Here is a 57,671-nt window from a genome sequence, read left to right on the forward strand (position 1 = left end):
ATGAGGCCGCGGTGCTCTACCTGTGTGCACCGAATACTCCCACCGGGATCTCGATTCCGGTCCACGACGTGGCGAGGCTTGCTGAGGCGAACCCCGCCGTGGTGATCGTCCTCGACCAATCATTCCTGTCACTCAGCGAGCGGTTCGCTGACGTCCGGGCCAAACTGCCAGAAAACGTCATCTGTATTCGTTCGATGACCAAGGAGCACGCCATCCCGGGCATCCGAGTGGGCTACCTGGTCGCTGCGTCAAATATCGTAGGCCACGTCGAGGCCTGTCGGGCTGCCTGGACGACGAGCTCCCTGACTCAGGCTGCTGCCATTGCGGGATGTCGGGCGACGGACTTCGTCGATCGGAGCCGCGCGACACTCCTCGCCGACTGCTCGGTGCTGGCTGAGTCGCTCTGCAGGGTGGGCCTGGAACCGGTACCCTCTACGACGGGATTTCTCATCGTGCGGACTGGCGGGGCCTCCTCATTGCGGAACCGGTTACTCGCCACCCACCACATTCTAGTGCGAGATTGTCGCTCGTTTGGGTTGCCCGACTACATCCGCCTTGCGGCGAGGCCTGAAGCCGAATGTGAGCGCCTCATAGGTGCCCTCCGTCAGGAGCTGGGCCGATGCTAGCGCCTACGATCATGGTCCAAGGCACGGCATCGTCCGTGGGGAAAAGTCTCCTGGTCACCGCACTCTGCCGGTTCTTCAGCCGCGAGGGGATCCGAGTGGCCCCCTTCAAGTCGCAGAACATGGCGCTCAACTCAGCCGTCACCGCCGACGGCCTTGAGATCGGGCGTGCGCAAGCGGTGCAGGCCGAGGCCGCGGGAATTCTGTCGTGCGTGGACATGAACCCGATCCTGCTTAAGCCCGAGGGGGATCGACGAAGTCAAGTCGTGGTGCTCGGTAAACCGATCGGCAGCATGACGGCGACCGAGTATCACGAGTATAAGCCTCGCCTCTCGACGGTGATCGCGGAATCGCTCGCTCGGCTCCGAGCGGACTACGACCTCGTCGTGCTTGAGGGGGCAGGGAGCCCAGCCGAGATTAACTTGAAGTCTCGCGACATCGTCAATATGCACGTGGCTAAGCTAGCGGATGCACCCGTCCTCCTTGTGGGGGACATCGACCGCGGCGGCGTGTTCGCCTCTTTTGTCGGGACGTTGGAACTCCTTGATCCGGACGAGCGGGCCAGAATCGCGGCTTTCGTCGTGAATAAGTTTCGTGGCGACATTGCGCTGCTCAGGCCGGGGCTCAGTTTCCTCATCGAGCGCACTGGCAAGCCCGTGCTGGGCGTCGTGCCGTACGTCTCCAACCTGCGCATCGCAGACGAGGACTCCGTTTCGCTCGACGACCGTAGGGCTCGTCGCAGACCGTCCCAACACGAGCTCGACATCGTGGTGGTTCGCCTGCCGCGCCTTTCCAACTACGACGATGTCGAGCCGCTGGAGCACGAGGCCGGTGTCGTCGTGCGATTCGTCGAGCAGCCTGACGAGGTACAGGGAGCCGATCTGGTGATCCTGCCTGGCTCGAAGAACACGGTGTCTGATCTCGCGTGGCTCCGGGCACGTGGCATCGCCACTGCGATCGAGGTACGCGCCCGCGAGGGCAAGCCGGTGTTAGGCCTCTGCGGCGGGTGCCAAATGCTCGGTGAGGTCATCGACGATCCCCATGGGGTGGAATCTGCTGAAACCCGGGTGCATGGGTTGGGACTTCTTACCCTTCGGACGCAGTTCCAACGGGAGAAGATCACGGCGCAAGTCCGAGCCCGGGTCTTGAGTCCATCGTTCCTCACCGATGGGGTTGCAATCGAAGAGGACGTCACGGGGTACGAAATCCATATGGGAGTGGTGGAACCCAGAGGCCCGCGCGCGAGCCCCTTCGAAATTCGATCGCGGAACGGGCGCATGGTAGCCACTGCTGACGGGGCAATCGGCGGCGCGGTCGTGGGCACCATGCTGCATGGTCTGTTCGAGAATGAGGTGATTCGCGCGCGGACCCTCGCGTTCTTGCGTAAGCGCAAAGGGCTGTCCGAGTGCTCGGCGCCACACCGCATCCCGTCGAAGCAGGCCGAGTATGACCGGCTGGAAGCCGCGGTTCGGGAGCACCTCGACCGCGAGCTACTCTGGCGTCTTGCTCGCCTGCGCTCATCTTCGCCGGGATGAATCATGCTTCAATCACTTGCCATCGCCTTCGGCTTCTTGACACGACTGCCGGTGAAGAACGCGTCGGTCAACGACGCAGACCTAGGTCGTTCACTTGCGTGGTTTCCCATCGTCGGAGTGGCGCTGGGGCTCGCGCTTGTCGGAGCGGAACGGTTCCTACGGGGTTATTTGTCCGTGGACCTGATGGCGGTGGCGCTCGTCGTGCTCCTTGCGGTACTCACGGGCGGCCTTCACCTGGACGGGCTGGCCGACGTCTTTGACGCTCTCGGCGGGGGACGTGGGGATCGCGAGCGAATGCTCACGATTATGAAAGACAGTCGTATCGGGGCCCACGGAGCTGCGGCTCTCTGCCTCCTGTTGATCGCGAAGGTGGTCATCGTCATGGAGGTGTTGCGGCATGAATCCTTTTGGCCATTGCTCGCCTTTCCGGTGCTGGCACGCTGGGCGGTGATTCCACTGGTGATCTTCTTTCCGTACACTCGGGTCGAAGGTCTCGGAAAACCCTTCAATGGTCATGGACGCCAACTTCATTTTGCCGTGGCGACGTGCCTGACGGCGGCCTTGGTAGCGTGGACGGGCCCGCAAGTCATCGTGCCGGGGGCTTCCGCGCTCGCCGTTGCGCTGGGGATTGGGTTCTGGCTGAAGCGTCGTCTCGGTGGCCTCACGGGCGACGTCTATGGCACCGCGATCGAGTTGTCAGAAATCATCTTCCTCGTTGTCGCAGGGCTAGGCGATCGCGGGTAGAGGTTAACCCGTGGCAGCCCAATGCCAAGAAGGTTCAGGCTGGAGCGTCCAGTCAGGTCACTCGAAACGATAGTGATTAACAATAGTATACGTAGGGGTGTGTATGAATCCCTCTGATGGTAGTCTCTGGCCCTTACTCGGTCTCGCGCTTGCATTGGGAATGAGTCATGGAGCCGATCCTGACCATCTCACCGCCATTGATGGAATGACGAGGGCGTCGGTGGATCGACATCCGAGAATGAGTCGGTGGGTAGGAACATGGTTCGCGTTTGGTCACGCGCTCTCAGTCCTGTTGATTGCGGCATTGATCGCGCTGGTAGCGGAGTATCTTCAATCGTTTAGCAATGCTGTTCTGCAAGTGAGTGGGGTGGTCTCGGCATTCCTCCTGTTCGCCATCGGTACCATCAATCTTGCGAGGCTGATCGCGCTGCCCGCTGGAATCGCGGCTCTGAGTAGTGGCTTCATGGGGCATCTGTTGCCCAGGCAGATGCTCAACATCGCGCACCCGATGAGTGCCGTGCCTATCGGTGCGCTGTTTGGGCTGGGGTTCGAAACAGCCAGTCAGATGTCGGCTTGGGCATTGGCCGGAACAATGGGCTATGGCCTTCTAGGAGCGTTACTCATCGGAGTGGCATTCAGCCTGGGGATGGTCATCACAGACTCGATTAACGGACTCGTCGTGCGCCGGCTATATCTGGCTGCCACCACGATGGCCGTCCAGGGTAATCGCATGATGACGCTCACTGTCGTGGGATTAGCCTACGTTATCGGGATCATCAAACTGCTCCAGCCCACCTCCTTTGCGCTGCCGGTCAGCGACATGGGTCTCACGATCATGGTGCTCGGAGCGGTGCTGTTGGCGTTTATGGCAGCCCTGGTGAAAACACCGTGCCGGGTTTCTTAACTGAAAGGAGGCACGCTATAGCCGCAACCTTTCCAATTCAATGAATTGATAGCCCATGTACCCCAAGGGAAGCGCGGTGAAAGACCGCCACTGGTCCGCAACTGTGATCGGGGACGAAATCTGCAATTAGCCACTGTCCGCTGGATGGGAAGGCGCAGAGAGTAGGACGAACCGAGAGTCAGGAGACCTGGGTACATGGAAACCCCGCGTAATCCTTTCGAGACTAAAGGAGGAATTGATGCCTCGGTTCATGACCGTGTGCTATTGTGTTGTGCTTTTGTCCCTTCCTGCCATGTCCGTGTACGCCGAGGTCCAGCCTCATCGCGATGAGGGCGAAGAGGGAGCGGTACCAACAGAGAGGATCGCAGGCACACCTGCCGACAACCCCATAGTGCTATCGGAGGTCACGGTCACGGCGACCCGTTATGAGGAAGCTTCCACTAACCTGCCGTACAATCTCTCGACGCTTTCTAAGGCACAGGTGCGTGATAAGAATGTGACGCGCATTAACCAGGCCTTAAAAGATACCGTCGGTATTGGGATTGCAGAGACCGGAAACGTGTCAGACATCGCGATTGTACACATGCGCGGCGTCAACGTTCCCAGTGGTCCTCTGTTGAATGACACAGTCGGATCGCTGGTGGATGGCCTCTCTATATCGAAACCTATCCCTGGATTCAGCACCTCATTTGAACCGGGCAAATATCCGATGTTCAACGTCGAACGGGTTGAAGTTCTGAAAGGCCCAGCCGCAGTCCTTTACGGCAAAGATGCTTTTGCTGGCGTCATTAACCTTGTTACCAAGCAACCGCAACCAGGTCCTGGTACGTTGGAGACGACGTTCTTCGCCAATCAATGGCCGAGCTACGGAGGAAGTGTCGATGTGAATAGTGGGGATGAACTTCTGGGGAAGCCTGTCAATTTGAATATTGGCTTTGGGAGACATGACCTGAATACATTCCGGGCTCACTCCCAAGGTATGAATGAGCAGGTATACGGCAATCTTCTCTTCAACCTTTCTTCACGCACGCGCCTCACCATTGGAGGGTCCTATTCGCATTATCGGCAGGAGAGGCCGTCGACACTGACCCAACAACAATTGGACCAGGATCGAAACCAAGCGGGGACTCCGAACCCTGGATTTTTAGAAACCTATCTGACCCTTGTTCGAATAAACCTGGAGCATGAGTTTTCGAATGGTGTCAAGATCACCAATGCGTTCCAATACAACAATTCGAATGACAGCCTTGATTTGAATGATCTCATTGTCCAAACGAATAGCCGGAGGCTCGGGCACGACCCCTCTAAGCGAATCATCAATGATACCAGGCTGACGTGGTCCAGCTTGATATTAGGAAGAGAGAATCAACTGCAAGCCGGGCTGTGGGTGGATCATTCCAGCGCAAATTTCCTGTTCAAAATACGGAGCCTGGCGACCAGTGTAGAAACTATTCGGGAACTTGGCGATGGGCGACAAACGATCTTCTCGCCGTACGTTTTGAATCGCTTAAATTTGACCGACAAGATCGTGTTGTGGACTGGTCTTCGTTGGGACCATATCCATATGGAGCGAAATCAATCGGTTAACTTTGGGAATCCGGGTTACAGCCTGGCGACCACCTTTGACGCCTATAGCCCTCACGTAGGACTCGTCTATCATCTCGCAGACGATGCAAGTGCCTACGTCAACTGGTCTCGCGCGTTCCGGCCGATCAGCTTGAGAGCAATCACACCGACGGAATTGGGCATCGGTGCCCTGCAGGAACATTTAACGAATTACGAGGTGGGAGTCCGGGCAACAGGCTTGAATGATCGACTGAAGGTGAGAGCCGCAGCCTTTTGGATGATCTATGACAATCAGGTGAATTCTGTCTTTAGAGGCTTTGATGCCAGCGCTCTTAACAGAGACGGCCGATCGACACACCGCGGAGTGGAACTGGAAGCCTCCTATGAGATGTTTCCTCGACTCATCACAGCGGTAGGTGTTACGTATCTGGATGCGTTCGTCAATCACTTGAGTGCTGTGCGAAGAAATACACCATTTGTTCTTGATGGGTTCCGCATTCATAACGTTCCACGATGGAGCCTGTATCCGTCAATCAGCTATAAGGCAGAAGTGGGGCTGATCGGGACCTTGAGCGGTCGTTACATTGGTGACCGAGTTGGAGACCAGTGGAATACTGTACGGCTACCTTCGGTTTTTCTGATGGATCTCTCGCTGACGTATCAGCCCGCAGGTAAAGGCTATGGAGTGACGGCCGGCATTCTGAACGTGGCAGACGTCACATACAATTCGCTCGCCGTCCGCTTTGATCCTTTTAATGCTCCTACCTTCGATCCGGGGGCTCCCAGGACCTTCGCGGTGAGTGTTTGGGCTCGGTTTTAACCTGGTGAGTTCGAAGACACGATGAGCAAGCTTTACATTCTCCATAGGTGGCTGGGCCTAACGGCTGGATTGATGCTTGTGGTCTGGTACGGGAGCGGTCTGTATGTGCACTGGCGTGCGTTGCCGAGTGTGCTGAGCTTTGAGGAACAACGCCGAACCTTCGGAGAGCCTTTCACCCTGTCGGAGGCGGAGAAAGAGTTTCCAGAGATCCTGAAAAACTATGGAAAGGGACCTATTAAGGAAGTACGGCTACGTCGCGCGGGCTCCCGGCTTATCTATGAAGTTCACATGGTTAATAGCCCGGGGAAAGTTTTCGATGCAACAACGGGAGCACTCCTTTCTCCCATAGGGGAGGCTTTTGCCAAAGAAATCGCGCAAGGGTTTATGCCGGCAACTGCGGTAGAGGCTGCTACCTTGCTGGAGGTGCCGGATGCCTATTCGATACGACTCCCCATGCCTGTTTACCGAATCACATTTTCAGATGACCAGAGCACGACCGTCTATGTTGATCCAGCTACCGCCTCTATCCTGTCTCGGACGCGAACCCGTGAACGCTTGTATTATGCGTTTGGAAGCATCCCGCATTTCTTGAATATGAACCTTCCCTTCCTCCAACACAACAAGACTGTGAAGGACGGGCTCCTTTTCATTCTGAATGCTTTGGCCGGTCTGGTTGTTTTCTCGGGAATCGCTATGGCTGCCTGGATGATTGCGCGACACGGGTTCCTGGGGGGGCTCGGGTTGAAACATAGCCTTCTTTGCAAGGTGCATTATAGCCTTGGCCTGGGTTTCACTGTTACTAGCTTGTTGTTTATCGCTTCAGGATTTTTTTACGTGGTCAATGGAAGCCCGCCACCAGTACGAATAATCCCGAAACCAGAAGAGTTGAAGCCCATTGCCAAACCTATTGATTTGGCCGATCTTCGTCCGGCTAGACAAATAGGTTCGGGCGAAATGAGGAATTCTCCGGGTCTTTCAATGGTGGTGTTAAAACAAGTCCTCGACGTACCGCTCTACCATTTTCATCATGCGGGTGGAGGATTTTCTGTTATGAGAGGCGATACCGGTCAACCTTTTGCAGTCGATAGTCATTGGTTACATCAAGTGGTGAATGCGTTCTTGGGTTCCACGGACTCCGTCGGAGAAGTCCAATATTTGACCGACTACGATACCTACTACTATGCGCGGGACGGAAGGTCCCCTGTTTTGCCAGTGTATCGAATTCAAGGCAACGATTCCGGCCAGACCATTGTCTATCTCTCGCCTGCGACCGGGGAAGTTGTAGGGAGGGCCTCGCGGGACTTCAGGGTTTTCCGATGGATCGTTAGCGGCTTTCATGCGTGGGATTGGCCCTTTCTTCTTCAGCGGCCAGTCCTCCGCGATGGCATTGTTGTGCTTCTCGTTATCGGTGGTCTAGGTGTTTCGCTTACCGGTCTTTATCTTGGAATAGCCAACCTGAAAGGTTAGTTAGGAACTGGCTTTCACCATGATTGAAAGGAGGCACACGAGACATCACCTCAATTTGAGTTCATAGTCCATGTACCCCAAGGGGAGCCTGGTATATGCCGCCGCTGGTCCGTAACCGTGATCGGGGACGAAATCTGCCATCAGCCACTGTCCTCTGGGATGGGAAGGCGCAGAGAGCAGGACAAGCCGAGAGTCAGGAGACCTGGGTACTTGGAGCGTCCACGCAATATTTCACGAGAAGGACGTGAGCCTTATTTTTTCAGATGTACAGCTCAAGACTTCACCTGACAGACAGCACCCTCGAACTCCCCAAGCGGTTACTCGTCGTCGATAGATCTCCATGAGGAAGATCCTTCCATCGCGGAGCGGGCACTGCTCCGTGTGAACCACGCGGAGACCAAGCTGCGCAGCTTGTGGAGGTCGGTTCCCTGATGGCAGTGCAGGAGCTCTACCAAGATCATGGGTATGGCTCCCTGTTGCCTCGTCACGACGAGCGCAATCGCAAGGGGTTGAGCTGCCGCCGTTGTTGATGCATTAGCTCGGATTCCGCCATCGATTGATCCGAGCCGCGGCACAGTCAGCGCTTGAAGCGCGTCATGATTTCGTCAGTGAAAGCCATTTAGTGATGCCGAATATGAAGCTCACACCTTGAGCCAGGTTGTTGTTGAAATCGCGCGCAATTGGAATCTGAGAATAAAAATAGAATTGTGTCGTCTCACCCAGATTGATCAGGAATCCTGGCGTGTAAGCCAAATAGGTTGAGCCGGTGTTCGGCACGCGTCGATTCGTAATGTTTGGATCGAGGACGATCGGGTCGCCCGGAAATCCGGCTCCATCACCCAGACTCGCAGAGCGTTCCAAAGACGCGCTGATGTTGTCGTGGGTGAGGTAGCGGTAGTTGAGCTGGTTTGTCAGCACGAGCCAGGGCATCGGCATCAGGTTGAATCCGAAATTCAACAGGTATTCGTCGCCGAATTGATAGCCATCATTATTACGAAAAGTGTGCCGATAGCTGGCGAAGGCGAACTGATTCAAGCGGTGCGGGATCAACTCATAGGTTTGATAGACTGATCCGATCACCCCGACATTGCCTCGTCCGAGTTGTGTGGGCGCTTCCATAATCTTACCGGTGCTATCTCGCTCATTGGTGTCGCCGGTCGGGACATCGACGCCGAATCCCATCACCAGCATGCTTCGGAGCGTAGGTAAGGCATTGTACTTGGCGGTGATCCGAATATCGCCGATCCCGTTGTCGAAGAAATTGACCGGTTTGCCTTCACCGTTTGGCCCCTCTTCACCAAGCCCGTCGGTATGGTTGTGCTTCCGCTTTAGATAGGGGAGGGTTACCTGAATTCCGAAACGGTCCGTCACGCCATAGTTGAGATCCAACGTATACGTCTGTGTAATGGTCCGAGTCTCCTGGTGATGATCAAGAATCAGCCGGCGTCCCGCCTGATCAATGGCAGGGATGATGCCGGATGTTCCCTCCAGCAATCGCATCGGTGTGTAGTTGTAGATGCCGTTGATGGTGAGGAGGCCTTTCTGCGGTACTTGCTGCTGAGAGCCCACCACGACAAAACACTGGACTGCGCCGCATGAGGCCTCTGAACGAGAGACCATCGTAACGGAGAGCGTAAGAATGCTTATGATGAATGCGATAAAGATACATGCTCGACGCATGGTCAGTCCCTCCTTATTAATTCGTAAGGGCAAGAAGCCGACTCGCAGCAAGGGTTCTTTTGACCGTATGGGCTAGAATTCTTCCTGCGAGATTGTGGCTGACGTCAGAACGAGAAAAAGGGGGGGCCGCGGGAAGTGGGAGAAGATGCGGGAGCCTTTGCTTGAACATGGGGACTGGTCAGCACGAACCGGCTAAACGGAGAGTAGTCACTCTGGAAGACGAAGGCAACGCTTTCAATACTGTGTCCGGCTGCGCAGACCCACGCGCATAGGACGGTCGCGTGGGTAGCGGCATTGTGGTGCGCGTGATGCACCGCGTGCGGAACCATCTGGGGGTAGGCGAGTCCGCTGAGTAGCAGCAGACATGCAGCCATGGCCCAAACCAGAACTGTGCGTGACCGAGCGGGCATCGTGCTACTGCTATGAGGCGGTTCGTGAGGCTGATTGAGACTGCATACGGGCCACTGTTTCGTCGATCTTCCGCTCGGTCAACAGCCCGCCTTTGATGTACTCCTGCACACGTCCGTTTACATCGATGAAAACGCTGACCGGCAGTCCGAACACGCCATACTTGTTGGCTACGCGGTTATCGCGGTCCATCAAGACCGGAAACGTGTGGCCGTAACTGCGGATGTGCTCTTTGACCTTCTCTTCATCCTCCAGCTCGTTGATTGCCAGCACCACGAAGCCTTTGTCGCGGAGCTTGTCGTATCCGGCCTGCATCGCAGGCATTTCGGTTATGCAGGGCTTGCACCAGGTTGCCCAGAAATTGAGCAGGACGATTTTCCCGCGGTACTGAGTCAAGCTCTGCACACGCCCCTCCAAATCGGGCAGGCTGAAGTCGGCTGCCGGCGAGCCCACGACAGGGGGGCGGGACCCCATGCTCCATCCCGCATTCTGCTGAAGCCCCAGGAATAGAAAAACTAGGAAGATGATCGCTCGGCCCACTGATGATGCATACATTGGAACACCCTCCGAAGCTGAAAGGGCACGCCCTGATGACTGGGAACTCTGATCGTCAACGACGGCCGGTACGCCAGCGACACCATGCTAGTGCCCGGTAGTCCAGCCGATGCCGAAAGGAGTGCAATGCAGTTAGACGGAGAGAGAGGGAGGACCGCGGGTAAATGGGGTTGAAGGAGGAACACCGTCCGGTTCGTGAAGAGGCGGAGAATTCAGAAAGGCGATCAGGGCAAGCTTGACCTGCAGCGCAACTGAGGCCGTCTCGGTCACTTGCCCGGCTGCGCACATCCAGGTGCACAGCGGGGTACCGTGAGTAGTTGCCTGGTGGTGGGCATGGTGGAGCGCATGAGGCACCGTCTGGGCATAGATCGCTCCTGTCAACACCAGCATGCAGAACATCAGGCTCAGGGAAAGAACCTGCAGCGCAACAGGCCTTTGGAGAGGTATCTTCATTAGGCACGGATAGTAGGAGGAAGCCACGGCTCATGTCAAGAGAGATGCTCGCGTTAGGCTAACCGTCCGTCCCGTTTTCGAGACAACTCTTAACTAGGGCAGACGGCTTCTTTGACCCTCCCCCAAACTAGACCGCCGGAAGCTGGAAATTCGGTGCCTCTGAGACCTCCCGGGAAACTAGACCATGGAGACTTGGAAATCCGCGGCTTCCTGCAGCCCAGGTTGGACCGCTTGTCGGGCAAACTCGGATCTCCCAGAGAGCCATGCGGCCGATACTCATTGTAATCGATACGCCACGCGTCAATCTTCTGTCGGGCACCGTGCAGCGAGATGAACACATTCGCGTTCAAGCACCCGTCGCGAAAGCGAAACCGTCCGTTGAAACTCTCAATCACGGCGTTTTCCACGGGTTTGCCGGGTCGGATGAAATCCGGCTTTACGCCGTGGGCATAGGCCCAGGCATCCAACGCCTTAGAGGCGAATTCGCTGCCGTAGTATAAGCGGAAGAGGGGCCATAAGCTGTTCATCTCTCCCCTAGAATGCAGGTGGCCATTCACTCTAGCAGGAGGGAGCGCCTATGACCCCCAGTTCAGAGCCCGCTCTCGCCATCACCTTCGCCGCGATCGACGTCGCCAAGCAGGTTCATGACGTGTTGATTGAGCCACCAGCGGGAACCCGACAGCGATGGCGCATGGTGAACTGCCAGCATGATTATGTTGTGCTGCGACAACGGCTCCATGCTTTCCAGACGCCGGTCGTCATTGGGTTTGAGGCGACGGGCACCTATCACCGACCGCTGGCGTATTTTCTCCACCAGTGCGGGTTTGAGCTCCGCCTCATTTCCTCCCTGGCGGTCGCGTGCACGCGGGATACTGTGTACAACTCCTGGGATAAGAACGACCTCAAAGATACCCAGGTCCTGCTGCATTTACTCAAGACCGGCATCTCTCAGCGGTATCACGATCCGCTGGTGCACGCGGTCAACGATCTGCAGGAGTTGGCCCAGACGCATTTTCAAGTCTCCTTGCGCAAGGTCCAAGTCCAGCATAGCATCATGACTCATTACCTGCCGCTGTATTTTCCGGAGGCCGAACGCTACTACACGAACTCCCGTGCCGCGTGGTTCACCCGGCTCCTCCATCGCTTTCCCTGTCCGGCTGCCATTACCCGCTATTCACCCGAGACGTTTGCACAAGAGGCTTGGACGATCGTCGGTCGGAAGGTCAGTAAGCGTGGCTTTCTCCACGATCCCTATCTTACGGCCGGTCAGAGTGTTGGCCTCCCGGTCGGCGAGGAGTCCGAGGCGATCCAGATGTTTCGGGTGATTCTGGTGGAACATCAACAACTCTGTGCGCGCCGAGCGGCGATCGAACAGCAGGCGGACCAGGTGCTGAGCGGGCAGCCCGACTATCAACGGCTCCGCACGTTGCCGGGTGTCGGCCCCATTCTCGCGCTCACGATCTTGGCGGAAGCCGGCGATCTGCATCGCTTCCCGCACCACCGCCAATTCCTCAAGTTCTGTGGGTTTGATCTCAGCACGCAGCAGTCGGGGCAGTTCCGGGGGATGAGCCGACTCTCGAAGCATGGCAATGCACGACTGCGTTATGCCTTCTGGATGGCGGCCCAAGGTGCGGTCCGCATGCGGGAGAATACGTTTCGAGAAAAATAGGCGCGCTACATTAAGCACGATCCGCAGAACCCCGATCGCAAGCGCAAGGCCCTCTGTGCCGTCGCCGTCAAAGTGGCGCGCGTGGCCCACGGCTTAATCAAGACCGGAACCGACTATCGGCCGTATTTTGAGGCGACCCTACCCAGTGGAGCACTCCCTTCGCTTGGGCCATCGAGGCAGTCGCTGACCTCGTAGATAATGCTCGGAGCTTCCACTGGGGCTGCATGTTGTGTGGAGTACGGTGAAGGCCAGGGCTCCGGACCTTGTATCACTATGGTCAACAGCGCCTCGTCAGAGATGGAAGCGCCATTGGGAGGAACGCGTACCGTCAGTTTGCAGCCGCTCAGGCGGCGCAGGAGAGGTGTGGCTACTCGGCTCTCTTGACTTCCGGATATAGTACGCTATCCACCGTAATCATCTGCGGATAGCCCCGACACTTCGCCACCCGCTCTAGGGCACTCACCATTTTTGCCCCAGTCAGGCTGAAATCGAGCACAGCCACCGTCGGCGTTCAGACCCGCTTGGGTGATGCTCATGTCCAGCTGTGAGCACCCACCGTCAAGGGGTCCTGCTGGGAACCGCGCCGGATAGCCGGATCCATGAGGCCCACCTGTAGTACGGTCGCCCGTGTCAGCGTCGTCCTCCTTGAGGGCGTCCCTAGGCCAGACAGATGATGTGATGTCTATCCAGCAGTGAGTTTTATTGATGTTAGGACACAAGGAGTGTGCTAGGCTGAAATCCGCAATGCAATCGAAGCCTCGAAACTCTTCGTGGTCTCGCATGGCGCTCCTCGCATGGGTGACCGTATGGATGCTTTTCGTACCACTCGTCCATGTTCACCCGGAAGTAGAGCACAACCACGGAGATCCTGGCCATGTGCACCACGCCGTCACGCACACCGTCTTCTCGGCCCCGCTGGAGTGCGAATATCCCGCTCAACATGATAACACCTGCCCGAGCGGTACACATCAGCATGTCCAATCTATTGGCCATCATGGGCATACGTTTACTCATCCGGAAATCGAATATTCCCTCGTGGCTCCTTCAGCGGCTCCGACGATTGCGAAGATTCTCCACAGCCTATTCTGTCTGAGTGAAGACGTTCCCTCGCCCGCTCCCATCGTCTTCTCCGGCAGCACATCGCCTCGAGATGTCGCGCCGACCGTGCTGTTTCTCGCGACCGCTCTTCCTCTTCGGGCTCCTCCGGTTCCTCTCTCCTGACAGCTGTTCTCGTCGCAGCGTGATCACGTAAAGCGGGAAGACCGCTGCGGGCTACTGGCGGCCAACTGGGCTTGAGCCATCCTCGTGGCGCCCGAGTGAAGCCGGTCTCCGGCGACTTCCCGCTGAGGAGAAGAAGGAGGAGTCGTATGGTCTATCGATTCGTCATGGTGCTCTGGTTCGTGCTGGCCGGCGTTCTCCTCCTACGGCAGGAGATCCGTGCGGCTGACCCGAGTCCAACACCCTATGGCCTCAACACCATTATCGAACTCGCACTTGAGCGCAGCCCAATGATCACCGGGGCACAAGCCTCGATTGAACAGAGTCGTGGGCAACAGGTCGCCGCGGGTGCCTACCTTAATCCTTCTGTCAGCGGAACGGCCGGTCGTGGGGCGATCCGGGATCCGAGTACCGGCGTGAGCATCACCGAGCGCACGATCACCGTCGAGCAACCGCTGGAGTGGCTGGGCAAACGCGCGGCCCGACAACGGGCGGCCGACGCGGGAGTGGCCGGCGCCCTCGCCAGTATGGAGGAGGCCAAGGTGATGGTCATCGCTGAGGTGAAGGGGGCGTTCTTCCAGTTGCTCCTCGCGCAACAGGACGCACAGCTCGCGAGGGACAACCTCAAGACGGTCGAAGATCTCGTGCAATTGGTGACGGCGCGTGTCAGCACAAAGGAGGCGCCTAAATTCGAATTGGTCAAGGCGACCGTCGAACTGCAAAAAACACGGAAGGAATTGTCGCGAGCGGAGAACGCCCTGCTGGTCTCTCGGACCAAGCTCAATAGGGTCACCGGCAAGGCTCTCGGCGAGTCCTTTGGGATCCAAGGAGACTTTGAATCGGTGCGTCCAGGCCTGAAGCTCCCTGTCCTGATCGAGCAGGCCCTCGACCGGCATCCAGCCCTCCGTCGACAACAGAAGGCGGTGGAACAAGCCGAGTTCACGATCGAACAGGAACGCGCCTCGCGCATCCCGAATGTGGCGGTGATTGGGCAATATCATCGGGAAGCCGGCGATGAATCCATCACGGCGGGGCTGAGTGTGCCGCTCCCGTTGTGGTATCGCCGACAGGGAGAAATCGGGGCCGCGATGGGCGCGCATCGGAAAGCGCAAGCCGAACGAGCTCGGGTACAACAGGAGCTGGAGCAGACCGTCACGCAGCATTTTCAGGAGGTACGAACTGCGCAAGAACAGATGAAAGTCTTCGAGGAAGGCCTGCTCTATCAAGCCAAAGAAGCGTACGACATCGCCCAGTTCAGTTTTCGTCACGGTGTGGCGAGTTTGCTGGAAGTGATCGATGCCCAGCGGGTCTACCGTCAGACGCTCTTCGAATATGCGCAGGCACGCGCCGAACATTCCATCGCGCTGGCCCGGTTAGAGCGGGCCGTGGGAGGGATGCCATGAACGGTGGCATGATGCTGCGTTCTTCACCCGTTTCCCTCCGAATCGCCATCGTGGTGTTGGTCGCCATCGCACAGACGGCGTGTCAGGCGAAGCAGGAAGACGCGCCGAAGACGCCATCTCAGTCAACCAAAGGTTTGCAAGACTCCGGTGTCATCGAACTGCCCGAAGGCAGTCCAACCCTTGCCCAGCTTCAGACCGATCGGGTCGCGCTCCGTCCGATTCGGATGGCCCTCAAGGCCCAGGCCGGAAAGGTTTTGGCGAACGAGAATCGATTGGCGCACCTGAGTCCCCGGGTCCCCGGCCGTATCGTGGCCGTGTATGCCAACCTGGGCGATCGTGTCAAGGAAGGGGATCGGTTGCTCCTGCTCGACAGCCCGGCCTTCGGTGAAGCGCAGCTCGAATATCGTAAAGCGAGGACGACGCTCGGCGTGACGGAGAAATCGCTCGCACGGGCCAAAGCCTTGATCGATCGCGGCGCGATCGGCGCGGGGGAGTATCAACGGCGCGAGGCCGAGTATGAGAATGCGCGTGCCGATCTCCATGAGGCGGAGGAGAAATTGCATCTCCTCGGCATGACGGAGCAGGAAATCCAGCGCCTCGCAGCGAAGACCTTGCCGCATGCGGAGGTCGCGCAAGTTGCGCTCCGCGCGCCCTTTACCGGTGACGTGATCGAGCGGAATGCCACGGTTGGCGAGGTTGTTGATCCCAATAAAACCCTGTTTACGGTTGCGGACCTCTCGACCGTCTGGGTGCGTGCCGACTTCCCTGAGCAACAAGCCGGCCTGCTGAAGACCGGGCTGACGATCGAACTCCGTGTGTCGGCCTATCCGGACCAGCTGTTTCGAGGCGCCATTACCTATGTGGGGGCGGTGATCGATCCCACCACGCGCACGGTCACAGCGCGTGCGGAGGTCGCCAACCCAGATGGCCGGTTGCGGCCGGAAATGTTTGCCGAGGTCACGTTGACGACTGCCGAGCAGTCTGTCTTGAGCGTGCCGCGTGAAGCCGTGCAGCAGATGGGGAGTCGTACGGTGGTGTTCATCGTGCGGGGACCGCGGCGGTTCGAATCTCGTGTGGTGACCGCGGCCCAGGCTTCGGGTGACTATCTTCAAGTGATCGCGGGCCTTGCGGCCGAAGACGAAGTCGTGACGCAGGGCAGTTATGCCCTCAAGTCGGAGTTGCTACGCGAACAGATGCCGACGGGAGGCCCGTTATGATCGAACGGTTGATCCGCGCGGCATTGGAACAACGGCTCATTGTGCTACTGATGGTGTGCGGCCTCATCGTGAGCGGTGTGGCGGCGTTCCGCCATCTCCCCATTGATGCCTTTCCCGATGTCACGCCGGTCCAAGTTCAAGTGATCACCCGGGCGCCCGCTCTTGCTCCATCAGAAATCGAACGCCTGGTGACCTTTCCCCTCGAAATCGAGCTGACCAATCTGCCCGGCAAAACGGAGCTGCGGTCGGTGTCGCGGTTTGGCTTATCGGTCATTACGGTGGTCTTCGAAGACCGGATGGACATTTATTTCGCAAGACAACTCGTCCTGGAACGGCTGGTCCAAGCACGATCCCGTCTGCCACAAAATGCCGAGCCGGTGCTGGGACCGGTCAGTACGGGGCTGAGCGAAGTCTTTATGTACCTCGTCGAAGGCCCGCAAACCCTCATGGAGTTGAGAACGCTACAAGATTGGGTGATTCGACCGATGCTGCGTGCCGTCCCGGGATTGGCGGACGTCGATACGTTAGGTGGATTGGCCAAACAGTATGAAGTGCTGGTCGACCTCAATCGTCTGACGAGCTTGGGACTGACCTTGCGCCAAGTCCATGCGGCCGTCGCGGGCAACAATCAGAATGCCGGGGGCAGTTACATTGAGCAGGGCGGAGACAAGCTGGTCGTCTATGGCGTCGGACTGGCCCGCTCGACAGCCGACCTCGAACAGATTGTCGTGGCGGCGCACACGGGCACACCCATTTATCTCCGGGACGTCGCCCACGTGCGCCAAGGGAACGCCATCCGCTTGGGGGGCGTCACGCGCGACGGAAAGGGTGAGGTGCTCGAAGGCATTGCGGTCATGCTGCGCGGCGGCAACAGTCGAGCGATTGTCTCGGGCGTGAAAGACAAGGTGTCACTCATCAACCAGGTCTTGCCTGCCGGCGTGACCATCAAGCCCTTTTACGATCGCATCGAATTAGTGGCGCGCGCCCTGGATACCGTCGAGCGAGCCTTGCTCGAGGGGGCCGTGGTTGTGATGCTTGTCCTGTACCTGTTTCTCCGAAATCTCCGCGGCGCGCTCGTGGTGGCCCTGACCTTGCCGCTCGCCACTTTGGCGACCTTCTTGATCATGCAACAGGTCGGCCTGTCGGCCAATCTGATGTCACTGGGCGGCCTGGCCATTTCGCTGGGGATGATCGTCGATGCCGCCATCGTGCAGGTGGAGAATGTCGAGCGCCATTTGAGTGAGCAGGCGACGGGCCGGGCCTTGTCGCTCGCCGATCGTTTGCCCGTAGTCTTGCGCGCGGTACTGGAGGTGCGGCGGCCGAGCCTCTTCGGGGAATTGATCATCGCCTTGACCTTTGTTCCCCTTCTGACGCTCCACGGCATGGAAGGCAAGATGTTCATTCCACTAGCCCTGACCGTGGTCATCGCCCTCCTCAGTTCCTTACTACTCTCGATGACGGTGGTTCCGGTGCTGGCGGCGGTGCTCATGAAGCCGCGTGTGACGAAGGATGGCGGACGTCTGCTGGAGGAGAGCCGACGGCTCTATCGGCACATGTTGGAAGGCGCCATGCGCAGAACTCGTCTCGTGGTCATCGCGGCGGGGGGTGTGCTCCTCGGCGGAGCGACCCTCGTCCCTTTCATAGGGCGGGAGTTCGTTCCGATCATGGACGAAGGCACGATCGTCGTGAATCTGATGCGACTGCCCAGCATCAGTCTCAGCGAATCGCTGAAGATTGCGGGAGAGGTCGAACGCCTCTTGTTGGAACTGCCGGACGTGCGCTCGGTAGTCTCGCGCACCGGCGCCAACGAACTCGGGACGGATCCGATGGGGATGGAACTCAGCGACATGTATGTCTTGCTCAAACCGGAGTCCGAATGGCAGGCGCCGTCGAAAGCCAACATCGAGGAACACATCCGTCGGCGGCTGGCGCAAGTACCCGGCCTTGCGTTCGGCTTGTCCCAGCCCATCGCTATGCGGGTAGACGAACTGGCGTCGGGGGTGCGATCACAGGTTGCCGTCAAATTGTTCGGCGACGACCTCGATACGTTGCGGACCAAGGCGGACCAGATCGTCCGAGTCTTGGGGCAGGTGCGCGGGCTGTCGGATCTCCGGGTCGAGCAAGTGTCTGGTCTGTATTATCTCAAGATCGACATCGACCGCGCCAAGATCGCGCGCCATGGGATCAATGTGGCCGAGATCACCGAAGTAATTGAAGCCGTCGGCGGTGGGATCGCTGCAGGAGACGTCTTCGAAGGACAGTGGCGCTTTCCGATCATGGTCCGATTCCCGGATGATCGGCGAGCCGATGTGGAGACGATTGCGGCGCTCTGGGTTACGGCACCGGATGGTACCCGGATTCCACTCCGGGAGTTGGCCGACATTCGAATCGTGGAAGGCCCGGCGCAGATCAGCCGCGAGCAGGCGAGCCGCCGGATTGTGATCGAGGCCAACGTGGTCGGACGCGATCTCGTCGGTGCGGTGGAAGAAGCCCAAACCGAAGTTGCGCACACGGTGCTGCTTCCGCCGGGCTATTATCTCACCTGGGGCGGCCAGTTCGAAAACCAACAACAGGCGATGGCACGCCTGGGCGTGGTCGTGCCTCTGGTCATTGGACTGATCTTTCTCTTGCTCTATGTCACGTTCGGCAACCTGCGGCAGGCGGCGCTCATTCTCCTCGCGATTCCGTTTGCGATGGTCGGCGGTCTCCTGGCGCTCTGGGTCGGCGGGCTGTATCTCTCGGTTCCGGCCTCTGTCGGCTTTATTGCCTTGTTCGGCGTGGCGGTGCTCAACGGGGTGGTGAAGATCGCCTACATCAACCAACTGAGGGAACAGGGCATGGCATTGGACGAGGCGGTGTTGACCGGTATGGTTCTCCGGTTGCGGCCGGTTCTGATGACCGCGATCGTGGCGATGATGGCGCTCATGCCGCTGCTGCTGGCGACCGGCCCGGGCTCCGAGATTCAGCGGCCGCTCGCCACAGTGGTAGTCGGCGGCTTGTTCTCGTCCACAGCGTTGACCTTGCTCGTGCTCCCTGTGCTCTATCGGTGGGTCGAGCAACGAATCGCGCGACGGTGCGCCTCGGATGCAGCCGTACTTACCCCGGCTTCTGACGGAGGGGTGGCGATATGAGGTTCAATGATCGTGACGCTTCTGCGTTGGTCTTAGTCTCCCGGGGAGATCAGCAAAGAGGAATTCGAGGAGAAGCGCGGGGATCTCCTTTAAGAATCCGAAAGGGGCAGAAGTCCAATGACTACCCTAGGAGTGCCACGCCCCCAGTAGCAGGTCAACACTGATGGAGACCCGGAAGAAGCTGGTGGATAAAGACCACGGCCCACACGTCCTGACCCCAAGCTGAACGTGTCCGATGGCAATAAGGACCCGACCACTCCTCTTTCAGGGACATGTGTGGAGCAATTTCTTGCTCGCCTTGGTAGCTCATCATAGTAATCAGCGTGACCCCTTGCACCTTCCAGTTGGAGGAAGGTTTAGTATGGCCGCTATGGATACGGAGCCGCTCACAATTCGGCAGGTGGCAACGCGCACAGGAGTCTCGTCGAAGACTCTACGTTATTGGGAGGAGGTGGGCCTTCTTCCCAAGGCCTCTCGCAATTACCACGGCTATCGCCTCTTTCATCATGATGTCATGCAACGTATCAGCTTCATTCAAAAGGCGAAGAGCCTGGACTTCACCCTGGCCGAAATCCGCGCGCTTTTTGACATTGCTAAGAAACGAGGCACGGCCTGCCCCGACGTGCTGCGCTGGACCGAACAAAAGATTCAACTCCTCGAGCACCAGATCACCTTGCTTTCAGAATTGCGAAACCGGCTGAGGGCCTATCAGAAAGAATGGAACAAGAACAAGGGGCGCTCCTGTCCACCGCTGAGCGACTCGGAAGTGTGCTGTCTGATCGAAGGTATCCCTCCCATTTTGCCCACGAAAGGAAGTGAAGCGCATGAGATATCTCTTCAGCGTCCTGCCAGGAATAGTGGTCGCGCTTCTAACCAGGGTCTGGTCGACAACGAGTAGCTTCGCGAGCTCTGGCTGTCCATCCTGCCCATTCTGTCCATGAAATGCAGATTCTGAAATGGTGGCAGTGGTCTCTTGGTGGAAGGAGGTGATTCCAGTGTGCCATTGGGTAGAGATTCTTGGCTTCTGCCCTTACGAGACGGCATCCAAAGTCCGGCAATGGGTGCAGGGACTCCTCGGATAGGGACGGACACTGGCCGGCTGGTCTCCATGAAACCAGCCGGCCATTTTACCAGGCTTTCTGCTCCAGCTTTCTGCTCCAGATTGACACCGGTCACATCAGGGCGTATCGTAACTGAAGATTTGCAGGAGTAACGTATGCGGCGCGTGTCTATCGTCATCGCAGGGGCGTTGGTTCTGCTGTTCCTGCTTTTCAGCTTCAACGCCTACGCTTGCCTGCTGCCCCTGTTTGGTGTTCCGCAAGCGGCGATGGGTGGCGGCTGCGCAGACCCACAGGACCAGCCGGTCCGTCAGTTCTGCGATACCTTCACCACGCTGGGTCTCCATGCTGCTTCAGACTTCCATCTCTCTGTTGATGTGCAGGTGGTGAGTCCGACCGAGGCCGCCCCGCTGACCTCGCTGATCAGCTTTTCTCTCCGGACACCCCAGCATCCGGGATACCCCGCACAAAGACCTCCACAGGACGCCTTGATCAGAACTACGGTCCTTCGCATCTGATCCCTTCACGTTTCTCTTTCAGAGCCTTCTTCTCATAGCTCCCTTCGCTTGGCCATCGTTGTAAGCGACCGGCTGCGCGCCCTCTCACCGGGGTTTGCGTTCGGAAGGGAAGAAACCGTGGAGGAGACCAACATGAAATGGATAGCGCAACTGTCGTGTGTGACCACCGTGACGGCGAGTGTGGTCTTCGCGAGTGTAACCTTTGCCGAAGATCAGCTCGCGCTGAAAACACTGGATCTTTCGGGGGTGATTGCAGAGGCGCTGGCGCGGAATCCTGAAATCCAGGCGGCGCGCCAGCAATGGGAGGCGGCCTCGAAACGAGTGACGCAGGCGCGTTCGCTGGATGATCCGAACCTGTCAGTTCAATGGTGGAACGCCCCTGAGTCCTTCAACCTGGGCCGTGCGCAGAATACCATCATCGGCCTGGCCCAGAAATTTCCATTCCCCGGAAAACTCGCGCTGAAAGAAGAGATTGCCACCCGGTCGGCCGAGATGACCGAGCAGGCGCTCCGCGCCAGGGAACGGGACCTGACCGCGCGCGTCAAGCAGGCCTACTACGATCTGTTCTTCGCGCACAAAGCCATCCAGATTCACCATGAGCAGGTCGATCTGCTGAAGCAGTTTCTCGAAATCGCCACAGCAAAGTTCAGAACCGGAAAGGGCACTCAGGTGGATGTGCTCAAGGCTCAGGTGGAACTCTCTACCTTGTACCAGCGACTTCCCGTGCTGGAACAGCAGCGAGATACGGCTCAGGCCAAACTCAACACGCTATTGGACCGGGATCCACGGTTTCCGCTTGGGTCCCCACAGGGGCCGCATGAGGGGCGCTTCGACAAGGACCTTGAAGAGCTCTATCAGATCGCGACGACCGCAAGACCGGAGCTGAAAGCCGCTGAACTGGCCGTGCGGCGAAACGAGCAGTCTCGTGCGTTGGCTAGGCGGCAGTACTATCCGGATTTCAACGTGGCTGTGCAGCGGTTCCAGAACTTTCAGGCCAATGATGGCTTCGGCGCCGTGGTGTCCGTGAACGTGCCCTTCGCGTTCTGGACCAAGCCGAGGTACGACGCCGCCGTCCACGAGGCGGCCGCAGGGATCGCTGCGGCGCGGGCGGATCTTCACACGCTGGAAAACCTGACGCGTTTCCAGATCCGCGACCTGGTTGCCAGAGTCCGCGCCAGTTGGGAAGTGGCCGTGCTGTACCGGACTACCGTGGTGCCGCAAGCTGAACAAAGTGTGGAAGCGGCACGGGCCGGCTATCGCACTGGAAGAACGTCGTTTCTGGATTTGATTGAAGCCGACCGTGCGTTGCGGGACTTCCAATTGGCGTACTGGCGAGCGCTTGTGGACCGAGAGTCGCGTCTGGCTGAGGTGGTGCAGGTGGTCGGCACGGAATTGTAACGAGCGAGGGATGCCATGATGAAACGATCTCGGATACGACACCGAACCAGGTGGATTCTCATAGGGGCCGGCCTGATGATGGTGGCACTCGGCGCCTGGTTTGTGAGCGGAGGAACACGTCAACTGGCATCCTCAGGCGGATCGATGGCAGGTAAGCAGTCAGAGGCTGTACCGCCGAAGGACGGCATGGCTGACATGTCGATGCCGGCGGGCGGGGAAAGCAACGTCTCTCAGGCCTATGCCATGGTGCCTCCGGCCAGACAACAGTTGATCGGTGTCACGACGGCGGTGATCGAGGAGCGGCCGCTGAAGACGACGACGCGGACGGTGGGGCGGGTGGAGTACGACGAACAGCGAATCACTCATGTCAATCTGCGGATCTCGGGGTGGGTTGATGAGTTGTTTGTGGATTTCACCGGCCAGTCGGTCCGCAAAGGGCAGCCACTCTTCAATCTGTACAGTCCCGATCTGGTCGCCACGCAGGATGAATTTCTGCTCGCTCTGCGGAGCCGGGATAAGTTGAAAGATAGTCCCATTCCCGAGGTGCGCGAGCAGGCTGAGCAGCTGTTGGAGGCGACACGCGAGCGCTTGCGCTTGTGGACCTTAAGGGATGCCCAGATTGACGAAATTGCCCGGCGGGGCAAGGCGAAGACCTATCTGACGATTTACTCGCCGGTGGAGGGTTATGTCATAGACAAGCAAGTCTTCAAAGGCATGTTTGTACAGCCCGAGACCCGGTTGTACTCCATTGCCGATTTGAGTCAGGTCTGGATAAACGCTGAGGTGTACGAGTTCGAGGTGCCCTTCGTGAAGACCGGGCAGTTGGCGGCGGCGACGTTTGCCGCCTATCCCGGCCAAGCCTTTCACGGGCGCGTGTCCTACATTTATCCGTATCTCAATCAAGAAGCCCGGACCGTGAAGGTCCGCTTGGAACTGCCGAATCCTCAACTCCTCTTGAAACCTGAGATGTACGGCACCGTGCAGATCGACGTGAATCGGGGTGTTCAACTGGCGTTGCCGGAAGGGGCGTTGCTGGATTCCGGGACTCGGCAACTCGTGTTTGTGGCTCGCGGTGAAGGTCTCTTTGAGCCGCGCGAAGTTACCGTCGGTTCAAAGATAGGGGCCTACTATGAAGTGCGAGAAGGGCTTCAGCCAGGGGACCGTGTCGTCACCTCCGGCAATTTCCTGATCGATTCTGAGAGCAAACTCATGGCCGCCACGAACATGATGGGTTCTCTTGGGATGGGCGGCATCAGGATGGAGCAGGCTCAGATGGGCCAGATGGATATGGGCGAAATGCCAAGGGGAACTCCCGAGAGAAGGAAGGCGACGGCCAGCAAAAAGGCTGGAGACCTGACACTGGCACTTGTGACGGAACCTGCCTCACCGCGAATTGGCGAGAACCTCATCCGCGTCACGATTAAAGGTGAGGGAGGGAAGGCGGTAACGAGCGCCATTGTTCAGCTCACCTACACGATGCCCATGCCGGGCATGATGCCGGCGACGGTGCCGATGAAACGGGGGAAGGATGGTGCCTACGAGGCGAAGGTCAATCTCGGCATGGGGGGGCAGTGGAATCTGACCATCACTGTGCAGCGCGCGGGCCAGCCCGACGTGAATGAAACCTTCTCGGTTACAGCAGGTGGCGGGGGATTGTCAGGCATGCTGGATAAGTGAAGGGAGCTTCATTAGTGACGACGCCAGTACGATGAGGCAAAAGAGTGCGAGCGGCAAAGGCATCTACGAAAGAAGACCACGACCACAGGCGTGAGCTTGGTCAAACGTGTGGATTCTGTGCATGTTGCTTCCTCCCAACATCGGCAATGGAAACCATGGGCCTTTCCTCACGCACGTGGCCAGACGAGCTATTAATAGCTGAGCCATGATCGAACGCATCATCCAATGGAGCGCCAAGAATGGGGTGTTGGTGATGCTGGCCCTTGTGCTGGTGATGGGCTGGGGTCTTTGGGCCGTGTGCCAGACCCCGCTTGATGCGATCCCCGACCTCTCCGATGTGCAAGTCATTGTCTTCACGGAATGGCAGGGGCGCAGTCCGGATCTGGTCGAGGATCAAATCACCTATCCCATCATTACCTCGCTACTCGGCGCTCCTCACATCAAATCAGTTCGGGGGCAGTCTTTTCTCGGCCTGTCGTTCGTGTATGTCATCTTTGAAGACGGCACAGATATGTATTGGGCGCGCAGTCGTGTGCTCGAATATCTGCAGAGCGCATTGGGGAAGCTGCCGGAAGGGATCACGCCGACGATTGGACCAGACGCGACCGGTGTCGGCTGGATCTATCAGTACGCGCTCGTCGATCGGTCCGGCCGTCATGATCTTGCCGCCTTGCGCAGCTTTCAGGACTGGTATCTCCGGTACTGGCTGTGGAGTGTGCCTGGTGTCGCAGAAGTCGCATCAGTAGGCGGGTTCGTCAAGCAATATCAGGTGAACGTCGATCCGACGAAATTGCTCGGGTATCACATTTCCTTGAGCAAGGTGATTGAAGCGATTCGCCGAAGCAACAACGACGTAGGTGGGCGCGTCCTGGAAGTGAGCGAACGGGAATATATGGTGCGCGGGTTAGGCTACATTCGCACGCTCGAAGATATCCGGCAAGTCGCGATCGGGGCCGACCGGGGAGGGACGCCCATCACCGTGCAGGATGTCGCCCATGTCACCCTGGGGCCTGACATGCGCCGGGGTGTGACCGAGTTGGACGGCCAAGGGGAGGCGGTCGGGGGCATTATCGTCATGCGTTACGGAGAGAACGCCCTGGCCGTGATCGATCGCGTCAAAGAAAAGCTCGAGGAGATCAAGGGGTCCATTCCAGAAGGCATCGAGGTCGTGCCGGTCTACGATCGGTCGAGCTTGATTCTCCGGGCGATTGCGACACTGAAAGAAAAGCTGCTCGAGGTGAGCCTGGTGGTCAGTTTGGTGAGCCTGATTTTTCTTTTCCATGTCCGGTCGGCCCTCGTGGCCATTCTGACCCTGCCGGTCGCGATCCTGCTCTCGTTCCTCGCCATGTATTATCTCGGGATCACCTCCAACATCATGTCACTCGCCGGCATTGCCATCGCCATCGGTGCCATGGTGGATGCGGTCATCGTCATGATCGAGAACGCCCACAAGCGGCTGGAGCAATGGGAGCAGCAACAGGCGGAGGGGAAGCGGCAGCAGGAGTCCCGGGAGACGATTATCATCCGGGCCGCACAGGAGGTCGGCAAGCCACTGTTTTTCTCTCTGCTCATAATTACGATCTCTTTCCTCCCGGTCTTCGGTCTTGAAGCACAGGAAGGGCGGCTTTTTAAGCCCCTCGCCTGGACTAAGACGGCCTCGATGTTCTTCGCCTCGTTGGTGTCGATCACGGTGGCGCCATTGTTGATGGTGTGGTTGCTGCGAGGAAGGATCCGGTCGGAAGAAAGCAATCCCATCAATCGTGGGCTGATCCGACTGTATCGTCCGCTGGTGGCTGGGGCGGTACGGGCGCGCTGGCTGGTCATTCTTCTCGCCGTGTTGGCTGTCGCGGGCAGCATCCCGCTCTATCAGAACCTCGGATCAGAATTCATGCCGCCCCTCAATGAGGGGACCATCCTGTACATGCCGACTGCGCTGCCAGGGATCTCGATCACCGAAGCAGCCCAGGTTCTGCAACGGCAAGACCAACTCCTCAAGCAGTTTCCGGAGGTCGAGCATGTGTTCGGAAAGGTTGGCCGAGCCAGAACGCCAACCGATCCGGCGCATCTCAGCATGGCTGAAACGGTCGTCACGTTGAAACCCGAGGAAGAGTGGCGGTCTGGCATGACATGGGACGCATTGATCGCGGAGATGGACAAAACCGTGAGATTTCCCGGGATGCCGAACATCTGGTGGATGCCTATACAGACTCGGACGGAAATGCTTGCCACCGGCGTTCGAAGCAATCTGGGCATTAAGATCCTGGGCCCTGATCTCGGCGAGATCGAGCGGATCGGCGTGCAGATTGAAAGCCTCCTATCAGGGCTGTCCGGCACCCGAAGCGCGTATGCCGAGCGGGTCACTGGCGGCTACTACTTGGACTTTCGGGTAAGACGCGGCGAGGTGGGGCGCTATGGATTGACGGTGGAGGATGTCGAGGATGTCGTCGAATCAGCTATCGGTGGCAAGAACATTTCCCAAACGGTGGAGGGACGTGAGCGCTACCCGATCAACGTCCGGTATGCGAGGGAACTCCGCTCAGATGTGGAGGGATTGCAGCGGGTGCTCGTCGAGACGCCGCGCGGGGCGCAGGTCCCGCTGGTGCAATTAGCAGAGATCAAGATGGTGACTGGGCCGCCGGCGGTCAGGGATGAACAAGGGTCGCTCGCTGGGATCGTCTTCGTCGATGTGGCGGGACGCGATCTGGGCGGCTATGTCGCCGAGGCGAAGCGCCTGGTTGGGGAGCGCGTGAAGCTTAAGCCCGGCTATCGACTCGCGTGGGGAGGCCAGTTTGAATACATGGAGCGAGCAAAGGCCCGGCTGAGGATCGCGGTGCCGGTCACGATCTTCCTGATCTTCATCCTGCTGTATTTGAACTTCCGCTCTGTGATCCGGAGCCTGATCGTGCTGCTGTCCGTGCCGTTCGCAGTCGTCGGCGCGATCGTCTTGCTATATCTGCTGGGATACCATCTCAGTGTGGCGGTCTGGGTCGGTATCATTGGGCTGGCCGGCGTAGCGGCAGAGACCGGCGTGGTCATGATCATCTTCCTCGACGAAGCCTATGACCGGTGGCAGCGCGAGGGGAGACTCCGCTCGTTTGCCGATCTCCGTGGCGCGATCCTCGACGGAGCTGTGCAACGAGTCCGTCCCAAAATGATGACGGCGTCGGCGATCCTCATCGGATTGCTGCCGATCATGTGGAGCCAGGGCACCGGTGCTGATGTTATGAAACGGATTGCGGCCCCCATGGTCGGTGGGATGGCTTCGTCGACAATCCTGACCTTGCTCGTGATCCCAGCAATCTATGCCGTGTGGCGGGGCCGCGCGGTGTCACGATCGGGAGGGGTGTAGAGCCAGCAAGTAAATTATTGCCGTTCAGGAAAGGAGGAAACGATAATCTACGTAACCAAAGGTGTTCCGGAGGGTACTTAGGACGGTAATTCTGTCGGCTGTATGTGCATGATGCCGATGGGCCATAGATCCGAAGCGATCCGGCCAGCGAGATTCCGGAAAGCCGGGCAGCAATATCACGACACACTTCTCTACTATCTCTGATAGCCCAATGCCGAGGGAGAGAAGGGCAAAGGGCGGGTCGCTACCCTTTGATTTGTCGCGCCCTGGAGCATGCACAGGAAGCTTTTGATTCAAATCTTCGTGGTAGCTGCCCTCGTGAATGCTCCCTGGGAGGTGGCGCAATCCCAGTCAGACCTTTACGTTGGACGAGATGGTGGGAGCTTCCCTTGGTGGCACTGCGCGTTGATGGGGCTCGGCGACGGCGTCCTTGTTCTCGCGATATTCTTCATGGGCCGGATGGCTTGTGGCCGTTGGAATTGGTTCGAGCGCCCAGGACTTAAGGGATATGCGACCATGCTCGTGAGCGGGTTGGTGATCAGCGTTGCCATTGAATGGCTGATGGTATATGTCGCATTTCGGTGGGGCTACAGAGAGAGCATGCCATTGATCCCATGGTTGGGTGTTGGGATTACTCCCGTCGTCCAGATGCTGATTCTCCCTCCACTTGTGTTTTGGATAGTTGCTACCTGGCGGCGTTGCACTACTACTTGTGTGGCCTTATGACACAGGACTTGAGGCTAGAGACTGTGCACGTCGAGGGCGCGTTGGACAAGTTCGCCTGGTATCGGTATCGTCTCTCAGAATCCGCCGTCACATTAATCCATGCACATCGGTTGTGTCGATCCAAAATCCCGGGCCTTCGTTGATGCACCGGAACCATTTCACCGGATGGTAGCCGGGCCGCCGACAGTGGTCCTCTTGGCCGTTTACAGCCGGTCCGTCTTGGACAACCGTTTGGACAACCACTTTCTCGAAAGACCCCCAAAAGGCTCAAAAACGACCCCTCGCGCCTCGCCGCATCTGGCGCGGGACTTCGAAGGATTTTGAAGGGGTTGTGGTGCCGAGGGACAGAATCGAACTGTCGACACCAGCCTTTTCAGGGCTGTGCTCTGCCAACTGAGCTACCTCGGCACATGTTTTCAACGACTTATGCGATGTCTCACCAAATTGCGGTAGGGCTGTGCTCTATCAGGTCAGCAACTGTGTCAATAGTCGTATATCAACAGGTTATAAATTTTATTCAGGCATGAAAACGTTGAGTGCCAACAAAAGTGCCAACAACCATCTCTCACAGGAGCCGCACGATACCCGATCGTCCTGGATTTGGTCAAGGTCAGAGAGCGAGAAAGGGAACCGGACCTCTTTATTGAAAAGGGACCCAGGGCGTGGCTAACACGCAGATATTCGTGTCAAAGATGACCTGCACCATCGGCGATTCTGGAAAACCAGGGCTTCGACACCGGCTTCCATGAGCACCCCTGTCTCGCAGGCTGCCTGATCCTGCCGCCGGCGTTGCTCATGCACGCAGAGCATTTCACAAAAGAGCTGGCTCTTACTCTTCGCTTCGGCTTTGGCCAGCTTCTCGAACCTCACTGCTAACTCAGCGGGAACCGAGATAGTTACTGCTACTCATCCACGGTTCATACGCACCACCGTGTTAATAGAACTCTGAGTTCCCTCTTGAGAGGAAAGGGCTTTTCAACAGTGCTTCTGGTAGCCGGTGGCAGCATAAACCTGAGCTGGCTTTTCCGGACAGAGGCAGTGGGCAACGTAAGCACGGGAGTCCGCTGGGTCACCAGTTTGAAGGTTGGAGGCTCGCAGCTGAGTTCAAAGAAAATGGTCTTGATCCAGTCGAATCGAAACTGATAGCTTGTAAACGTGCTTATCAGAGTGTAAGGTCAGTTGCATGTCTACTCGAGACGAGGAAACCCTCCTGATCGTCGAGTCGGATCCCGACAGTCGCCGTCCCCTCGTCAATTTCCTGAAAACTGATTACAAGGTGTGCGGTGCCAAGTCCGGCAAAGAGGCGTGGGCGATCCTGGCTAAGGAAAAGATCGATCTTGTCTTGTTTGATGACGGTGTTCCTGATATCAGGGGGGTGGAATTTTTCCATGACGCGCGCGTGCGCTACCCTGATGTGATCCGTATCTTAGTTACGGAATCGCGCGACCTTCCGGATATCGTGAAGATCATCAAGGAAGCGGCGGTCTATCAGGTCATTCCGAAGCCCTGCCCGCCCTGGCATCTCCGGTTACTGATCGATCGGGCACTCGAAAGTAGGGAACTGGCGCGGCGCCATCGGCTGATGAGCCGCGAGTTGAAGTTTTCTGACGCAGCATTCCGAAGCCACAAGGAACACCTCACCAAGCTCATCAGGGACAGTTATGAATTCGACAAGCTGGTATTCGCCAGCGACAGTATGTTGGAAGTCTGTAACCTGGCTCGGAAAGCCGCGGCGACCGATATGCCTGTGTTGATTCAAGGAGAAACTGGAACCGGAAAGGAGCTGATGGCGAGGGCCATCCACGGTTTTAGCAATAGGAAGAGGTTCCCGTTCCTTGCTCAGAATTGCGGAGCACTCCCCGATGAACTGCTTCAGTCCGAGCTGTTTGGGCACAAACGAGGGGCATTTACGGGAGCCATCAGCGATCGACTCGGCCTCTTTGTGGCAGCCGACGGAGGAACCGTCTTTCTCGACGAGATTTCGGAGGTGTCGCCTTCCTTTCAGGTCAGCCTGCTACGCTTCTTGCAAGAGGGCGAGGTCAAACCCCTTGGATCTGAAAAAACACGCAAGGCAAACGTCAGAATCCTGGCTGCCTCCAACCGGCCGATTAAAGAACTGGTCGAGGCGGGAACCTTCAGGAAGGATTTGTATTATCGTCTGCGCGGGTTCGAGTTGATCATTCCGCCGTTGCGCGAGCGAGTCGAAGATATTCCGGTGCTGGCCGAATACTTTTCGAGAAAATTTTCGGAGCTCATGAACCGCCGGGTTGCCGGGATCACGGTCCAGGTCATGCGCCATCTGCAGGCCTATCCCTTTCCGGGCAATGTGCGCGAGTTGGAAACCGAAATTCAACGAATGGTCTCACTCGCCGGGAATGGAGAATTCTTGTCGACAGAACATTTGTCTGAAGACTTGGCCAAGGTGGTTCCTCCTGACGCACGGTTGAAAGAGATGAATCTGATCAACGGTGCCGGGACCTTGAAACAGAAGGTGGAGCGGCTGGAGGCTCAGGTGGTGACTCAGGCGCTGCTGCGCCACCGTTGGAACCAAAGCAAGGTTGCGAAGGAACTGGGACTTTCGCGCGTCGGCTTAGCCAATAAGATACGTCGGTACAAGCTGGCGGCAGCACCATCCGGAGGAATCACCCATGCCTAGTCAAGATGACCCTGAGCGAATAGAAGGGGATGAGGAGTTTGACAAATTCTGGGCTTCGCTCTGGAACCACCCTGCTGAACCCTCCGAAGCGTCTGCATCTCCCGCTCAACTCAATGAACTCGGTGTGACTTCTCTCGCGCGCCAACTGGGTCTCGCCGAGACGCAGACCAATGGTCATTGGTGTAGCCGTTGTCAGGGAATTTGGTACGGCTACACCTTGGAAGTCGAGTGTCCCGTTTGTGGGAATCGGCAGGGATGATGTCTGATCTGGAACTGCATAGTTCTTTTGCAGTCCGCCATCACTTGTAAACATAGTTAGCACGAGTTCTTCTCTCGCGGGCGCCCCGTCCTGCCTTCCCGTTTTCCCTCTAACTCATTGTCTTTTCTCTTGGAAGCACAGCCTTCGTGAGCTGCGAGCTCAATGCTGTTCGCGCTGGTCCAGTTGTTGCCCTTACACCCAAGCACGAGTCCCTCGAATTCCCACACGAGTTTTCCAGCGGAGGATCGAACCATGGCAAATCTACTCTGGCTCCAAGGCGGTGCTTGTTCCGGCAACACAATGTCGTTTCTTAACGCGGAAGAACCCAGCGCCTGTGACCTCGTGACCGACTTTGGGATCAACGTCCTCTGGCATCCTTCCCTAGGCGTAGAGCTGGGAGATAACCTCCAGAAGATCCTCAAGGATTGCGTAGCGGGAAAGATTCCACTGGATATCTTCGTGTTTGAAGGGACAGTGGTCAACGCCCCGAACGGCACCGGTGAATGGAATCGATTTGCCGGACGCCCAATGAAGCAGTGGGTCCGTGATCTCTGTAATGTCGCGACCTATGTGGTGGCGGTTGGGGATTGTGCGACCTGGGGCGGCATTCCGGCCACTGCGCCCAATCCAAGTGAGTCACAAGGGCTCCAGTTTCTCAAACGCAACCACGGAGGGTTTTTGGGGAAGGAATTCCGCTCGAAGGCCGGACTACCGGTCGTCAATATCCCGGGTTGCCCGGCACATCCGGACTGGATCACGCAAATCGTCGTCGCGGTGGCGACAGGTCGCGGGAAGGACATCGGGCTCGATGAGTTCCAGCGACCAAAGACCTTTTTCCAGAGTTTCACCCAGACCGGCTGCACGCGCAACATGCATTTCGCCTACAAGGTGTCAGCCACCGAGTTCGGTCAGCGCAAGGGTTGCCTCTATTATGATCTCGGCTGTCGGGGTCCCATGACCCACTCTCCCTGCAACCGCATTCTCTGGAATCGACAATCCTCCAAGACCCGTGCAGGCATGCCCTGCCTCGGCTGTACTGAGCCCGAGTTTCCATTCTTTGATCTTGCGCCGGGGACCGTGTTCAAGACACAGACGGTGATGGGAGTTCCTAAGGACTTGCCTCAGGGGGTCGATAAGAAGGGCTACATCGCACTAACCGGTGCGGCGAAGGCTGCGGCGCCGGCCTGGGCCGAACAAGACATTTTCGTGGTGTGAGCGTTTTCTACAGGGTCTCGTAAACGACAAAGGAGATCAACCATGGCGGTACAAACATTAGACATTTCTCCCGTTGGCCGCGTGGAGGGAGACCTGGATGTTCGGGTGGAAGTGGACAATGGCGTCGTGACGAATGCTTGGACGCAAGCGGAACTGTTTCGCGGGTTTGAGATCATCCTGCGCGACAAGGATCCGCAAGCAGGTCTGGTCGTGACTCCGCGCGCCTGCGGCATTTGCGGTGCTTCTCATCTGACCTGCGCCGCCTGGGCACTCGATACGGCCTGGCAGACCACTGTGCCGAGGAACGCCATTCTGGCTCGGAATCTCGGCCAGATCGTCGAGAGTCTCCAGAGCCAGCCACGCTATTTCTATGGCCTCTACGCGATCGACCTGACGAACAAGAAGTATCGGAACAGCCGCTTCTACGAGGAAGCCTGCAAACGCTTTGCGCCATTCACCGGGAAATCATATGAACTCGGCGTGACAATCTCTGGCAAGCCGGTGGAGATCTATGCGCTGATGGGCGGCCAGTGGCCGCACTCCAGCTACATGGTCCCGGGCGGTGTCATGTGTGCGCCCACGCTGGCCGACATCACGAGGTCGGTGTCGCTGTTGGAGTATTACAAGAACAATTGGCTCGAACCGGTTTGGCTCGGCTGTTCACTCGAACGCTATGAACAGATAAAGACATATGAAGATTTCAATGCCTGGCTGGATGAAAAGCCCTCTCACGGCAATTCGGATTTGGGATTCTATTGGCGTATGGGGCTCGATATCGGACTCCATAAATATGGAGGCGGACTAGGCAAGTACGTCTCCTGGGGGTATCTCCCGCATGAAGACAAATATCAGAAGCCGACCATCGAGGGTCGCGCTGCCGCAGTGATTATGAAAGGTGGCGTGTATGATGGTGCCACCGACATGCACAAGCCGATGAGCCATGAATTCGTACGGGAGAACACGTCGCATTCCTGGTATGAGGAAGGAGCGGCAGATGTCCATCCTTACGACCGTGTCACGAAGGCCAAAGGCAACAACGTGACCGATTTTAGCGGAACCTACTCCTGGGCCACGGCCGTCAGTCACACGGAGCTCGGTCGACTCGAAGCGGGCCCCTTCGCTCGCCAGATGGTCGCGGGAGGGAAACACGGGGAACCCTGGCAGCACTATGACGGATTCATCCTGGACATGTACAAGAAGCTGGGTGGACCGAGCCTCCATCTGCGGCAGATCGCCAGGATGCATGAGACGATCAAACTCTACCGGCAGGCGGAACGGTGCCTCCGCGAGTTCCGATTGACCGAGCCCTGGTACATCAAGCCCCAGGAAAAAGATGGCCGCGGCTGGGGCGCGACAGAGGCGATCCGCGGTGCGCTCTGCCACTGGATCGACGTGAAAGGGGGAAAGATCAAGAACTACCAAATCATCGCGCCGACGACCTGGAACGTTGGCCCGCGGGATGGCAGAGGGCGTCGCGGTCCGATCGAGGAGGCGTTGATGGGGGCACCGATCGCCGATCCGACCGATCCAGTGGAAGTGGGCCATGTCGCCCGTTCGTTCGACTCCTGCTTGGTCTGCACGGTCCACGCGCACGACGCCAAAACAGGGAAGGAGTTGGCACGCTTCAAAATCGGGTAGCGCATCCGATGTGGTCTTAGCAACGGTCAGGTGTGCGACGCCTTCTGGCACGGGCTCCCACGTGGTAATCTGAACGAGGGGCGCAACAAGGCCCCTTGCAGGTGAGGGGATCGTCGGATGCGCCCCGATGAAGAAGAAAAACTGCGCGAAAAAATTGCGCAGCTATTGGCAAGCGGATTGAAGACGCAGACGGAGCCGTTCCCGGAGACGCACGTTGAGTTCGCGCTGATTCTGGACGAACTCCGAAAGCTCCCTCCCGACGATTTGAAGGGGAAACTGGTCATTGCTGGCTTCACCGGCAAGCCCTATGGGCCGGACCAGATGCGGTGTCTGGAATGTATGTATTACTTGGTCCATCGGAAGTGGTGTGATCTGCCTGAACTGGCCGTTCCGGTGGAGCCGGACTGGTGGTGTCGGCTCTGGCGAATCTGATGTCTCCGTCTATGCTTGGTGATTTGCATGCAGGATGCGGACGACATCCTCCGAGACAGGCTTCAGCAATTGTTGAAAGACGGGCTGAAGACCGAGGTAGAGCCCAGAGCCTACACCAGTGAGATGGTCACTCAGCTCGTCAGTCGACTCCAGGCCATCCCTCCGGATCACTATGCTGACAAGCTGACTGCGGCCGGGGTTACACTCACCCCATACGCTCCTCCCGAGGATGACGATGACCTGAAACAATCCTGTGAAACGTGCATGTACTTTGTCATCCACCGTCAATACTGCGACTTGCCTGAACTCCACATACCCGTCGAGAAGGACTGGTCGTGCCGACTGTGGAGAATCTGATGCTGCCGACCAACAGGCTGGCTGTGATCGGCTGCGGCAATCTGAATCGAAGCGATGATGGGATTGGAGTCGTCGTTGCCCAGCGGCTGAAACAATGGTTGAATGACGCTCCTTGCGATGGTGTTGCCGTATTCGACGCAGGAACGGGGGGCATGGACGTCATGTTTCAGGCGCGCGGTGCCACCTCGCTCATCATCGTGGATGCCTGCGTGAGCGGCTCTCAGCCAGGTTCCATTTTCAAACTCCCCGGGCACGAACTCACCAATCGACCTGAGCCTGGCTACAGCCTGCACGATTTTCGGTGGGACCACGCTCTGTATACGGGACAGAAAATCTTCGGGGATGCATTTCCGCGCGACGTGACGGTCTACTTGGTGGAGGCAGCCAGCGTATCCTTGGGAGTTCAGCTCAGCCCGGTCGTGTCAACCGCGGTGGATCAGGTCGTGAACTGCATCAAAGAACACATTGGTCAGATGATGCGGGTGCCGAGGCAAGATTCATTCGCTGCGGAGACGACTCAAGCAGAGTCCGTCTCGCCATCGGAGGGCCCCCGCATTCAGATTCGCAGGGGGAACCTCTATCTAGAGGCCTCCGTGTACAAAAAATACTTGGCCGGGCTGGAGAGCGTGATCCTCCTTCGTCAGCAGGACAAGCTGTTGATCCTCCCGGTTCGCCATGCCGCGGCAGGGGGGTTGCTTTTGAAGGTCCGTAACCCACAGGGCGACCGGGTCGTGCATGCACGGGAGTTCCTTCGGGACCAAGGACTCGACGAGCAAGAGGAATGGACCCTGCGAGTACAGTGGAATAGCCGGTCTGCTGCGCTCGTTGCCGAGTGGCCATCCAGCCGTTAGCAGACACACACCATTCACCCCGTCTCAAAGCTGTTTGGTCGGAGGAAAACCTCTGCGATGCATCGTTCGAAAGAGGACTCGAGACGATATTGGAATATGCAAACTAAGTTTGCATATCGAATAAGTAGTTGACATCGGTTCTGAAGGGTTCGTAAACTGAATTCCTCACCGCACTCAGTGAAACCTCCACGCCACGGGGGATGATCGTGAGTACGCTCTCGGATGAACGCGTCAAAGCCGCACTCGCCGCAGTTGAGTCCCAGACAGTGACGGATCTCGAAAAAGTAGACATGCTGGTGGAGATTGCCATGGGTCTCCAGCAGAAGCCGCGCTTTGTCCAGGACCTGCATCATGCGGTGTCGCTCTATGACCGGGCATTGGCTCTGTGCCCGACACACGATCGTTTGCTCGCGGCGCGTATCCAAGCACGGAAGGCCACCGCGCTCAATGCTACCCCGCTTGAGGAACTGGACTTGGTTGAACAGGCGCGACAGCTCTTGGAGTCAGCTCTAGGTGAGTTGCAGCGAGAAGGTTCGAAGGAGGAAGTTGCCGAAACGGAGATGAATCTTGGACTCACGCTCCAGACGCTTGCCGCGAAGGGACGAGCGCGAATTTCCGATGCGATCGCGGCCTATCTGCGCGCGCTGCGCACCTTCACACGTGAGACGCATCCCACCGAATATGCCATTCTGCACAACAATCTCGCGACAGCGTACCTGTCGATGCCGATGGCCGAGCCCAACGCCAAGATGCGAGAAGCGCTCGCCGTCCAGTCGTTCGAAGAAGCACTCAAGGTGGTGACCCTCGTCGAGCAACCGGTCGAATATGCCATGCTCCAGAACAATCTGGGCAATGCACTGCAATATGCCTCGAGCAGTCACGGAGTGGAAAACAATCTCCGCGCCTTGGCTGCCTATGACGAAGCGCTCAAAGTCCGAAACCCAAAGGACACTCCGTTGGAATATGCCAACACGATCTCCAACAAAGCGAACGCGTTGCGCAACCTGCCTGATGACCCGTTGAAGCCTGAACGAGGCAATTGCGGCAACCTCCGACTAGCCAAACAATATTTCGAAGAGGCGAAATACATCTTTCACCGCTTTGGAGATATGGCCAAAGTGCAGCTGACTGTGGAGGTGCTGAGAGACCTCGAACAAGAACTTGGATCACCTCCGGATGTGGCGTTGACTTCCTTCACGAAGGGAGGCCTGGCGTAATCTGCCTGCGGGAGTGACGAAGGAGAAGAACAAAGGAGACAAACCATGCTGGGGAGCTTGGCTCAAGGAGAGATCACGTTCGGGACTGGCGTCATTTTATTGGTGCTGGCCTTGGTGTCGGGAGCCATCGGTGGCGCGATCGGTGGCATCATCGTGGGCGGGAAGGCGTTGGGAAATGAATTGGCGGCCATGATGGGGGCCTTTTTCGGCCCGATCGCGTCCATTCCTGGCGTGGCGGCGGCGCTGGTCATTCTGGCGTTGTTGCTCTAACTGGAGGCTCGACGATGTTCGACATGTTCTGGAACTCCGTGATCCTGTTCTTCAGAGGCAGACTATTTCAAGACCCGCGCAAGGTCATGCTGCTGGCTGGGTTAGGAATTGGTTTTGCGGCGGTCGCGGTCATCCTCTTGAGCAAGGTCGGCCTGCCATTATGGCTGGCAGTGGTGGCAGCCAGCTTCCTCGGCGGCGTGTTGCAGCCACGTCTGTTCCGTGATCTGAAGTATCGGTGAATACGATGGAGAAGCAGGAATCCACAGTTCTGGAAACTCAACCGACGCTCGCCTCATTGGTGAAAAGCATCAAGAGCCTCGAGGTTATCGTGGAGGGTTGGAACGATTCGCAACGCCTGACCGTCCAGGCACTGAGAAAGGCCATCGAGGATCTCCATAAGGAGGCATTCTCCCGCCTCATTCGAGGGATTAAGGCTGACCCCGCGGCGATTCCGGCCTTACGGCAAGCCGTGGGCGATGAAATCGTGTATGCGGTGCTGCGGCATCTGGGGTTACTGAAGCCCTCCCTCAACGAGCGGATCGAACGGGCTCTTGCCTCCGTGCGTCCTCTCCTGCAGGGTCACGGTGGGAACGTCGAGCTCGTGCGAGTGGACCCGCCCGACAGCGTTGAAATCAAGTTACTCGGCGCCTGTGATGGCTGTCCCGCGTCGGGTCTTACGCTGGCCGAAGGGATCGAGAAGGCCATCAGGGAACATTGTCCAGAAATCATCACGATCAAGAAGGTAAAGGGCATCCCACCCTCTTCCAATGTGAATGGGGCCTCAGTGTTCTTCGTCAGTCCGTTCGCAAGGAGTAGCGATGCGGGGTGGCAGTTCGCGGTTGAGTTGGCGGAGATTCCGGATATCGGAATCAAAGTCTTGGAGCTTGCCGGGCATTCACTCTTGTTCAGTCGGACCGATCAAGTCGTCACCTGCTTCGAGAATGCCTGCGCCCACATGGGAATGCCGCTCGACATGGGCCTGATAGCCGATGGGGTAATCACCTGTCCCTATCACGGATTTCGCTACGACTTGTCGTCCGGAGAATGTCTGACTGCACCCGAGGTGCAGTTGGTTTCCCATGCGGTGCGCGTGGTCGGATCGAAGGTGGAAGTGAAGCTGAGGAGCTAATCGCGTGACCCTCGCTGTGCGTATTTCTCAGCCGTGGCAGGCCCCACCGGCGGGTGATGAACGGCGTGCTCCAGTCCCCTTGTGGAGTGCAGAAGGACCGGTTGCCATGTTGGGTGATTGCCGGGATGCGCAGGGCTTCCCGGTTCCGGTCGCTCCGTCACCACGAACTCTGTTCGGTCCGCGCGGGTGCTGTTTAGTGGCTGAGAGTGGTCCTCTCTGGATTGCTGACACGGGGCACCACCGGCTACTAGGTTGGCGAAGCTGCCCCTGCGAGGACGGCGTGCCGGCGGACTGGGTGATCGGGCAACCTGACTTCTTCTCGGAAGGTCGGAACGCGAAGACCGATCCGGGCCCGACCACATTGAATGTGCCGACAGGCATTACCGCGTATGGAGACGGGCTAGCGGTTGCCGATGCCTGGAACCATCGGGTGCTGATTTGGCGCCGGCTCCCGCAGAACAGTCACTGTCCCCCGGATTTCGTCCTTGGGCAGGAGGACTTCGAGGAGGTCGCGATCAATAGGGGTCGATCGACTCCACGAGCCGACACACTGTACTGGCCCTCTGGTGTATCTGCCTGCGGAGAGGCGTTGGTGGTGGCAGATACAGGCAATCGACGCGTGCTGATCTGGTTCAGGCCGCCGGAGTGCAATGGCCAGCCGGCTAATCTCGTGTTGGGACAAACCAGGTTTGACCGGCGAGACGAAAACGGGGGTGGAGAGCCTTGTCTCATGAGCATGCGATGGCCCCACGCGATCACTCGGTGGGGTGATGCGCTTTGTGTGGCCGATGCGGGCAACAATCGGATCATGATTTGGGGCCGGATGCCGGCGGAGTCTGGCGCCGAGTGTCAGTGGGTCTTGGGACAGGCGGATTGCTCTCATGTCGATCACAACGGCGGGCACTACTGGCCGCACGCCGGCACTCTGAACATGCCGTATGGTCTAGCCGCCGCTGGCGACTGGCTGGTCGTGGCAGATACCGCGAATTCTCGACTCTTGGGTTGGCACAAGCAAGATCTTGCGACGGGGGCGAAGGCGCGAGCCCTGGCGGCCCAGCCGAATTTCGAGATGAAGGGCGATAACCAATGGTCGTTCCCTTCGCGCAACACGCTCTGTTGGCCCTACGGGCTTTCGATATGCGAGGGGCTGTTGGCAATCGCCGACAGCGGGAACAATCGGGTGATAATCCGTCCCCTGCATCGAGAGGTGTTGGGATGACCCCAGTACTGACCCTTCATCCAACAGAGCTTGCCGCGGTTACGATCCGTGTCCGTGGTCTTGTTCAGGGGGTTGGGTTTCGCCCTGCTGTGTGGCGTCTGGCACAGGAGCATCGGCTTCGAGGCCATGTTTTGAACGACGGGCAAGGCGTTCGAATTTATGCGATCGGAGCCCCGGAACAACTTCAGCGGTTCTTGACCGGTCTTCAGGAACATCCGCCGACGCTCGCGCGAATCGTTGAAGTCGTCTCTGAACCTGCCTCGTTGCAGGACATTCCACCTGGTTTCACGATCATTGAAAGCGGAGCCGGCGAAGTCACAACAGGGGTCGTGCCGGATGCCGCGACCTGTCACGAATGTTTGCGAGAGGTACTCGATCCCTTTGCACGGCGCTATCGGTATCCGTTTACCAACTGCACGCACTGCGGGCCGCGTCTGACGATTCAAGAGAAGATTCCCTACGACCGGTCCGGGACGACGATGAGCGGGTTTCCCATGTGTCCCTTGTGCGAAGCGGAATATCATGATCCCAGCGATCGGCGGTTCCACGCCCAGCCGATTGCCTGTCATGCCTGCGGCCCAAGGGTCTGGCTTGAACGGGCCGACGGGAAGCCGATCGCCCTCGATGCGTTGACGATGCTGGATGCGGTGGACGCAGCTTGTACCTTGCTTCAAAAAGGACGGGTGGTGGCGATCAAAGGACTTGGCGGCGTGCAGTTGGCCTGTGACGCGACCCAGGAAGAAGCCGTCTCCCGGCTCCGCCGTTTGAAGGCTCGGGAAGGGAAACCCTTTGCGCTCATGGCGCGCGACCTGCAGATCATCCGTCATTATTGTGAGGTCAGCGAGCAAGAGGTCGCGCTCCTCCGGAGCCCTGCGGCTCCGATCGTCATTCTAAAAACCCGAGCTGAAGTGAGTCTGGCCCCGAGTGTCGCGCCGGGGATACGCACGCTGGGTTTCATGCTGCCCAACACACCGCTTCATCATCTCATGCTCCGCCGCATGGATCGCCCGATCGTGCTGACGAGCGGAAACCGGTCCGATGAGCCGCAATGGATCGACAATGAGCAGGCCAAGGTTCATTTAGGGGAGATGGCTGAGTACTTCCTGCTGCATGATCGGGGAATCGCCCAGCGCGTTGATGACTCGGTCGCAAAAGTCATGGGGGGGACCGCACGAATGTTTCGACGCAGTCGAGGGTACGCCCCGGCGCCGGTGGTTCTTCCGCCGGGGTTTGACGAGGCACCACGGGTGCTGGCAATGGGCGGCGAGCTGAAGAACACCTTCTGTCTGATTCGAGACGGCCACGCGGTCTTGTCCCATCATATCGGGGACCTGGAAGATGCATTGACGCAAGCCGATTACAGACGGGCACTCGGACATTACCGGGAACTCTTCGCCCACGTCCCGCAGATGCTCGCCATCGACCGCCATCCCGACTACTTGTCCAGCAAGATCGGCAGAGAGATGGCCGCGGATCAAGACCTCCCCCTCTGCGAGGTCCAGCACCACCATGCGCATATTGCTGCCTGCCTGGCAGAGAACGGGATTCCCATTGATCATCCGCCGGTGCTGGGCATGGCACTGGACGGATTGGGCTATGGCGACGATGGCACGCTGTGGGGCGGCGAATTCCTGCTTGCTGATTATCGAACCTGCACGCGTGTGGGGACCTTCAAGCCCGTCCCGATGCTCGGCGGAGAGCAGGCCGTCAAAGAGCCCTGGCGCAACACCTATGCCCATCTCATGGCAGAGATGGGCTGGGCGCGGTTTGTAATGAACTACGGCGACTTGGATCTGTATCACTATCTCGCGCACAAGCCACGTGTCTCCCTTGACCAGATGATTGCCCGAGGAATCAACAGCCCCTCGGCGAGCTCCTGCGGACGACTGTTCGATGCCGTGGCCGCAGCCATGGGAATCTGTCGTGACCGGGTGAGCTATGAGGGCCAGGCCGCCGTGGAGCTTGAACAGGTGGTCGACCAGTCGGCATTGGAACAAGAAGATGTTGCCTTGGCCTATCCTTTCACGATTCCCTACTTGAAAGGTACCAAGCTGCCGTACATCGAACCACTAGCCATGTGGCAGGCCCTGCTCGGTGATTTGATCTTGAAAACGCCGCTCCCTGTCATGGCTGCGCGGTTCCACAAGGGGCTGGCCAAAGCGCTCTGTGCCATGGTGGATCAGGTGACGCGGCTGGAAGATGGGGGTCGGACGGTGCGAGAAGTCGCGTTGTCTGGTGGAGTCTTTCAGAACCAGGTCTTGTTCGAGTTCGTGAAGGGCAGATTGGAAGGGATGGGATTCCGTGTGCTCTCGCATGCGCAGGTCCCGACCAATGACGGCGGGCTCGCTCTTGGCCAGGCCGTGATCGCGGCAGCAAAGGCGAGCTCTCACAAGAAGTGAGGTCGATATGTGCTTAGGAATTCCGGGACGTATCGTGGAAATCAGCTATGCACAGCAGAAGCTGGCGACTGTGGATGTCGGTGGCGTCAGGCGGACCGTCAACATTGCCTGTATCGTGGATGAGGAGCATCCACCGGAATCCTGTGTGGGAGAGTGGGTGTTGGTGCATGTGGGGTTTGCGATGAGCCGCGTCGATCCGGAGGAAGCGCAGCGAACGATCGAATTGCTGACGCAACTCGGCGATATACAGGCCGAGGTCCAAGCGATGCGCACGTCCGGGCAGGCGCAAAGGGGGTGAACCTATGTCGTCGAAAGAGGTCTTGGAGGGGTTATATCCCTTCCTAAACGAGCAGGCGACCTCCCCGGTTCGCCTCGATCAGGAGTTGCTGGAATCCGTCCGTCTGAAAGCCGAACACAGTCTTGCCGTGAAGCGAACGTTCTTTGACGCGCATGGAGAACAGGTCGTCGCCGCCGCGAAATCCATTGCCGAGGTCTATCGCAGAAACGGCCGGTTGTTCGCGATGGGCAATGGAGGCTCGAGTTGTGACGCGGCCCATATCGCTGTGGAGTTTCTCCATCCCGTGACGGCTGGGCGCCCCGCGTTACCAGCGGTGAATCTGGACGCCGATGTCGCGATGCTGACCGCGGTCGGAAACGATGTGGGGTTCGATCACGTGTTCGTCCGCCAGGTGATTGCCCAGGCTCGTGCCGGCGACGGACTGATCGGCGTGAGCACCAGCGGGAACTCGGCGAATCTGGTGCGTGCGTTTGAAAAGGCGAAGGAGCTCGGCCTGACGACCATTGCCTTATCCGGAGGGAATGGCGGCGCGGTGGCCCGCTCATCGGCCGTGGATCATTGCCTTGTAGTGGAGACGGACAGCATTCACCGGGTCCAGGAGTGTCATGTGGCCATCTACCACATCCTGTGGGATCTGGTGCATACCCTCCTGGCCAACGAGCGGGGTTGGGCGGAACGAAAAGGTGCGGCATGAAATACGTCGATGAGTTCCGGGATCCGCAAAAGGCGCAATGGCTGCTCCGGGAGATCCGCTCGCTGGTCAGTCAGATCGAAGTCTGCCGAAGGCGGCCGCTGGGTATCATGGAAGTGTGCGGGGGACATACCCACACGATTTTCCGGTACGGCCTCAACAAGATGCTCCCAGAAGAAGTGGAGTTCATCCACGGACCCGGCTGTCCCGTTTGCGTGCTCCCTCGCGGCCGGGTCGATGACTGTGTAGGACTAGCCCAGCATCCGGAAGTCATCATGACGACATTTGGGGACGCCATGCGCGTCACCGGCTCGAAAAAGAGTTTGCTTCAGGCGAAGGCCGAAGGAGCAGACGTCCGCATGGTGTACTCACCGCTGGACGCGCTGAAAATTGCAAAGGCCAATCCGGGGAGGGAGGTGGTGTTCTTGGCGCTGGGGTTCGAGACCACGATGCCCAGCACGGCCTTCACAGTTCTTCAAGCTCAACGTGAAGGCATCTCGAATTTCTCGTTGTTCTGCAACCATATTACGATCATCCCCACCATCAAAGCGGTCCTCGATTCCCCCGACCTCCAAGTCGATGCTTTTCTCGGGCCTGGTCATGTCAGCATGGTGATCGGCACTCGGCCCTATCAATTCATTGCCGGCCACTATCGGAAGCCGATCGTGATCGCGGGGTTCGAGCCGCTCGACATCCTCCACTCGGTTTGGATGGTGCTGAAGCAACTGGCCGGCGGCCGCTGCGAGGTGGAGAACCAGTATCGGCGCGTCGTACCGGAAGCGGGCAATGCACAGGCGCTCGAGGCGATCCAGGCGGTGTTCGAGTTGCGGGAGTTTTTTGAGTGGCGCGGGCTGGGCTCCATCGATTACTCCGGCGTCCGCATGCGCTCCGCGTTTGCCGGTTTCGATGCGGAGCACAAGTTCTCGATGCCGAATGTGAAAATTGCCGATCCGACGTCTTGTCAATGTGGCGAAGTCTTGAAAGGCGTCATCAAACCGCCTCAGTGCAAGGTGTTCGGCACCGCCTGCACCCCGGAGAATCCTCTCGGATCTCTCATGGTCTCCACCGAAGGAGCCTGCGCAGCCTATTACAACTACGGCTGGATTGATCGGGAAAGCCTGAAACCAGCTAAAGTGCCAGCGTGATGCCGCTGGAGAGAAAAAGGTAGACCATGACTCGCACGTTGCTTGATCGAAAGCCGGGTGAATCCTCGGAGGCGAAGCCTCCTACGCAGTGGCTGGATCGCATGCGCGACAAGCACATCACCATGGCCCACGGAAGTGGCGGCAAGGCCATGCGGGAGTTAATCGAGCGCCTGTTTGTGGAGGCGTTCGACAATCCACTGCTCGCGGCGATGGAAGATCAGGCCGTTGTCCCGTTGGAGGGGCTGCGGCAACAGGGGACGAAGCTGGCTTTCACGACTGACAGTTATGTCGTGAATCCGCTCTTCTTCCCGGGGGGCAGCATCGGTGAGTTGGCGGTTCATGGGACGATCAACGATCTCGCCGTGAGCGGAGCCACCCCGCTGTTCTTATCCTGCGGGATGATCCTGGAAGAAGGGCTGTCGATCGACACGTTGGGACAAGTGGTGAGCAGGATGAGGGAGGCTGCCGCCCTAGCCGGAGTGTCCATTGTCACGGGCGATACAAAGGTCGTGGAGCGGGGTGCGGCCGACAAACTCTTCGTCAACACGGCCGGGATCGGGATCATCCAGCGGGACGTGGCGATCTCGGCGAGGCGAGCCTGCCCCGGAGACGTGGTCATCACCAACGGGAATATCGGCGATCATGGGGTGGCGATCTTGTTGGCTCGAAATGAACTTGCCCTTGAGTCTACGGTGGAGAGCGACACGCAGCCGCTACACGACTTGGTGCGGTTGATGCTTGAGGTCTGTCCAGACATCCATTGTCTGAGGGATGCCACGCGCGGGGGAGTGGCCACGGTGCTCAACGAATTTGCAGCCGCTTCACAGGTCGCGATCCACTTGGTCGAAGCGGCGATCCCGGTTCGAGAAAGTGTGCGAGGCGCCTGCGAGATCCTCGGGTTGGATCCTCTGTATTTGGCCAATGAGGGGAAATTGGTCGCGATCGTCCCACGTGAACAGGCTGATTCCATCGTGGATGCGATGCGCACTCATCCGGCTGGTCGGGACAGCGCGATTATCGGAGAAGTGAAAGAAACCCCGAATGGCGCGGTCCTGATGGCGACTGCGTTCGGCGGGTTGCGGGTCGTCGATACCCTGGTCGGCGACCAGTTGCCACGTATTTGTTGAGCGCACCATGCCGCCTCTGCGAATCGAGCAGGACAAGACGATCGACATCCGCGACCATGGGCGGCCGGAGCAGCTCGACTATGCCGGATTGCTGCGGTTTCACCAAGGCAAGGCGATCTGGGGTGCCAGTGTGACGTTTCGTGCCCTTCAACGTGCGGCACAATGCTTATCGGAGTCCGCTTTGTGGGATCGCCAATCACTCTGCGTGACGAGTGCACATCCTGGTCCAGGAGTGAGAGATGCAATCGAATACGTGACCCATTGCGTCAGCCGGGACCGCTATCGACTGACGGAACCGGAGCGGGAAGGGCATTGTCACAAGGGCATGCGGTTCGCCTGGTGGATCGATGATGGCGTGCGAAGCGTTGCCATCGCGTTGAGGGATGGGTTTGTACCGCAGACCTTCTTTGCCCTGGTGGACCGCATCGAGACACCGATGGAACGGCCTGATGATCAAGAGCGGCTTGAGCGGTTGAAGGAACGATTAACGGAGCGACTCTGGACGGAACCGTTGAATGACCTCTTCTACGTGACGGTCGACGCCGGCCGTCCCGAGAGGGCAGCGCGAACATGCACGAGCTGAGCCTTACTCGCAACATTGTCGCGATCGTCAGTGAGCGTGCAAACGGAGCCAAGGTCACTCAGGTGATATTGGAGGTCGGGAAGCTGAGCGCCGTGATTCCTGATGCGATCCGGTTTTGTTTTGACATCGTGGCCAAGGGCACGGTGCTGGAAGGTGCTCGGCTCGATGTGATCGAGATTCCCGGGCGAGGTCGATGCCGGGACTGTGGGAGTGAGCTGGAGTTGCGGCAGTTCGTGGAACGTTGCACCTGCGGCTCGGCGAATGTGGAACGGCTGGCGGGTGAGGAATTGACCATCAAACAAATGGTGACGGTCTGATGTGTACCACATGTGGGTGTTCGGATGATGCCGCGCCGCGGCTGACCGATGTAATGACGGGGCAGACGGTGGAGCTTCGATCTGATGCAGCGAGCCATGGGCATGAGCACGATCATGACCATCATCACGATCGTCATGAAGACCATGTGCACGTGGATGGAAAAACTATTGTCCTCCAGGAAGCGGTGCTCGCGAAGAACGATCGCCTGGCTGAGCGTAATCGCGGGTGGTTGCAGGGACGGCACGTCGTGGCACTGAATCTGGTGAGTTCGCCAGGTTCAGGAAAAACTACGTTATTGGAGCAGACGATCCGCGCGTTGAGTCACGAACTACGTATCCAGGTCATCGAAGGCGATCAGGCGACCGTGAACGATGCAGAACGAATCCGAAGCACCGGCTGTCGAGTCGTGCAGATCAACACCGGGGTTGGTTGTCATCTTGAAGCGGACATGGTGGCACGGGGATTGGAGCAGTTGGCTCCGGTGCCGGATTCCATCGTGATGATCGAAAACGTCGGAAATCTGGTGTGTCCTGCACTCTTTGATCTGGGGGAGCAGGCAAAGGTGGTCGTGCTCTCTGTGACAGAAGGGGAGGACAAGCCACTGAAGTATCCCCATATGTTCAGGGCTGCGCAGGTGCTGCTGCTGAATAAGATCGATCTGCTGCCGCATCTCTCATTTGATGTCACGCGCTGCATCGAGTACGCGAAGTCGGTCAATCCCCATCTGGAAGTCTTTCTGGTATCCGCGATCTCAGGAGAGGGCATGCAGAGCTGGTATAAATGGCTTCGAGCGCAAGTACAAGCGCTGGAAAGGGCAACTGCATGTTGACGCTCTTGGGCCTCGGCTTTCTGTTAGGGTTGCGCCATGCGTTCGAAGCGGATCATGCGGCGGCAGTCGCAGCCTTGGCAAGTTGCAGTCACTCGGTCGGTGAAACGGTCAGACAGGGAATCGCCTGGGGCATTGGGCATGCCCTGACACTCTTCCTCTTCTGTTCAGTCGTGCTGTCCCTGAACAGCATGGTTCCAGAGCGAGTGGCCTTGGCATTGGAGATGGCCGTCGGTGTGATGCTGATTGGATTGGGTCTGGATGTGTGGCGAAGGATCAGGCGAGATCGGCTCCACGTTCATATCCATGAACATGAAGCAGGGAAGTCCCATATACACATCCATGCGCATCGGAACGAAACGGATCGTGCTCAGCATCAGCACGCGCATCAAATTCCGTACCGTGCGTTACTCGTCGGCATGACACACGGGATGGCAGGCTCAGCGGCCCTCATTCTCCTCACACTCCATGCCACCCCATCCATTGCACTCGCCTTGACCTACATCATTGTTTTTGGTCTCGGCTCGATTCTTGGCATGGCCACGCTGTCTCTGGCTATTGCGATTCCACTCCGTCGATCAGCGCGATCCTTCGCATGGGCGTATGACGGAGTTCAGATTGCCATCGGAGGCATCAGCGTATTTCTCGGAGCCAGCATGCTGTACACCCAGGGGTCGGAATTCCTAGGCTGATGGAGACGAAGGATTCCATCTCATGGATAGGTTCCTGCCTGACCATGTTCACCTGAGGATTCACGCCTACGCCTGGCTTTGCTCATTGTTGTTCCATCTCGCTGTCCTCAGTGCTTCTGCCGAGTTCATCAGGCGCTTGACGCTCACGCCTGTAGCTGAACCGTTTCACTGGGAGGTGGCGCTCGTCAGCCTTTCTGCTAGAGCGACCGACAGTATTCCGGTCGAGAGTCTGAGTGCAGCCGAAGGCCAGCCGGATCTCCTCTCTGCTTCGAATTCATTGTCCCATTCTCCAACGGACCAAGGCATGCCGGACGTAACAGTTTCAGAGGTGAATAGGGCAGCACGATCATACCTGACGGCAGCATCGAAAAGAACTCAGCCGATTGTCTTACAGGAGCAATTCGCGGGACTCAGTCCGTCCCTAACCCAAGAAAGCAAACCTATCCCATCAACGGCCGAAGAGGCTCTCCCGCTACAGAGGAGGGAGCAGTCGATGGAGCGGGAGGAGAACGCATATTCTATTCATGAGCAGCCTGCTCTGCCGGCAAGCCAGGCTAATGAAGAACGTCCTAAGGCCGTCGAGCAGGCGACGCTTGTGAGTGCATCGTCATCACCTCCGATCGTTTCTACTGCTCCCTCCCAGGTCAGAGAGGAAATGACGGAGCAAGCACCTCTGGAAACTGCGACAAGTGCGGAACCAATCCACCATTATGGTCATCAGTCACATGAGCCGGCTGGAGCTGAGAGAGATTCCGGGCGAGCCATAACCAACCAACTGGCCTCTTTGCCTGCTCAGGTCCAAGATCTTTCTTCGGGAATGCCCATCGCACGACCGGTCGCACGCGACTATGGGTGGTTGCAGAGTACTCTGTTCAACAGGCTTGAACACCTTAAGCGTCAGTCGCGCCCCCTTTTGGATGTTTCGGGAAGAAAGAAGGTATTGTTGCGAGTGGTCATTCTTGAGGGCGGTGATCTTGGTGAGCTGAAAATAGAACGAAGTTCCGGAGAGGATCGTCTCGATCAAGAGGCTCTACGCCTGGTGCAGCTGGCCTTTCCCATTCCCTTAGACTACGCCTTGGGTCGACCCCAAGTGGTTGTCCGTATCCCTATCAGCTATAGCCTCTCGTCGGACTGAGATGAGCGATTGGCGCCTGGTGGATGCGAGACTACAGGTAAAGATGCGAGAGATTGCGCGAGTTTTAATGTGCTATAGTCAGCCGGAGAGTAGTTGGTCACTCCCAGATTTGTGGTAACCGTTGCGGGCGTATCGTTTCGGTCCTGACAAGCAAGGAGAACTACCATGAAGGGTTCGCATCAACATAAGCATGAGCACAGTCACTCGCATACCCACGGGTCATCACTCAGTCACTCCCACAAGCATGTTCATCTGCATGCCCATGACCATTCCCATGGAAAAGCGGAAGACCATGACCATGACCATCACGGTGACCACGGCGCCCACGATCACCATCATTCATGATCTAGCATAGGATCCTGGTTCCAGTTTCTTGCCTATCAGTGATCTACTGCTCCTCTAGCCAACTGATGGAGCATCAGAGCCTGCGCTCACTTCCGATTGAGAAGCATTCGCAGGTCTCCAAGACCGGACTACTTACATTTACGCCCTCCCCGCGAGCTTCCTTTGCCATTGCGAAGGGTTCACTAAATGTTTATCACAGGAGGCCGGAACTGGTCGGTTTGGGAGTGAACAGATCGGATGTCGGAAAATGGGGTTCTTATCGGCGGTTCGGCACCATATCCTATCTTGGAGCAGCAGGGAGAGCAGGGGGCTTTTCACGTTAATGCCGTCCCGCCCACCGGGATCCGTCATCACGTGCGCACTCGGCTTCTTGCCTTCAGGCCCTTGCTGCGTGCGCAACAGTCGGCATGGGCCGTACACGGACTTTCACGTCGACGCGAGAGCCGAGCCGGTTGAGGATCGACATCAGGCGATCGACAGTAAACCGTCCGAGGTCAGCATGACGAATACGTGAGAAGTCGGCGGCTGCAATGCCGGTTCGATCCTGTGCTGCGCGCACGGTGAGGTGTTCGCGGTCAAGCGTCTTGACGATTTCAGCTGCCAGAATGGCCTTGAACTGTTCCACATCGGCGTTCTCAAGCCCGAGGTCGCGGAAGACGTTTCCGCTCCCGTGCACGACATCCGGCCTTTCTTTTTTCATCGCAACATCTCCTTCAAACTCTTCAAACGCGCCTTGATCACCTCGATCTCACGCTTCGGCGTCTTGATGCCCTGCGTCGATTTCTTCTGGAACGCGTGGACGACCCAAATCTCCTCGGCCAATTGCACCGCGTAGACGACACGGAAGGCATCGCCGTGGAACGGCAGCGCAATCTCGAACACGCCGGATCCAAGGCCATGCAACGGCTTGGCAATGTCCGTCTTCCCGCCTTCCGCCGCAATCGTCAAGGCCGCAAGGCAGATTGACTTGGCGCCATCCGGGAACGAGTCGAATGTTTTTAGGGCCGCCTTGATCCATGAAATCGGCCTTGTTGTCCGGGTCATCGGTTCCGCGCTACCGCTTTTATGTTGTCATAAATGACAATATGTGTCAACGAATAATCCCTGCGTTGTCCTCAATGAAGAGATGAGCCATCCTGCCCTGGAGCCACGGTGTTCTGCATGCGAATCCGATGCAAGATGCGGCTTATGAGTCGACTTCCCTATCCGCTTATGACTGGAGGCTAAAGGAATGAAACGTTCTCAGGGTGTGTCTCTACGCCTAACGATATCGATGTTCCGATCGTGAAGAGTGCCAACAAGAGTGCCAACCAGTTGCTACTTATCCACAGAAAAAGCCCCAAACGGACGGAAAACCGGCATCAGGCGTTTGACGAAAATTGAGAAGAAATTGAAAGGGATCGAGAAAGAGAGAACTAAACTGACAAAGTGGCGAAGGACTTTTCAGGGCTGTGCTCTACCAACTGAGCTACCTCGGCACATGTTTTCAACGACTCATGCGATGTCTCACCAAATTACGGTAGGGCTGTGCTCTCTCACCTCAGCTACTGCGGCAGTAGCGGTATATCAAGAGGTTAGAAGTTTCGATCAGACTCGAAAACCCTGAGTGCCAACAAAAGTGCCAACAACCTTCCTCATGAGCGCTGCACGATACCCGATCATCCTTGATTCGGTCAAGGTCTGAGGTCAAAAGGTTGGCCACTGGGCGTAATCACGATAGCCCTACTCAAAATTGCCAGAGCAGACTTAAGACCATCGCTTTCTATTGGAGTAACTGTGTCTCACCGACTGCATAACGTCGAAGCTTTCCACTCACTTCATCCTAGATAAGCCCCATCTGCCGGACCCGCGCTCGGGGAACGATTCAGTCCAAGATTGCGGGTGCCGATGCAGGTCCCCGTGAGCTCATGGGAGTCGTGGATCCCCATACACTCGTAAAGCCTTCATCATAGGGACATGGATCGGAAGGTGAATTCCGAACGGGCACTCACTTGAGAGAAGCGTATTCCTGAGAACCGAGGAAACGCGATTGCGACGGAATCGAGCTGCTCCCAATTCCGTTAAGCTCCACAACTAATCGTTTCCGCGCAGCGAGTCTTCGTGGTGCGACGAAAACTCGATGAAGGACAGCAAGAAAGGGAACAGTACAAGTCTCGGAGGATCCTGATGTTATTCAAGAACGGAGCGTGGCACGAAGATTGGACTAGGCATGGGACCAAAGGACTAATCGCGGATCACTCGCGAGAATGGCTGGATGGAGCGATCATGAATCATTGGATAAGGAGGCATCCCCCAACACGTGATCTGTACGTCGCGGGCCTCCTCTTCACGTTTTTTTTCCTCGTCATTGCGGTCTTCCAAATACTGAAGCCCCTGAAGAGTGGTTTGTTCGTCGAGCACTATGGGGCGCAGACGGAGCTCTATGCCAAGTTGGCCAATGTGCTTCTCGCCGGGATGGCAGTCGGCATCTTTACAGGTCTGTACAACAGGTTTTCGAGGCGGCGGTTCATCTCAGTGTTAAGTGGGGCCTTCGCCGTGGCGTTCCTCGGGCTTGCCTTTCTCCTCCCGGATGACGAACAGCCTCTCCTGATCTGGACCCTCTACTTCCTGGGCGATCTCGAAGTCACGGTCATGGTGACGGCGTTTTGGGCCTACTTGACGGATCTGGCTCGCGGACCCGATGCGCAGCGCTTCTTCGGTCCGATCGGTGTCGGTGGAGTCCTCGGCGGTTGGGCAGGAAGCTCCCTTGCGAAGTTTCTTCTTTGGAGCGCGGGAACGAAAGGACTGCTCGTCATCGCTGCCGGACTCATGGGAGGTGTTCTTTTGGCCGTCGCTGTCACAGAATCTCTGGTGCGGAGATCCTCGACGTTCAACCCGATTCAGCGACTCCACGCTGTACCGAAGGATCAGAAACGCGCCGCCGGGGGGTTGCCTGACCTGATCGAAGGAGCGAGGTTGGTCGTGCGGTCACCGTACCTCATGAGCATAGCCGGACTCCTGGGGTGCTATGAAATGGCTTCGCAACTGATCGACTACCAGTTCAAACTCGCGGCTCAGGGTGTGTCCGGTGTGCAAGCCACACAAACGTTCCTCATCGACATTTATCTCTACTCGAACCTGCTCTCCGTCCTGGCGCAGTTTTTCTTGGTTGGCATGATGATGAAACGGTTCGGCCCGCGCGTGACGCTCTTGGCCCTTCCTGCGGCCATCACGGCAGGCTCTCTGGGGTTTCTCGCGATGCCGACGTTGGCCGCGGTCAGCCTTTTGGTCATTCTGGATAACGGCCTGAACTATTCGATCCAGCAGACGGGTCGAGAATCGTTGTACCTCGCGACCACGGCAGACGAGAAATATAAGGCCCGCGCGTTTATCTCCATTTTTGTCCAACGCCTAGCCAAGGGACTCAGCATCTTGGCGGTTCTGGCGGTCGGATCCATCGGACTCCCCGCATACTATCTGACCCTCATCACCATCGGGGCGATGGGCATCATGGTGGTTCTGAGTCTCAAGGCGAGCCGGCGCTTCGGCGAGGCAGTCGACAAGTCAACCGTGATACCGCGGACGAAGCACGTCTCACCGGCCGGCAGGTCGGAGGGCAACCACGTGTTGGCGGCCAGCGCTTAATGAAACGTTAAGGGAAGAGGATCGAAAGGATATGCTGCACGTGAACGCTCCTCACTCTTCTACTCACGTGGCCGTGCCTTTGCGCCGGCTGACCACTGTGCGCCTTCGAGCCGTTTGCCTTCTCGTACTCCTGACTGGCTGGCCGGGGAGTTGCCTTCTCGACGTCATGGCAGCTGAAATCGTTGGTGAAGGGCACGAGCGTTTCGCGCCGCACGACCTCGATCATGCCGCTGATCCGTTCAGCGAGAACAGCCTGGAGTCCATTGACGATCCGTGGGAAGGATTCAATTCGAGCATGTTTGCGTTCAATCAGTCAGTCGACCGATATGCCATCAAACCACTTGCCACCGGTTATGACTGGATCGTTCCAGACCCGGTTGAACGCTCGATCGGGCGGGCATTTCGCAACGTTCGCTTGATGCCGCGGATGCTCAATAATCTCTTACAGGGGAAATGGCAAGCGACCGGAAGGGAACTCGGTCGGTTCGCCATCAATAGCATGGTCGGAGTGGCCGGCCTGTTCGATGTTGCTGACCAATGGTTCGGACTCGGCTCACTGGCGGATGAAGATGCAGGGCAGACACTTGCCGTCTACGGCGTCGAGCCTGGTCCCTATCTGGTGTTACCGTTGCTGCCCCCGACTACCGTTCGGGATGGAGTCGGATTCCTGAGCGATCTCGTCCTTGATCCTCTGACACTGTTCCTGCCCCTCGCACCTCAGATCGTCTCGCAGGCGGGTGAGACGGTCAATGATCGGTCTCGGAACTTGGAACTGTTGGACGGTCTCGAACAAAGCACGCTGGATCTCTATAGCGCTGCTCGGAATGCCTACGCTCAAGCACGCACCAGAGCGATTCGAGAGTGAGCGGTTGATTCGCATGCGATCAGCCTGGGTGTCATGGTGATGAGAAACGCAGGAGGGCAAAATGGAATGTGGTCGCTGTCATGGACTGATGGTCTGGTACTACATCGTGGACTTGCTTGCATCGGAAACTGACGGTCTGGCCTGGCGATGCGTGTCATGTGGAGACATCCTGGATCCTGTCATTCTTTCCAACGGACAACGGCGGGACCGCTTGACTCACGCCATCTAGAACAGACCCCGGCATTCTGACCTTGCGGCAGCCTGAACGAGACAGGGAAAAGAGCGGTCACTCAGAGGCAGAGAGTCCCGATTCCTGTGGAAGATGTGATCCATGAGAGCAGATGCGTCAATCCGGTTTCTTGATTCCCAGCTTCTTGATGCGGGACACCAAGGTAGTCGGCTTGACTCCTAAACGCTCTGCTGCGCCCCCCGGTCCGTAAATGCGCCAGTGACTCAGGTGCAGCGCGGTCAACAAGTTGTCGCGTTCCCATTGCCGCATCTCGGCTTCGGTCAACACCTCTCCTTCGCTCAATCGTGCGGCAGTGCGTATCGGGCGCGTCACTAGCTGTTCCTGATTTGTTCCATGAGGCAATTCGAATTCAAGCGAACAACCTTGTGACGCAATGACGGCTCGCTCGATCACGTTCTGGAGCTCTCGCACATTCCCGGGCCAATCGTAGAGTTGTAGCTGCCTTACCTGAGCCTCCGGCATAGGCGGTCTGGAACAATGCAGCCGTTCGGCAGCCTGTTCGACGAAGTGCGCGGCGAGCAATGGAATGTCTTCCTTTCGATGGCGTAGAGGCACGACAGGAATGGGATAAACGTTCAGGCGATAATAGAGGTCCTGTCTGAATCGTCCCGCCTGAACATCCCTCGTGAGGTCTCGATTGGTGGCCGCGACGATCCGGACATTGACCGTTCGGGTCGTTTCCTCTCCCACCCGCTCATATTCCCCTTCCTGCAGCACACGCAGTAACTTGCTCTGCAGTTCCACCGGTATCTCTCCGACCTCATCGAGGAAGAGCGTGCCGCCATTGGCCGACTCGAATCGGCCGGCACGATCCTTCAGGGCACCGGTGAAGGCTCCTTTGACGTGCCCGAAAAATTCGCTTTCGTAAAGTTCTCTTGGAATCGAGGCACAGTTCACGCGGACAAGTGCCCGACTTCGACGTTGGCTTCGCTCGTGAATTTCGCGTGCCACCAATTCCTTGCCGGTTCCGGATTCGCCAAGAATGAGGACCGTGGCATCCGTAGGGGCGACAAGGTCAATCTGCTGAACCATCGCACGCAAGGCGTCACTCCGCCCGACGAGATTCCCGAAACCGTGTTCGGACATCCGCTCCAATTGGAGAGAGCGTTCTCGTTCGGCCCTAGGTGTGAGGCGGGGCGTCTCTGCATAGGCTGCGTGGTCGGCTGGCATAAGTGGAGTCCCGCTGAAACTGTTACCGTGCGTAAAGCTTTGCCGACTTGTCGCGAGGGAGTATGTCGCAAGTCAAGGATTCCGTCTGTTCGCTAGATAACAGTCCCTCAAAATCAGTTCACCGTTTGGCCTCATGAGGGGCCCGCATCACCTCTTGCTCCGGTGTCGACTCAGAACTGCCGGTTAATCCGACAAGTGGACAAAATTATGAGTCGCCGCACGTGACCGATCCTTACACATGTGGTCCCCTAGTAGTGTCCGCTCTTCACGCTGCACGTGGTTGGTTGACGGAAGACTACTCGAGAGCCCTGAGGTTCTGAATGCAGATCAGTGTGCGGTGGTAGTCGAGGATGCCGCGACTCTTGAATTCATTGAGGATCGTGCTGACGACGGGCCTGGCTGCTCCGACGAGATCTGCCAATTCTTGCTGGGTAAGTTTGATATCCAGCTCGAAGCCGTGCCGGCAATGTCCGCCTTGTGTCCCGGCGAGGTCGCGCAATGTCTCCGCGAGTCTCGATCGGACATCATGGAACATCATCAGCTCCAGCTTCCGTTCGAGGAGCCGCTGTCCTTTGGAAAGGGTTTCGATGGTGTCCCACGCCAACAACGGCTGAGACCTCAAAAGTTCCCTCAGCTCCTTTACCAGAACCCGATAGAGGACAGTACGACCTTTGGCCTCTGCGGTGTCTGTGAGTGTGGTGCTCGATTGGTCAGCCAGTGGAGCGCCGAACATCTGTCCCTCGGTTAATACGGCCATCGTGAACTGATCTCCATCGCGATTCAGCCGTGAGAGCTTCACCCGCCCCCTCGCAATGATGAACGCGACATCGGCTATGTCTCCTTGACGATGAATCACCGCCTTGTCTCCCAACGTTACCACAGAGAACGAAGGACAGTGATGCCGCCACTCGGCTTCAGACAGTTCCTCCAGAGAATGAGAAGGAGTTCCGCGGTTCATATTCACCAAGAGCTCGGCAAGTTCGCTGGGCCACGTTCTGGCTTCGCGAGGCCGTGGTCGAATCGCTGACTAACTTAAACGAGATCTCGTGGCGACACAACGACTCCTTGTTGTCCACGAATTGTCGTGATCGCTCAGATGGAGGTCAGCCCGAGGCTCTTAACCGTAATTTCAACGCGTTCCCATCAAACGTCGGCGTGGCACGCGGCTTGACATAGTGGTGACACGTGCAGGCCGTTCGAGGATCAAGTGGAGGCACTCCTCCATCGATCGGCGGACGCGATGACATCATAACCCTTAACTTGCAGGAGGACCGACATGCCACGCATTCAACCGCTTGAGCCAGGAGCCGCAAAGCCGAAGGCTGCTGAATTGCTGACCGCCATTCAGCGCCAATTCGGAGTCGTGCCAAATCTCTTCAAGACCTTGGCCCATGCCCCGTCTGTGCTCGGGGGCTATCTCAACTTCACCAAGTCGCTTGGGGCCGGGAAGCTGTCCGCGGCGCTGCGGGAACAAATTGCACTCGCGGTCGCCGGGGCCAACCGTTGCGGATACTGCGCGTCGGCCCATACGGCCATCGCGAAACAAGCCGGTCTCGATACGCGGGAATTAGGCCGTAATCTCAATGGGAAGTCGGAGGATCCGCACACGCAAGCGGTACTGACGTTCGTCAACAGCGTCGTGACGTCACGCGGCAATGTGACAGACGCGGATCTGGCACAGGTACGAGCCGCGGGAGTGTCGGATGGAGAGATCGTGGAGATCATTGCCAACATTGCGATCAACATCTTCACCAACTACTTCAATCTCGTGACAGGAACAGAGGTGGATTTTCCGGTGGTCGACGTGGGCCAGGCCCGCGCCGCGTAGTGGTCGCATCACATTCACACTTTCACATCAAAAGGAGGTTTCCCATGCATTCGGTGAAGAGAGCAGTTCTGGGTTTCATGGCGCTGATCGCCGCCGCCATTGCTACACCGGCCCTCGCGACGGACTACACCCATAGTACGCCTGGCGCGGGCGGCTATGACGTGGTGGCGTATTTCATGGATGGCAAGGCCATGAGGGGGTCAGGTTATCACGTCGCCGATTACAACGGCGTGACCTATGCCTTCACGTCGGAAGAGCACAAGAAACTCTTCGTCGCAAATCCGACGAAGTACCTTCCAGCCTATGGAGGGTACTGCGCCTACGGTGTGTCGGTGGCGAAGAAGTTTGTGGCTGATCCCGAGGTCTGGAAGATCGTCGATGGCACGCTCTACTTGAACTTGGACAAGGGGATTCAGGTCAAGTGGGAAAAAGACATTCCCGGAAACATCAAGAAGGCGGAGAAAAACTGGTCCGCCATCAAGGACAAGGCTCCCGGTGATCTGTGAGGACCATTAGGAAAGGCCCGCCGCAAGAAACGCGGCGGGCCTCTGTCTCGGTTGAGTTGCAGCAGGAAGGAAAACGGACATGAAGAAGTACGGGATGTCCATTGTGATGCTGGGGTTGGCTGCTATTCCGTTGACGGGGGCGATGATGAGCGAAGGTGAAAAGTCCTTTGCTCCGAATGTCGAGCCGGCAACCGGAGCGATTTGGGTCCCTGAAGACTATACCGAGTGGCCCACGCTTGGTACCTGGACGCATGCCCACACGGACGAGAAGCTGGGAGAAATGGGGCCTGGCGTGCACGAATACCACGTCGTCTACACTCAGCCGGAGACCATAGCCTATTACCAGAAGCATCGGCGGTTTCCTGACGGGGCTGTGTTGGTCAAAGAACTCTTGGATGCCAAAACCATGGCGATGACCACTGGGCCGGCAGTCGGGCACGCGACGACCATCAAAGGATGGTTCGTGCTGGTGAGGGATACCAAAGGCCGCTTCAAGGAATCCAGTTT

General features: G+C 57.8%; 43 protein-coding genes, 1 tRNA gene, 4 pseudogenes and 2 riboswitches (2 of these 50 cut by a window edge). Of the genes and pseudogenes, 40 read left to right on the plus strand and 8 right to left on the minus strand.

Going from position 1 to position 57,671, the window contains the following annotated elements:
* The 6 genes from NITMOv2_RS07390 to NITMOv2_RS07415 all read left to right on the plus strand — a co-directional run.
* Positions 1-626, plus strand: the 3' portion of a protein-coding gene (locus tag NITMOv2_RS07390) for a pyridoxal phosphate-dependent aminotransferase (protein ID WP_053379255.1). Its footprint begins 466 nt before the window's first position; the window shows 626 of its 1,092 coding nt (coding positions 467-1,092); its start codon lies off the left edge, out of view; the stop codon is at positions 624-626.
* Positions 620-2,158: a cobyric acid synthase gene (locus tag NITMOv2_RS07395; RefSeq protein ID WP_053379256.1), complete on the plus strand. Its 1,539-nt coding sequence runs from the start codon at positions 620-622 to the stop codon at positions 2,156-2,158. Before NITMOv2_RS07390 ends, NITMOv2_RS07395 begins: the two co-directional genes overlap by 7 nt.
* A 3-nt stretch (positions 2,159-2,161) precedes the next feature.
* Complete coding sequence (gene cobS, locus NITMOv2_RS07400) at positions 2,162-2,902, plus strand: adenosylcobinamide-GDP ribazoletransferase (protein ID WP_053379257.1); 741 nt, start codon at positions 2,162-2,164, stop codon at positions 2,900-2,902.
* A 103-nt stretch (positions 2,903-3,005) separates the two neighbouring features.
* Complete coding sequence (locus NITMOv2_RS07405; protein WP_083447847.1) at positions 3,006-3,806, plus strand: HoxN/HupN/NixA family nickel/cobalt transporter; 801 nt, start codon at positions 3,006-3,008, stop codon at positions 3,804-3,806.
* Between the two features lie 45 nt (positions 3,807-3,851).
* Positions 3,852-4,012: riboswitch (cobalamin riboswitch) on the plus strand.
* 32 nt (positions 4,013-4,044) lie between these two features.
* Positions 4,045-6,192 carry a TonB-dependent receptor gene (locus tag NITMOv2_RS07410; RefSeq protein WP_053379259.1) on the plus strand — a complete coding sequence of 716 codons (2,148 nt, stop codon included), beginning with the start codon at positions 4,045-4,047 and terminating at the stop codon, positions 6,190-6,192.
* Positions 6,193-6,213: 21 nt separating this feature from the next.
* Positions 6,214-7,659: a PepSY domain-containing protein gene (locus NITMOv2_RS07415; RefSeq protein WP_053379260.1), complete on the plus strand. Its 1,446-nt coding sequence runs from the start codon at positions 6,214-6,216 to the stop codon at positions 7,657-7,659.
* 51 nt (positions 7,660-7,710) lie between these two features.
* Positions 7,711-7,883, plus strand: a riboswitch (cobalamin riboswitch).
* Positions 7,884-8,253: 370 nt separating this feature from the next.
* Here the strand turns inward: NITMOv2_RS07415 and NITMOv2_RS07420 are convergent.
* The 3 genes and pseudogenes from NITMOv2_RS07420 to NITMOv2_RS24410 all read right to left on the minus strand — a co-directional run.
* On the minus strand, positions 8,254-9,339 hold the full coding sequence (locus NITMOv2_RS07420) for a transporter (protein WP_145976215.1): 1,086 nt from the start codon (positions 9,337-9,339) through the stop codon (positions 8,254-8,256).
* Positions 9,340-9,759: 420 nt separating this feature from the next.
* Positions 9,760-10,302: a peroxiredoxin family protein gene (locus NITMOv2_RS07425; protein WP_053379262.1), complete on the minus strand. Its 543-nt coding sequence runs from the start codon at positions 10,300-10,302 to the stop codon at positions 9,760-9,762.
* A gap of 704 nt (positions 10,303-11,006) precedes the next feature.
* Positions 11,007-11,246, minus strand: a pseudogene (locus tag NITMOv2_RS24410) (integrase core domain-containing protein); the annotation flags it as partial.
* Positions 11,247-11,332: 86 nt separating this feature from the next.
* Here NITMOv2_RS24410 and NITMOv2_RS07440 point away from each other — a divergent pair.
* The 9 genes and pseudogenes from NITMOv2_RS07440 (at position 11,333) to NITMOv2_RS07485 (ending at position 27,393) form a co-directional block, all read left to right on the plus strand.
* Positions 11,333-12,619: pseudogene (locus NITMOv2_RS07440) on the plus strand (IS110 family RNA-guided transposase).
* A 1,172-nt stretch (positions 12,620-13,791) separates the two neighbouring features.
* Positions 13,792-15,045, plus strand: a complete 1,254-nt coding sequence (locus NITMOv2_RS07450) for a TolC family protein (RefSeq protein WP_053379265.1) — start codon at positions 13,792-13,794, stop codon at positions 15,043-15,045.
* Entirely contained in the window at positions 15,042-16,262 is a 1,221-nt protein-coding gene (locus NITMOv2_RS07455; protein ID WP_083447849.1) for an efflux RND transporter periplasmic adaptor subunit, read from the plus strand. Before NITMOv2_RS07450 ends, NITMOv2_RS07455 begins: the two co-directional genes overlap by 4 nt.
* Positions 16,259-19,393: an efflux RND transporter permease subunit gene (locus tag NITMOv2_RS07460; protein ID WP_083447850.1), complete on the plus strand. Its 3,135-nt coding sequence runs from the start codon at positions 16,259-16,261 to the stop codon at positions 19,391-19,393. The genes NITMOv2_RS07455 and NITMOv2_RS07460 overlap by 4 nt, the downstream gene beginning before the upstream one ends.
* A 361-nt stretch (positions 19,394-19,754) precedes the next feature.
* On the plus strand, positions 19,755-20,291 hold the full coding sequence (locus NITMOv2_RS07465; RefSeq protein WP_053379267.1) for a MerR family transcriptional regulator: 537 nt from the start codon (positions 19,755-19,757) through the stop codon (positions 20,289-20,291).
* Between the two features lie 318 nt (positions 20,292-20,609).
* A complete protein-coding gene (locus tag NITMOv2_RS07470) occupies positions 20,610-20,969 on the plus strand; it encodes a hypothetical protein (RefSeq protein ID WP_053379268.1) in 360 nt (119 codons plus the stop codon).
* Positions 20,970-21,101: 132 nt separating this feature from the next.
* Positions 21,102-22,367 (plus strand): TolC family protein, encoded by a 1,266-nt coding sequence (locus NITMOv2_RS07475; RefSeq protein WP_053379269.1) that lies wholly within the window; start codon positions 21,102-21,104, stop codon positions 22,365-22,367.
* A 75-nt stretch (positions 22,368-22,442) separates the two neighbouring features.
* A complete protein-coding gene (locus tag NITMOv2_RS07480) occupies positions 22,443-24,044 on the plus strand; it encodes an efflux RND transporter periplasmic adaptor subunit (protein WP_187299397.1) in 1,602 nt (533 codons plus the stop codon).
* Between the two features lie 205 nt (positions 24,045-24,249).
* A complete protein-coding gene (locus tag NITMOv2_RS07485) occupies positions 24,250-27,393 on the plus strand; it encodes an efflux RND transporter permease subunit (RefSeq protein WP_053379271.1) in 3,144 nt (1,047 codons plus the stop codon).
* A gap of 1,058 nt (positions 27,394-28,451) precedes the next feature.
* Here NITMOv2_RS07485 and NITMOv2_RS07495 read toward each other — a convergent pair.
* Positions 28,452-28,527 (minus strand) — tRNA-Phe (locus tag NITMOv2_RS07495).
* A 775-nt stretch (positions 28,528-29,302) separates the two neighbouring features.
* On the opposite strand from NITMOv2_RS07495, the gene NITMOv2_RS07500 reads away from it, so the two are divergent.
* The 20 genes and pseudogenes from NITMOv2_RS07500 (at position 29,303) to NITMOv2_RS07600 (ending at position 48,576) form a co-directional block, all read left to right on the plus strand.
* Positions 29,303-30,775 (plus strand): sigma-54-dependent transcriptional regulator, encoded by a 1,473-nt coding sequence (locus NITMOv2_RS07500; protein ID WP_053379273.1) that lies wholly within the window; start codon positions 29,303-29,305, stop codon positions 30,773-30,775.
* A gap of 511 nt (positions 30,776-31,286) precedes the next feature.
* Positions 31,287-32,249, plus strand: coding sequence for an NADH-quinone oxidoreductase subunit B family protein (locus NITMOv2_RS07505; protein WP_053379274.1), 963 nt, complete (start codon positions 31,287-31,289; stop codon positions 32,247-32,249).
* 42 nt (positions 32,250-32,291) lie between these two features.
* Complete coding sequence (locus NITMOv2_RS07510; RefSeq protein WP_053379275.1) at positions 32,292-33,887, plus strand: nickel-dependent hydrogenase large subunit; 1,596 nt, start codon at positions 32,292-32,294, stop codon at positions 33,885-33,887.
* Between the two features lie 117 nt (positions 33,888-34,004).
* Positions 34,005-34,319, plus strand: a complete 315-nt coding sequence (locus NITMOv2_RS07515; RefSeq protein WP_053379276.1) for a hypothetical protein — start codon at positions 34,005-34,007, stop codon at positions 34,317-34,319.
* Positions 34,320-34,675: 356 nt separating this feature from the next.
* Positions 34,676-35,143: pseudogene (locus NITMOv2_RS24965) on the plus strand (hydrogenase maturation protease); the annotation flags it as partial.
* A gap of 584 nt (positions 35,144-35,727) precedes the next feature.
* Entirely contained in the window at positions 35,728-36,744 is a 1,017-nt protein-coding gene (locus NITMOv2_RS07530; RefSeq protein ID WP_053379278.1) for a tetratricopeptide repeat protein, read from the plus strand.
* A gap of 45 nt (positions 36,745-36,789) precedes the next feature.
* Positions 36,790-37,014 carry a hypothetical protein gene (locus NITMOv2_RS07535; protein WP_053379279.1) on the plus strand — a complete coding sequence of 75 codons (225 nt, stop codon included), beginning with the start codon at positions 36,790-36,792 and terminating at the stop codon, positions 37,012-37,014.
* Positions 37,015-37,028: 14 nt separating this feature from the next.
* Entirely contained in the window at positions 37,029-37,253 is a 225-nt protein-coding gene (locus NITMOv2_RS07540; protein ID WP_053379280.1) for a hypothetical protein, read from the plus strand.
* A 5-nt stretch (positions 37,254-37,258) separates the two neighbouring features.
* Complete coding sequence (locus tag NITMOv2_RS07545; RefSeq protein ID WP_053382025.1) at positions 37,259-38,143, plus strand: NifU family protein; 885 nt, start codon at positions 37,259-37,261, stop codon at positions 38,141-38,143.
* Positions 38,144-38,873: 730 nt separating this feature from the next.
* Positions 38,874-39,362, plus strand: a complete 489-nt coding sequence (locus NITMOv2_RS24215) for an NHL repeat-containing protein (RefSeq protein ID WP_202967327.1) — start codon at positions 38,874-38,876, stop codon at positions 39,360-39,362.
* Entirely contained in the window at positions 39,359-41,761 is a 2,403-nt protein-coding gene (hypF, locus tag NITMOv2_RS07555; protein WP_053379281.1) for a carbamoyltransferase HypF, read from the plus strand. The genes NITMOv2_RS24215 and hypF overlap by 4 nt, the downstream gene beginning before the upstream one ends.
* Before the next feature lie 7 nt (positions 41,762-41,768).
* Positions 41,769-42,059: a HypC/HybG/HupF family hydrogenase formation chaperone gene (locus NITMOv2_RS07560; protein ID WP_053379282.1), complete on the plus strand. Its 291-nt coding sequence runs from the start codon at positions 41,769-41,771 to the stop codon at positions 42,057-42,059.
* A 4-nt stretch (positions 42,060-42,063) separates the two neighbouring features.
* A complete protein-coding gene (locus NITMOv2_RS07565) occupies positions 42,064-42,753 on the plus strand; it encodes a D-sedoheptulose-7-phosphate isomerase (protein ID WP_053379283.1) in 690 nt (229 codons plus the stop codon).
* Positions 42,750-43,895, plus strand: coding sequence for a hydrogenase formation protein HypD (gene hypD / locus NITMOv2_RS07570; protein WP_053379284.1), 1,146 nt, complete (start codon positions 42,750-42,752; stop codon positions 43,893-43,895). Before NITMOv2_RS07565 ends, hypD begins: the two co-directional genes overlap by 4 nt.
* 101 nt (positions 43,896-43,996) lie before the next feature.
* Positions 43,997-45,022, plus strand: a complete 1,026-nt coding sequence (gene hypE, locus NITMOv2_RS07575) for a hydrogenase expression/formation protein HypE (protein WP_187299444.1) — start codon at positions 43,997-43,999, stop codon at positions 45,020-45,022.
* A 7-nt stretch (positions 45,023-45,029) separates the two neighbouring features.
* Positions 45,030-45,605, plus strand: a complete 576-nt coding sequence (locus NITMOv2_RS07580) for a hypothetical protein (protein ID WP_053379286.1) — start codon at positions 45,030-45,032, stop codon at positions 45,603-45,605.
* Positions 45,593-45,922, plus strand: a complete 330-nt coding sequence (hypA, locus tag NITMOv2_RS07585) for a hydrogenase maturation nickel metallochaperone HypA (RefSeq protein ID WP_053379287.1) — start codon at positions 45,593-45,595, stop codon at positions 45,920-45,922. Before NITMOv2_RS07580 ends, hypA begins: the two co-directional genes overlap by 13 nt.
* Entirely contained in the window at positions 45,922-46,752 is an 831-nt protein-coding gene (gene hypB, locus NITMOv2_RS07590) for a hydrogenase nickel incorporation protein HypB (protein ID WP_053379288.1), read from the plus strand. Before hypA ends, hypB begins: the two co-directional genes overlap by 1 nt.
* Positions 46,746-47,441, plus strand: coding sequence for a HoxN/HupN/NixA family nickel/cobalt transporter (locus NITMOv2_RS07595; protein WP_083447854.1), 696 nt, complete (start codon positions 46,746-46,748; stop codon positions 47,439-47,441). Before hypB ends, NITMOv2_RS07595 begins: the two co-directional genes overlap by 7 nt.
* A 22-nt stretch (positions 47,442-47,463) precedes the next feature.
* The gene (locus NITMOv2_RS07600; RefSeq protein WP_053379290.1) at positions 47,464-48,576 is read left to right on the plus strand and encodes an energy transducer TonB family protein; all 1,113 of its coding nucleotides are present in this window, start codon (positions 47,464-47,466) and stop codon (positions 48,574-48,576) included.
* Between the two features lie 721 nt (positions 48,577-49,297).
* Here NITMOv2_RS07600 and NITMOv2_RS07605 read toward each other — a convergent pair.
* Positions 49,298-49,621, minus strand: a complete 324-nt coding sequence (locus tag NITMOv2_RS07605) for a helix-turn-helix domain-containing protein (protein WP_053379291.1) — start codon at positions 49,619-49,621, stop codon at positions 49,298-49,300.
* A complete protein-coding gene (locus tag NITMOv2_RS07610; protein WP_053379292.1) occupies positions 49,618-49,965 on the minus strand; it encodes a type II toxin-antitoxin system RelE/ParE family toxin in 348 nt (115 codons plus the stop codon). The genes NITMOv2_RS07605 and NITMOv2_RS07610 overlap by 4 nt, the downstream gene beginning before the upstream one ends.
* Positions 49,966-51,186: 1,221 nt before the next feature.
* On the opposite strand from NITMOv2_RS07610, the gene NITMOv2_RS07615 reads away from it, so the two are divergent.
* Together NITMOv2_RS07615 and NITMOv2_RS07620 are read left to right on the plus strand one after the other, a co-directional pair.
* Positions 51,187-52,545: an NTP/NDP exchange transporter gene (locus NITMOv2_RS07615; RefSeq protein WP_187299399.1), complete on the plus strand. Its 1,359-nt coding sequence runs from the start codon at positions 51,187-51,189 to the stop codon at positions 52,543-52,545.
* Between the two features lie 31 nt (positions 52,546-52,576).
* Positions 52,577-53,410: an MlaA family lipoprotein gene (locus tag NITMOv2_RS07620; protein WP_053379294.1), complete on the plus strand. Its 834-nt coding sequence runs from the start codon at positions 52,577-52,579 to the stop codon at positions 53,408-53,410.
* A gap of 346 nt (positions 53,411-53,756) precedes the next feature.
* Here the strand turns inward: NITMOv2_RS07620 and NITMOv2_RS07625 are convergent.
* Both NITMOv2_RS07625 and NITMOv2_RS07630 read right to left on the minus strand, forming a co-directional pair.
* Positions 53,757-54,683: pseudogene (locus NITMOv2_RS07625) on the minus strand (sigma-54 interaction domain-containing protein); the annotation flags it as partial.
* 442 nt (positions 54,684-55,125) lie between these two features.
* Positions 55,126-55,788, minus strand: a complete 663-nt coding sequence (locus NITMOv2_RS07630; protein ID WP_053379296.1) for a Crp/Fnr family transcriptional regulator — start codon at positions 55,786-55,788, stop codon at positions 55,126-55,128.
* Between the two features lie 318 nt (positions 55,789-56,106).
* Here NITMOv2_RS07630 and NITMOv2_RS07635 point away from each other — a divergent pair, with 318 nt between their 5' ends.
* The 3 genes from NITMOv2_RS07635 to NITMOv2_RS07645 form a co-directional block, all read left to right on the plus strand.
* Positions 56,107-56,658: a carboxymuconolactone decarboxylase family protein gene (locus tag NITMOv2_RS07635; protein WP_053379297.1), complete on the plus strand. Its 552-nt coding sequence runs from the start codon at positions 56,107-56,109 to the stop codon at positions 56,656-56,658.
* A 77-nt stretch (positions 56,659-56,735) separates the two neighbouring features.
* A complete protein-coding gene (locus NITMOv2_RS07640) occupies positions 56,736-57,164 on the plus strand; it encodes a YHS domain-containing (seleno)protein (RefSeq protein WP_202967328.1) in 429 nt (142 codons plus the stop codon).
* Positions 57,165-57,243: 79 nt separating this feature from the next.
* Positions 57,244-57,671, plus strand: partial view of a cytochrome P460 family protein gene (locus NITMOv2_RS07645; RefSeq protein ID WP_053379299.1) — the 5' portion only. 184 nt of this gene lie beyond the right edge of the window; only the first 428 of its 612 coding nucleotides appear in the window; the start codon lies at positions 57,244-57,246; its stop codon lies off the right edge, out of view.

Origin of the sequence: Nitrospira moscoviensis (assembly GCF_001273775.1) — a bacterium.
GTDB lineage: Bacteria > Nitrospirota > Nitrospiria > Nitrospirales > Nitrospiraceae > Nitrospira_D > Nitrospira_D moscoviensis.

Coding starts and splice junctions, on each gene's coding strand:
- NITMOv2_RS07395 (WP_053379256.1), top strand. CDS start 620: ATGCTAGCGCCTACGATCATGGTCCAAGGCACGGCATCGTCCGTGGGG.
- cobS (WP_053379257.1), top strand. CDS start 2,162: ATGCTTCAATCACTTGCCATCGCCTTCGGCTTCTTGACACGACTGCCG.
- NITMOv2_RS07405 (WP_083447847.1), top strand. CDS start 3,006: ATGAATCCCTCTGATGGTAGTCTCTGGCCCTTACTCGGTCTCGCGCTT.
- NITMOv2_RS07410 (WP_053379259.1), top strand. CDS start 4,045: ATGCCTCGGTTCATGACCGTGTGCTATTGTGTTGTGCTTTTGTCCCTT.
- NITMOv2_RS07415 (WP_053379260.1), top strand. CDS start 6,214: ATGAGCAAGCTTTACATTCTCCATAGGTGGCTGGGCCTAACGGCTGGA.
- NITMOv2_RS07420 (WP_145976215.1), bottom strand. CDS start 9,339: ATGCGTCGAGCATGTATCTTTATCGCATTCATCATAAGCATTCTTACG.
- NITMOv2_RS07425 (WP_053379262.1), bottom strand. CDS start 10,302: ATGTATGCATCATCAGTGGGCCGAGCGATCATCTTCCTAGTTTTTCTA.
- NITMOv2_RS07450 (WP_053379265.1), top strand. CDS start 13,792: ATGGTCTATCGATTCGTCATGGTGCTCTGGTTCGTGCTGGCCGGCGTT.
- NITMOv2_RS07455 (WP_083447849.1), top strand. CDS start 15,042: ATGAACGGTGGCATGATGCTGCGTTCTTCACCCGTTTCCCTCCGAATC.
- NITMOv2_RS07460 (WP_083447850.1), top strand. CDS start 16,259: ATGATCGAACGGTTGATCCGCGCGGCATTGGAACAACGGCTCATTGTG.
- NITMOv2_RS07465 (WP_053379267.1), top strand. CDS start 19,755: ATGGCCGCTATGGATACGGAGCCGCTCACAATTCGGCAGGTGGCAACG.
- NITMOv2_RS07470 (WP_053379268.1), top strand. CDS start 20,610: ATGCGGCGCGTGTCTATCGTCATCGCAGGGGCGTTGGTTCTGCTGTTC.
- NITMOv2_RS07475 (WP_053379269.1), top strand. CDS start 21,102: ATGAAATGGATAGCGCAACTGTCGTGTGTGACCACCGTGACGGCGAGT.
- NITMOv2_RS07480 (WP_187299397.1), top strand. CDS start 22,443: ATGATGGTGGCACTCGGCGCCTGGTTTGTGAGCGGAGGAACACGTCAA.
- NITMOv2_RS07485 (WP_053379271.1), top strand. CDS start 24,250: ATGATCGAACGCATCATCCAATGGAGCGCCAAGAATGGGGTGTTGGTG.
- NITMOv2_RS07500 (WP_053379273.1), top strand. CDS start 29,303: ATGTCTACTCGAGACGAGGAAACCCTCCTGATCGTCGAGTCGGATCCC.
- NITMOv2_RS07505 (WP_053379274.1), top strand. CDS start 31,287: ATGGCAAATCTACTCTGGCTCCAAGGCGGTGCTTGTTCCGGCAACACA.
- NITMOv2_RS07510 (WP_053379275.1), top strand. CDS start 32,292: ATGGCGGTACAAACATTAGACATTTCTCCCGTTGGCCGCGTGGAGGGA.
- NITMOv2_RS07515 (WP_053379276.1), top strand. CDS start 34,005: ATGCGCCCCGATGAAGAAGAAAAACTGCGCGAAAAAATTGCGCAGCTA.
- NITMOv2_RS07530 (WP_053379278.1), top strand. CDS start 35,728: ATGATCGTGAGTACGCTCTCGGATGAACGCGTCAAAGCCGCACTCGCC.
- NITMOv2_RS07535 (WP_053379279.1), top strand. CDS start 36,790: ATGCTGGGGAGCTTGGCTCAAGGAGAGATCACGTTCGGGACTGGCGTC.
- NITMOv2_RS07540 (WP_053379280.1), top strand. CDS start 37,029: ATGTTCGACATGTTCTGGAACTCCGTGATCCTGTTCTTCAGAGGCAGA.
- NITMOv2_RS07545 (WP_053382025.1), top strand. CDS start 37,259: ATGGAGAAGCAGGAATCCACAGTTCTGGAAACTCAACCGACGCTCGCC.
- NITMOv2_RS24215 (WP_202967327.1), top strand. CDS start 38,874: ATGAGCATGCGATGGCCCCACGCGATCACTCGGTGGGGTGATGCGCTT.
- hypF (WP_053379281.1), top strand. CDS start 39,359: ATGACCCCAGTACTGACCCTTCATCCAACAGAGCTTGCCGCGGTTACG.
- NITMOv2_RS07560 (WP_053379282.1), top strand. CDS start 41,769: ATGTGCTTAGGAATTCCGGGACGTATCGTGGAAATCAGCTATGCACAG.
- NITMOv2_RS07565 (WP_053379283.1), top strand. CDS start 42,064: ATGTCGTCGAAAGAGGTCTTGGAGGGGTTATATCCCTTCCTAAACGAG.
- hypD (WP_053379284.1), top strand. CDS start 42,750: ATGAAATACGTCGATGAGTTCCGGGATCCGCAAAAGGCGCAATGGCTG.
- hypE (WP_187299444.1), top strand. CDS start 43,997: ATGCGCGACAAGCACATCACCATGGCCCACGGAAGTGGCGGCAAGGCC.
- NITMOv2_RS07580 (WP_053379286.1), top strand. CDS start 45,030: ATGCCGCCTCTGCGAATCGAGCAGGACAAGACGATCGACATCCGCGAC.
- hypA (WP_053379287.1), top strand. CDS start 45,593: ATGCACGAGCTGAGCCTTACTCGCAACATTGTCGCGATCGTCAGTGAG.
- hypB (WP_053379288.1), top strand. CDS start 45,922: ATGTGTACCACATGTGGGTGTTCGGATGATGCCGCGCCGCGGCTGACC.
- NITMOv2_RS07595 (WP_083447854.1), top strand. CDS start 46,746: ATGTTGACGCTCTTGGGCCTCGGCTTTCTGTTAGGGTTGCGCCATGCG.
- NITMOv2_RS07600 (WP_053379290.1), top strand. CDS start 47,464: ATGGATAGGTTCCTGCCTGACCATGTTCACCTGAGGATTCACGCCTAC.
- NITMOv2_RS07605 (WP_053379291.1), bottom strand. CDS start 49,621: ATGAAAAAAGAAAGGCCGGATGTCGTGCACGGGAGCGGAAACGTCTTC.
- NITMOv2_RS07610 (WP_053379292.1), bottom strand. CDS start 49,965: ATGACCCGGACAACAAGGCCGATTTCATGGATCAAGGCGGCCCTAAAA.
- NITMOv2_RS07615 (WP_187299399.1), top strand. CDS start 51,187: ATGAATCATTGGATAAGGAGGCATCCCCCAACACGTGATCTGTACGTC.
- NITMOv2_RS07620 (WP_053379294.1), top strand. CDS start 52,577: ATGCTGCACGTGAACGCTCCTCACTCTTCTACTCACGTGGCCGTGCCT.
- NITMOv2_RS07630 (WP_053379296.1), bottom strand. CDS start 55,788: ATGAACCGCGGAACTCCTTCTCATTCTCTGGAGGAACTGTCTGAAGCC.
- NITMOv2_RS07635 (WP_053379297.1), top strand. CDS start 56,107: ATGCCACGCATTCAACCGCTTGAGCCAGGAGCCGCAAAGCCGAAGGCT.
- NITMOv2_RS07640 (WP_202967328.1), top strand. CDS start 56,736: ATGGCGCTGATCGCCGCCGCCATTGCTACACCGGCCCTCGCGACGGAC.